Source organism: Pseudomonas syringae pv. tagetis, from assembly GCF_022557255.1.
Lineage (GTDB): Bacteria > Pseudomonadota > Gammaproteobacteria > Pseudomonadales > Pseudomonadaceae > Aquipseudomonas > Aquipseudomonas caricapapayae.
In genome coordinates this window covers 288,358-346,028 of record NZ_CP092923.1, presented here as the reverse complement: position 1 = coordinate 346,028, position 57,671 = coordinate 288,358, and the positions used below count along the sequence as shown (strand labels likewise).

Annotated in this window: 51 protein-coding genes and 2 pseudogenes (2 of these 53 only partly in view); 40 read left to right on the top strand and 13 right to left on the bottom strand. The window is 59.7% G+C overall.

All coding sequences use genetic code 11. The annotated features are described in order from the left end of the window. The 3 genes from phaZ to MME58_RS01570 all read left to right on the top strand — a co-directional run. Positions 1-756, top strand: the 3' portion of a protein-coding gene (phaZ, locus tag MME58_RS01580; protein ID WP_055004897.1) for a poly(3-hydroxyalkanoate) depolymerase. It extends 102 nt beyond the left edge of the window; 756 of the gene's 858 nt are visible here — the last part of the coding sequence; the start codon falls outside the window, past its left edge; the stop codon is at positions 754-756. 144 nt (positions 757-900) lie between these two features. Next, the gene (phaC, locus tag MME58_RS01575; RefSeq protein ID WP_055004898.1) at positions 901-2,586 is read left to right on the top strand and encodes a class II poly(R)-hydroxyalkanoic acid synthase; all 1,686 of its coding nucleotides are present in this window, start codon (positions 901-903) and stop codon (positions 2,584-2,586) included. A gap of 66 nt (positions 2,587-2,652) precedes the next feature. Continuing rightward, positions 2,653-3,267, top strand: coding sequence for a TetR/AcrR family transcriptional regulator (locus MME58_RS01570; protein ID WP_054987970.1), 615 nt, complete (start codon positions 2,653-2,655; stop codon positions 3,265-3,267). Between the two features lie 360 nt (positions 3,268-3,627). Here MME58_RS01570 and MME58_RS01565 read toward each other — a convergent pair whose 3' ends face one another. From MME58_RS01565 to MME58_RS01555, 3 genes are all read right to left on the bottom strand, one after another. Continuing rightward, on the bottom strand, positions 3,628-4,401 hold the full coding sequence (locus MME58_RS01565; protein WP_054988128.1) for a phasin family protein: 774 nt from the start codon (positions 4,399-4,401) through the stop codon (positions 3,628-3,630). Positions 4,402-4,411: 10 nt separating this feature from the next. Next, positions 4,412-4,885, bottom strand: a complete 474-nt coding sequence (locus MME58_RS01560) for a phasin family protein (protein ID WP_054988129.1) — start codon at positions 4,883-4,885, stop codon at positions 4,412-4,414. Between the two features lie 104 nt (positions 4,886-4,989). Then, the gene (locus tag MME58_RS01555; RefSeq protein WP_054988160.1) at positions 4,990-5,268 is read right to left on the bottom strand and encodes a polyhydroxyalkanoic acid system family protein; all 279 of its coding nucleotides are present in this window, start codon (positions 5,266-5,268) and stop codon (positions 4,990-4,992) included. Positions 5,269-5,411: 143 nt separating this feature from the next. Here MME58_RS01555 and ubiE point away from each other — a divergent pair, with 143 nt between their 5' ends. The 13 genes and pseudogenes from ubiE to MME58_RS27650 all read left to right on the top strand — a co-directional run bounded on the left by ubiE (position 5,412) and on the right by MME58_RS27650 (position 15,678). Further along, entirely contained in the window at positions 5,412-6,182 is a 771-nt protein-coding gene (ubiE, locus tag MME58_RS01550) for a bifunctional demethylmenaquinone methyltransferase/2-methoxy-6-polyprenyl-1,4-benzoquinol methylase UbiE (protein WP_002551635.1), read from the top strand. Continuing rightward, the gene (locus tag MME58_RS01545) at positions 6,182-6,805 is read left to right on the top strand and encodes a ubiquinone biosynthesis accessory factor UbiJ (protein WP_054988130.1); all 624 of its coding nucleotides are present in this window, start codon (positions 6,182-6,184) and stop codon (positions 6,803-6,805) included. Before ubiE ends, MME58_RS01545 begins: the two co-directional genes overlap by 1 nt. Then, complete coding sequence (ubiB, locus tag MME58_RS01540; RefSeq protein ID WP_055004899.1) at positions 6,802-8,421, top strand: ubiquinone biosynthesis regulatory protein kinase UbiB; 1,620 nt, start codon at positions 6,802-6,804, stop codon at positions 8,419-8,421. The genes MME58_RS01545 and ubiB overlap by 4 nt, the downstream gene beginning before the upstream one ends. A 67-nt stretch (positions 8,422-8,488) precedes the next feature. Beyond that, complete coding sequence (gene hisI / locus MME58_RS01535; protein ID WP_054988132.1) at positions 8,489-8,881, top strand: phosphoribosyl-AMP cyclohydrolase; 393 nt, start codon at positions 8,489-8,491, stop codon at positions 8,879-8,881. Positions 8,882-8,883: 2 nt separating this feature from the next. Further along, the gene (locus MME58_RS01530; protein WP_054988133.1) at positions 8,884-9,216 is read left to right on the top strand and encodes a phosphoribosyl-ATP diphosphatase; all 333 of its coding nucleotides are present in this window, start codon (positions 8,884-8,886) and stop codon (positions 9,214-9,216) included. Positions 9,217-9,260: 44 nt separating this feature from the next. Next, positions 9,261-9,536 (top strand): twin-arginine translocase TatA/TatE family subunit, encoded by a 276-nt coding sequence (locus tag MME58_RS01525; protein ID WP_055004900.1) that lies wholly within the window; start codon positions 9,261-9,263, stop codon positions 9,534-9,536. A 4-nt stretch (positions 9,537-9,540) separates the two neighbouring features. Further along, on the top strand, positions 9,541-10,023 hold the full coding sequence (gene tatB / locus MME58_RS01520; protein ID WP_055004901.1) for a Sec-independent protein translocase protein TatB: 483 nt from the start codon (positions 9,541-9,543) through the stop codon (positions 10,021-10,023). Beyond that, entirely contained in the window at positions 10,020-10,820 is an 801-nt protein-coding gene (gene tatC / locus MME58_RS01515; RefSeq protein ID WP_005743129.1) for a twin-arginine translocase subunit TatC, read from the top strand. The genes tatB and tatC overlap by 4 nt, the downstream gene beginning before the upstream one ends. Continuing rightward, positions 10,817-11,524: a 16S rRNA (uracil(1498)-N(3))-methyltransferase gene (locus MME58_RS01510; RefSeq protein ID WP_054988135.1), complete on the top strand. Its 708-nt coding sequence runs from the start codon at positions 10,817-10,819 to the stop codon at positions 11,522-11,524. The genes tatC and MME58_RS01510 overlap by 4 nt, the downstream gene beginning before the upstream one ends. Positions 11,525-11,614: 90 nt before the next feature. Next, positions 11,615-12,676 (top strand): annotated as a pseudogene (locus tag MME58_RS27995) (methyl-accepting chemotaxis protein); the annotation flags it as partial. Continuing rightward, the gene (locus MME58_RS27990; RefSeq protein ID WP_445940057.1) at positions 12,668-13,531 is read left to right on the top strand and encodes a methyl-accepting chemotaxis protein; all 864 of its coding nucleotides are present in this window, start codon (positions 12,668-12,670) and stop codon (positions 13,529-13,531) included. The pseudogene MME58_RS27995 and the gene MME58_RS27990, both read left to right, overlap by 9 nt. A gap of 203 nt (positions 13,532-13,734) precedes the next feature. Next, positions 13,735-14,820: pseudogene (locus MME58_RS27655) on the top strand (methyl-accepting chemotaxis protein); the annotation flags it as partial. Then, positions 14,803-15,678: a methyl-accepting chemotaxis protein gene (locus tag MME58_RS27650; protein WP_407075165.1), complete on the top strand. Its 876-nt coding sequence runs from the start codon at positions 14,803-14,805 to the stop codon at positions 15,676-15,678. The pseudogene MME58_RS27655 and the gene MME58_RS27650, both read left to right, overlap by 18 nt. A 258-nt stretch (positions 15,679-15,936) precedes the next feature. On the opposite strand, the gene mdoH is transcribed toward MME58_RS27650, so the two are convergent. The 4 genes from mdoH to pip all read right to left on the bottom strand — a co-directional run bounded on the left by mdoH (position 15,937) and on the right by pip (position 22,152). After that, positions 15,937-18,519 (bottom strand): glucans biosynthesis glucosyltransferase MdoH, encoded by a 2,583-nt coding sequence (gene mdoH, locus MME58_RS01495; protein WP_054988138.1) that lies wholly within the window; start codon positions 18,517-18,519, stop codon positions 15,937-15,939. Next, complete coding sequence (locus tag MME58_RS01490) at positions 18,512-20,440, bottom strand: glucan biosynthesis protein G (RefSeq protein ID WP_054988161.1); 1,929 nt, start codon at positions 20,438-20,440, stop codon at positions 18,512-18,514. The genes mdoH and MME58_RS01490 overlap by 8 nt, the downstream gene beginning before the upstream one ends. Before the next feature lie 263 nt (positions 20,441-20,703). Next, complete coding sequence (gene dtd, locus MME58_RS01485) at positions 20,704-21,141, bottom strand: D-aminoacyl-tRNA deacylase (RefSeq protein ID WP_054988139.1); 438 nt, start codon at positions 21,139-21,141, stop codon at positions 20,704-20,706. Between the two features lie 39 nt (positions 21,142-21,180). Next, complete coding sequence (gene pip / locus MME58_RS01480; RefSeq protein WP_054988140.1) at positions 21,181-22,152, bottom strand: prolyl aminopeptidase; 972 nt, start codon at positions 22,150-22,152, stop codon at positions 21,181-21,183. Positions 22,153-22,432: 280 nt separating this feature from the next. Here pip and MME58_RS01475 point away from each other — a divergent pair, with 280 nt between their 5' ends. From MME58_RS01475 to MME58_RS01450, 6 genes are all read left to right on the top strand, one after another. Next, complete coding sequence (locus MME58_RS01475; RefSeq protein ID WP_054988141.1) at positions 22,433-24,883, top strand: glycogen/starch/alpha-glucan phosphorylase; 2,451 nt, start codon at positions 22,433-22,435, stop codon at positions 24,881-24,883. 211 nt (positions 24,884-25,094) lie between these two features. After that, positions 25,095-27,896, top strand: a complete 2,802-nt coding sequence (locus MME58_RS01470; RefSeq protein WP_055004904.1) for a DUF2339 domain-containing protein — start codon at positions 25,095-25,097, stop codon at positions 27,894-27,896. Positions 27,897-27,922: 26 nt separating this feature from the next. Then, a complete protein-coding gene (locus tag MME58_RS01465; protein WP_054988143.1) occupies positions 27,923-29,272 on the top strand; it encodes a DUF3999 domain-containing protein in 1,350 nt (449 codons plus the stop codon). A 134-nt stretch (positions 29,273-29,406) separates the two neighbouring features. After that, positions 29,407-30,417: a class 1 fructose-bisphosphatase gene (locus MME58_RS01460; protein ID WP_054988144.1), complete on the top strand. Its 1,011-nt coding sequence runs from the start codon at positions 29,407-29,409 to the stop codon at positions 30,415-30,417. A gap of 248 nt (positions 30,418-30,665) precedes the next feature. After that, entirely contained in the window at positions 30,666-30,920 is a 255-nt protein-coding gene (gene bamE / locus MME58_RS01455; RefSeq protein WP_054988145.1) for an outer membrane protein assembly factor BamE domain-containing protein, read from the top strand. A gap of 3 nt (positions 30,921-30,923) precedes the next feature. Beyond that, positions 30,924-31,502, top strand: coding sequence for a lipocalin family protein (locus MME58_RS01450; protein ID WP_054988146.1), 579 nt, complete (start codon positions 30,924-30,926; stop codon positions 31,500-31,502). Positions 31,503-31,803: 301 nt separating this feature from the next. On the opposite strand, the gene MME58_RS01445 is transcribed toward MME58_RS01450, so the two are convergent. Next, positions 31,804-33,168 (bottom strand): formimidoylglutamate deiminase, encoded by a 1,365-nt coding sequence (locus tag MME58_RS01445; RefSeq protein WP_054988147.1) that lies wholly within the window; start codon positions 33,166-33,168, stop codon positions 31,804-31,806. 201 nt (positions 33,169-33,369) lie between these two features. On the opposite strand from MME58_RS01445, the gene hutC reads away from it, so the two are divergent. The 6 genes from hutC (at position 33,370) to MME58_RS01415 (ending at position 37,913) form a co-directional block, all read left to right on the top strand. Next, a complete protein-coding gene (gene hutC, locus MME58_RS01440; RefSeq protein WP_162491436.1) occupies positions 33,370-34,080 on the top strand; it encodes a histidine utilization repressor in 711 nt (236 codons plus the stop codon). Beyond that, positions 34,077-34,673 (top strand): HutD/Ves family protein, encoded by a 597-nt coding sequence (locus tag MME58_RS01435; protein ID WP_054988148.1) that lies wholly within the window; start codon positions 34,077-34,079, stop codon positions 34,671-34,673. Before hutC ends, MME58_RS01435 begins: the two co-directional genes overlap by 4 nt. A 50-nt stretch (positions 34,674-34,723) precedes the next feature. Next, entirely contained in the window at positions 34,724-35,899 is a 1,176-nt protein-coding gene (gene nhaA, locus MME58_RS01430) for a Na+/H+ antiporter NhaA (RefSeq protein WP_054988149.1), read from the top strand. A 105-nt stretch (positions 35,900-36,004) separates the two neighbouring features. Further along, positions 36,005-36,538, top strand: coding sequence for a DUF3455 domain-containing protein (locus tag MME58_RS01425; protein WP_055004905.1), 534 nt, complete (start codon positions 36,005-36,007; stop codon positions 36,536-36,538). Positions 36,539-36,642: 104 nt separating this feature from the next. Then, on the top strand, positions 36,643-37,209 hold the full coding sequence (locus MME58_RS01420) for a sigma-70 family RNA polymerase sigma factor (RefSeq protein ID WP_054988151.1): 567 nt from the start codon (positions 36,643-36,645) through the stop codon (positions 37,207-37,209). Then, positions 37,206-37,913, top strand: a complete 708-nt coding sequence (locus tag MME58_RS01415) for an anti-sigma factor (RefSeq protein WP_055004906.1) — start codon at positions 37,206-37,208, stop codon at positions 37,911-37,913. The genes MME58_RS01420 and MME58_RS01415 overlap by 4 nt, the downstream gene beginning before the upstream one ends. A gap of 12 nt (positions 37,914-37,925) precedes the next feature. On the opposite strand, the gene epsC is transcribed toward MME58_RS01415, so the two are convergent. Beyond that, a complete protein-coding gene (gene epsC, locus MME58_RS01410; RefSeq protein ID WP_054988153.1) occupies positions 37,926-38,879 on the bottom strand; it encodes a serine O-acetyltransferase EpsC in 954 nt (317 codons plus the stop codon). A gap of 196 nt (positions 38,880-39,075) precedes the next feature. On the opposite strand from epsC, the gene MME58_RS01405 reads away from it, so the two are divergent. The 12 genes from MME58_RS01405 to MME58_RS01350 all read left to right on the top strand — a co-directional run bounded on the left by MME58_RS01405 (position 39,076) and on the right by MME58_RS01350 (position 51,572). Beyond that, positions 39,076-40,074, top strand: coding sequence for a D-cysteine desulfhydrase (locus MME58_RS01405; RefSeq protein ID WP_054988154.1), 999 nt, complete (start codon positions 39,076-39,078; stop codon positions 40,072-40,074). Between the two features lie 220 nt (positions 40,075-40,294). Further along, positions 40,295-41,101: a cystine ABC transporter substrate-binding protein gene (tcyJ, locus tag MME58_RS01400; protein WP_054988155.1), complete on the top strand. Its 807-nt coding sequence runs from the start codon at positions 40,295-40,297 to the stop codon at positions 41,099-41,101. Further along, positions 41,098-41,766, top strand: coding sequence for a cystine ABC transporter permease (gene tcyL, locus MME58_RS01395; RefSeq protein WP_082427053.1), 669 nt, complete (start codon positions 41,098-41,100; stop codon positions 41,764-41,766). The genes tcyJ and tcyL overlap by 4 nt, the downstream gene beginning before the upstream one ends. 3 nt (positions 41,767-41,769) lie before the next feature. Further along, entirely contained in the window at positions 41,770-42,513 is a 744-nt protein-coding gene (gene tcyN, locus MME58_RS01390; RefSeq protein WP_054988156.1) for an L-cystine ABC transporter ATP-binding protein TcyN, read from the top strand. Between the two features lie 574 nt (positions 42,514-43,087). Further along, positions 43,088-43,807, top strand: coding sequence for a hypothetical protein (locus tag MME58_RS01385; RefSeq protein WP_054988157.1), 720 nt, complete (start codon positions 43,088-43,090; stop codon positions 43,805-43,807). A gap of 544 nt (positions 43,808-44,351) precedes the next feature. After that, positions 44,352-45,524 carry an SfnB family sulfur acquisition oxidoreductase gene (locus MME58_RS01380; RefSeq protein ID WP_241409131.1) on the top strand — a complete coding sequence of 391 codons (1,173 nt, stop codon included), beginning with the start codon at positions 44,352-44,354 and terminating at the stop codon, positions 45,522-45,524. A gap of 25 nt (positions 45,525-45,549) precedes the next feature. After that, the gene (locus MME58_RS01375; protein WP_055005565.1) at positions 45,550-46,755 is read left to right on the top strand and encodes an SfnB family sulfur acquisition oxidoreductase; all 1,206 of its coding nucleotides are present in this window, start codon (positions 45,550-45,552) and stop codon (positions 46,753-46,755) included. Beyond that, positions 46,755-48,113: an LLM class flavin-dependent oxidoreductase gene (locus MME58_RS01370; RefSeq protein ID WP_055005566.1), complete on the top strand. Its 1,359-nt coding sequence runs from the start codon at positions 46,755-46,757 to the stop codon at positions 48,111-48,113. Before MME58_RS01375 ends, MME58_RS01370 begins: the two co-directional genes overlap by 1 nt. Positions 48,114-48,342: 229 nt before the next feature. Continuing rightward, a complete protein-coding gene (locus MME58_RS01365) occupies positions 48,343-49,131 on the top strand; it encodes a MetQ/NlpA family ABC transporter substrate-binding protein (protein ID WP_055005567.1) in 789 nt (262 codons plus the stop codon). After that, positions 49,128-50,258 (top strand): methionine ABC transporter ATP-binding protein, encoded by a 1,131-nt coding sequence (locus MME58_RS01360; protein WP_055005568.1) that lies wholly within the window; start codon positions 49,128-49,130, stop codon positions 50,256-50,258. Before MME58_RS01365 ends, MME58_RS01360 begins: the two co-directional genes overlap by 4 nt. Further along, positions 50,248-50,892 (top strand): methionine ABC transporter permease, encoded by a 645-nt coding sequence (locus MME58_RS01355; RefSeq protein ID WP_055005569.1) that lies wholly within the window; start codon positions 50,248-50,250, stop codon positions 50,890-50,892. The genes MME58_RS01360 and MME58_RS01355 overlap by 11 nt, the downstream gene beginning before the upstream one ends. A 56-nt stretch (positions 50,893-50,948) precedes the next feature. Continuing rightward, complete coding sequence (locus tag MME58_RS01350; RefSeq protein ID WP_055005570.1) at positions 50,949-51,572, top strand: class I SAM-dependent methyltransferase; 624 nt, start codon at positions 50,949-50,951, stop codon at positions 51,570-51,572. 275 nt (positions 51,573-51,847) lie between these two features. Here the strand turns inward: MME58_RS01350 and MME58_RS01345 are convergent, their stop codons facing one another. From MME58_RS01345 to MME58_RS01330, 4 genes are all read right to left on the bottom strand, one after another. After that, positions 51,848-54,949 (bottom strand): efflux RND transporter permease subunit, encoded by a 3,102-nt coding sequence (locus MME58_RS01345; protein ID WP_055005571.1) that lies wholly within the window; start codon positions 54,947-54,949, stop codon positions 51,848-51,850. Beyond that, entirely contained in the window at positions 54,946-56,031 is a 1,086-nt protein-coding gene (locus tag MME58_RS01340) for an efflux RND transporter periplasmic adaptor subunit (protein WP_055005572.1), read from the bottom strand. The genes MME58_RS01345 and MME58_RS01340 overlap by 4 nt, the downstream gene beginning before the upstream one ends. After that, positions 56,028-57,146 (bottom strand): efflux RND transporter periplasmic adaptor subunit, encoded by a 1,119-nt coding sequence (locus MME58_RS01335; RefSeq protein ID WP_054985502.1) that lies wholly within the window; start codon positions 57,144-57,146, stop codon positions 56,028-56,030. Before MME58_RS01335 ends, MME58_RS01340 begins: the two co-directional genes overlap by 4 nt. 294 nt (positions 57,147-57,440) lie before the next feature. After that, a protein-coding gene (locus MME58_RS01330; protein ID WP_055005573.1) for a hypothetical protein crosses the window boundary here: on the bottom strand, positions 57,441-57,671 show its 3' portion. Its footprint extends 321 nt past the window's final position; 231 of the gene's 552 nt are visible here — the last part of the coding sequence; its start codon lies beyond the right edge, outside the window — the gene reads right to left on this strand; it ends in the stop codon at positions 57,441-57,443.

Below are 57,671 nucleotides of genomic sequence, written 5' to 3'. Positions count from 1 at the left end.
AATGGCATCGGCGCCAATCTGGAACTGGTGTTTCCGTTTGTCGAAGCGCTGGACCCGGACCTTGAAGTCATCGCCTTCGATGTACCGGGCGTTGGCGGCTCGTCGACACCCAACCGCCCCTACCGTTTTCCGGGGCTGGCCAAACTTGCAGCGCGCATGCTCGATTACCTCAACTACGGGCAGGTCAATGCAATTGGCGTTTCCTGGGGGGGCGCCCTGGCTCAGCAGTTCGCCCACGACTACCCGGAGCGCTGCAAGAAACTGGTGCTGGCGGCTACGTCGGCAGGCATGGCGATGGTGCCGGGCAAGCCTCGGGTACTGTGGTTGATGGCCAGTCCGCGGCGCTATATTCAACCGTCGCACGTGATCCGTATTGCGCCGGAGATCTACGGCGGCGCTTTTCGACGCGACCCCAATCTGGCGGCCAATCATGCTGCCAAGGTGCGTTCGTCCGGCAAACTGGGCTATTACTGGCAATTGTTCGCCGGCATGGGCTGGACCAGCATTCACTGGCTGCACAAGGTTCACCAGCCGACCCTGGTGCTCGCCGGCGACGACGACCCGCTGATCCCGCTGGTGAATATGCGCCTGCTGGCCTGGCGGATACCCAATGCCCAGCTACACATAATCGATGACGGACATTTGTTCCTGATCACCCGTGCCGAAGCCGTTGCGCCGATCATCATGGGTTTTCTGCAGCAGGAACGGCAGCGTGCGGTCATGCATCCGCAGCCCACGCCTCCCAAGGCACGCTGAGAACACCGCAAGCTCCGCGCCCAGGGAATAACTGTTTCACCATTGCGCATCACCAGGAGTATTGACCGCGCAGAGCGACGCAAGCCCATCGCAAAGAAGGCTCGCGTCACCCCATGAGTTGCCCGACGAAGGAGTGTTGCCCTCATGCAAGAAAAACCGGCGAAGGTTGCCACAGCCGCACCTGCAAGCTTTATCAATGCGCAGAGCGCGATTACCGGGCTGCGCGGTCGAGACTTGCTTTCCACCTTGCGCAACGTCGCAGCCCAGGGTCTGCGGCACCCGATTCGCAGCGCTCGCCACGCCCTGACATTGGGCAGTCAGTTGGGGCGAGTGGTGCTGCTGGGCGAAACACTCTACCCGCATAATCCCAAAGACGCCCGCTTCGCGGACCCGACCTGGCGTCTCAATCCGTTTTATCGCCGGGGCCTGCAGGTCTATCTCGGTTGTCAGCATCAAGTCAGGCAGTGGATCGATGATAGCGATCTGTCCACAGAGGACCGGGCACGGGCGCACTTTCTCTTCACGCTGATCAACGATGCGCTGGCACCGTCCAATACCCTGTTCAATCCACAGGCCGTCAAAGAGCTGTTCAACTCGGGCGGCACCAGCCTGATCAAAGGCCTGAGCCACATGGCCGATGACTTGCTGCACAACAACGGGCTGCCCAGCCAGACCACTAAAGACGCGTTCGAAGTAGGCCGTAGCGTGGCGACCACTGCGGGTGCAGTGGTGTTTCGCAATGACATGTTCGAGCTGATCCAGTATCGGCCAATGAGCGAAAAGCAGTTCAGCCGCCCCGTCCTGATCGTGCCGCCGCAGATCAACAAGTTCTACATCTTCGATCTCAGCCCGGCCAACAGCTTTGTTCAATATGCACTCAAGAACGGCCTGCAGACCTTCGTCATCAGTTGGCGCAACCCGGATGTGCGTCACCGGGAGTGGGGGCTGTCCAGTTATGTCGAGGCGACCGAACACGCCATGAATGTCTGCCGGGCGATCACCGCTGCCCGTGAGGTCAATCTGGTGGGCGCTTGCGCGGGGGGGCTGACCATTGCTGCGTTGCTGGGTCACTTGCAGGCCAAGCGCCAGGCCCGCCGCGTGGCCAGTGCAACCTACATGGTCAGCCTGCTGGACAGTCAGATCGAAAGCCCCGCCACGTTGTTTATCGACGAGGAAACGCTTGAAGCGGCAAAGCGGCGCTCCTATCAACGAGGCGTGCTGGAAGGCAGCGAGATGAACCGGGTATTTTCCTGGATGCGCCCCAACGACCTGATCTGGACTTACTGGATCAACAATTATCTGCTGGGCAAATCACCGCCGCCATTCGACATTCTCTACTGGAACAACGACACCACGCGCCTTCCCGCGGCGTTGCATGGCGATCTGCTGGACTTTTTCAAGCACAACCCGCTCAGTCATCCGGGCGGGCTGGAGGTCTGCGGTACACCCATCGACCTGCAGAAAGTCACGGTGGACAGTTTCAGCATCGCCGGGATCAACGATCACATCACACCATGGGACGCGGTCTACCGCTCGACGCTGCTACTGGGCGGTGAGCGCCGCTTCGTTCTGTCCAACAGCGGCCATGTGCAGAGCATTCTCAACCCGCCGGGCAACCCGAAGGCCAATTATGTCGAGAACAGCACACTCAGCAGCGATCCACGCGCCTGGTATTACGACGCGCAGCACCATGAAGGCAGTTGGTGGCCAAACTGGCTGAAGTGGATTCAGGAGCATTCCGGTGCCGAGCACGAAACCAGGATAGAGCTGGGCAACGCCAGCTACCCGCCGATGGAAGCGGCACCCGGGACCTATGTGCATGTGCGCTGAAGCGCTGGATTACGCCCTGCACGATCGGGCAATGCTGCCCCTCTGACTCTTGAACAAGAAGACCGGATGAAAACCCGCGACCGTATCCTTGAATGTGCCTTGACGTTGTTCAATCAACAGGGCGAGCCCAACGTTTCCACACTGGAAATTGCCAATGAAATGGGGATCAGCCCTGGCAACCTGTATTACCACTTTCATGGCAAGGAGCCTTTGATTCTGAGTCTTTTCGAGCGGTTTCAAACCGAGCTGGCTCCGTTGCTGGATCCGCCCTCGGATGCCAGGCTTGAGGCCGAGGACTACTGGATGTTTCTGCACCTGATTGTCGAGCGTTTGTCGCACTATCGTTTTCTGTTTCAAGACCTGTCCAACCTCGCCGGAAGGCTGCCAAAACTGGCTCGCGGCATTCGCAATCTGCTCAACTCGATCAAGAAAACCCTTGCCTCGCTGCTGGCCCGCCTGAAATCCAGAGGGCAGTTGGTCAGCGAAACCCAGGCGCTGGGGCAGTTGGTGGAACAGATCACCATGAACCTGCTGTTTTCGCTGGATTACCAACGGATTCTGGGCCGTGAGGGCGATGTGCGGGTGGTGGTCTACCAGATCATGATGCTCGTGACCCCGCACCTGTTGCCCACCTCAAGAGAGGCGGCAGAACAGTTGGCGATGGAGTACCTGGGTGGGTGAACATGGGCGCGATAAGCGTTCTCCCTGACGCATCTCGCGCCGCGCCGCATGCTCAAGAGCGGACGCAGGGCGTCCAGAACGGCACGCCGACGCAGAGCGTCGCACGATAGCGGTGCTGGCACGATAGTTGAAAATTGGTCTAAAACTGCATTAGCAGGCTGAACGCCCGCCCCCTGTGGGAGCGAACTTGTTCGCGAAAGGGCCGGCACATTCCCCGAAGATGCATCGTCTGAACCACCCTCTTCGCGAACAAGTTCGCTCCCACGGCCTTCGGCCAGAAGCTTTGGCATGGCAGGTATTCGGGGTATTAAAAAAGCCCGGCCTGTTTGACAGGCCGGGCTTCGATGTTGCAGCCGGTTATCAGGACTGGCTGGCGGGTGTTTCCGGTGCAGCAGCCGGGGCGGTTGCCGCAGGCGTCGAACTGGTTGCCGGAGTCGCCGATGCAGCAGGCTTGGCGGCGGGTTTGCGGGCAGCCGGTTTTTTCGCCGCAGTCGGCTTGGCAACCGCCTTGGCCTTGCTGGCTGTAGCCGTAGCGGCCTTGCTGGCTGCATCGACCGGTTTGGCCGCAGCTTTCTTGACTGCCGGCTTGGCCGCAGCGGTTTTGGCAGCGGCTTTATCTGCCGTTTTGGCGACGGTTTTGGCCGCGGCCTTGACCAACGGTTTAGCCGCAGTCTTCGGTGCAGGTTTGGCCGCCACCGAACGCGAAGCAACCGGCTTGGCCTTCTCGCCCGTCAACAACTCGATCTGCCGGGTCAACTGGTCGACCTTGCTGTGCAGCGCCTGAACTTCATTGCGGCTCGGCACGCCCAGACGCGAAATAGCACTGTTAAGGCGCTTGTCAAAAGCCCCTTCCAGCTCATTCCATTTGCCAACCGCGAGGTCTTTTACGTCGCCGACCCGCGACTTGGCTGTCTTAGCGGTGTCCTTGACCTCGTCCAGTTGCTTCTGCGCCTCGACCTTGGTCTGCTTCTCGGCTTTCTCGCCATCCTTTACCAGTGTCTCGAACAGCTTGCTGCCGTCGTTGCTGATCTTGGAATAGGCACCCAGACCAGCCAGCCATATCTGGCGAGAGTATTTCTCGACCTCACCAATCCATGAGCTGCCGTCTTTATCGGTTTTTTTCTTGCCAGCCATCCTGCTCTCCTTATTGTCCAGACTCTGAACGTACGAATCGTTTCGACCCGGAGCGTTCGAGCTTTTTGGGCCCGACACGTTCAAGCAATGCCGTCAGCTCGTCGAGCTTGGCAGAGAGCGTGTCAACGTCATGTTTAGACGGGATTGCGATGCGGTTCAAGGCTTTTGCGATACGACGGTCGAAAGCGCCCTCGATTCTGCCGAGTTGCGCACCGACACGACCTTTGGCGTAAGACACTTCGCCCTTGATCGAGTCGATTTCGCTGTTGGCCGCAAGACGCGTTTCATCAACCGTTCTGACGACGTCCTTTTCCGCCTGCTCGCCGGTCTTGATCAGGTCCTTGACGTACTGCGTGCCTTCCTCGTTGACTCTGGAATAGGCGCCCAGACCTGCCAGCCAGATCTTGCGGGCATACAGCCTGACGTCGGAAAGCGTGGAGGACTGCTGGTCTTCGATCTTTTTCTTCGTGTTCACTCTGGCCATGGTGCACCTCATGCTCGAAAGTTGAAGGAACCGCCCCGGAACGGGCATGAGCACAAAGTTACGGAGAAAAATTAGAATGCTCACCCTAGTGTGCGCCGCAGGCTTCAGGCCGCCAGGGCTTTATCCAGTACCCGCTCGACTTCTGCCTTGATCGACCCGCTCATGGTCGACAGAATGAAGTTCAGCTCAATCTCGATGCGGATCAACGCTTCTTCGACTTCGACCTTGCCTTTGGCACCCTTGCCTTCCAGTTTCACGGTATCGCCCGCCCATTCGTGGGCCAGCCCGTATTTGTCGGAAAGCTTCTCGACCAGTTGCTCGGCCTTCTCGCGAGCCTTTTCCCGGCCCAGGGTGTGCGGGCGTTCAACGGTTATCTTGGCCATGCAGGCTTCCTTGATGGTCATGTGAAATGCGGCGCAACTATATACACCCGCCTGCATCCAAGAAAGCGTTGCTGGTGAGCCTTGTCAAGACAAAGCCGGCCCTGGCGATTAGAATGGCCCGCACTCTATTCCGGTGAAGCGATATGAACGATCAGCGCAAAGGCAGCGATGCCGAACCTACGACTCACTTCGGTTACAAAAATGTACCGGAAAGCCAGAAGGCAGAAAAAGTCGCTGAGGTTTTCCATTCGGTTGCGGCCAAATACGACCTGATGAACGACCTGCTGTCCGGTGGCATGCATCGCCTGTGGAAGCGTTTTGCAATCGAGCTTTCAGGTGTCCGTACCGGCAACCGCGTACTGGACATTGCCGGTGGCACGGGCGACCTGACCCGCAAATTCTCGAATCTGGTCGGCCCGACCGGCCAGGTCGTGCTGGCCGACATCAACGCCTCGATGCTCAAGGTCGGTCGGGACCGCCTGCTGGACCTTGGCGTGTCGGGCAATGTCGAGTTCGTCCAGGCCGACGCCGAAAAGCTGCCGTTCCCGGACAACCATTTCGACTGTGTGACCATCGCCTTCGGCCTGCGCAACGTGACGCACAAGGAAGACGCCCTGCGCTCGATGCTGCGCGTGCTCAAGCCCGGTGGACGCCTGCTGGTGCTGGAGTTCTCCAAGCCAACCAACAAGCTCATGTCCAAGGCGTACGACGCCTATTCCTTTGCGTTCATGCCGTTGATGGGCAAGCTGGTCACCAACGACTCGGAGAGTTACCGCTACCTGGCCGAATCGATCCGCATGCACCCCAACCAGGAAACCCTCAAGTCGATGATGGTGGAAGCCGGTTTTGACCGCGTTACCTACCACAACATGACTGCGGGCGTCGTGGCCTTGCACCGCGGTATCAAACCCTGATGTTGCTTCGGGGGCTGCTCGCCAGTATCGAGCACGGCATCAATCGCGTGCTGCGTCTGGACAGCACGGCGCTACCGCGCATGGCACGGCTGTCCGGTCATGTCATCGCTGTGGACTGTCGCGATCCGTCCCTGAAAATCTTCATCCTGCCCAGTGACGAAGGTCTTCTTCTGGCCGCTGACTGGGCTGCCGACGCCGATTGCACGTTGCGCGCACCGGCCTCCAGCCTGCTGCGTCTCGCCCTGAGCAAGGACAAGACCGCCGTGCTGCATGGCCCTGACGTCGAACTCGACGGAGACAGTGGCGTGCTGCTCGAACTGGTCGGCATTCTTCAGGACCTGGAACTGGATTGGGAACACGAACTGTCCAGCTGGATCGGCCCGGTGGCCAGCCAGTTGCTCGGCAGCCGATTGCGCAGCAGCGGGCGCTGGACGCGTGAAAGCCTCAACAGCCTCAGCCAGAACGTTGCCGATTACCTCAGCGAAGAATCCCGCACGCTGGTGGGCAAACACGAAGCCGAAGCACGATTTGCCGAACTCGATCGGATCAAACTCGATCTGGACCGTCTCGAGGCGCGCTTTGCCCGCCTTGCCCACTCCCTCAATACCAGCGATAACGCATGAAGCTGCTTGCCGTCCGCCGTCTGTTTCGCATTCAACGTGTCGTTATCCGCTATCGCCTCGATGACCTGTTGTTCGCCCTGCCCTTGCCGTGGTGGCTGCTCGCGGTGCGTTTCGTGCTGCCCTGGCGCTGGCTGCCACGGCGCAAATCCGAGCTGAGCCGTGGCGTACGCTTTCGTCTGGCATTGCAGGACCTGGGGCCGATTTTCATCAAGTTCGGGCAACTGCTGTCCACCCGCCGCGATCTTCTGCCCGAAGACATCGCCGACGAACTGATGCTGCTGCAGGACCGCGTTCCACCCTTTGATCAGCAATTGGCGATCAAGCTGATCGAAGAGCAGCTTGGCGCGCGCATCTGTGATGTATTCAGCCGTTTTGACGAGACGCCGCTGGCATCGGCTTCGGTTGCCCAGGTGCATGCGGCCTGCCTGAAGACCGGCGAAGAAGTGGTGGTGAAAGTGGTACGCCCCGGCCTCAAGCCGGTCATTGGCCAAGACCTCGCGTGGCTGTTCATTCTCGCCCGCACGGCCGAGCGCGTCTCGGCCGACGCCCGCCTGCTGCACCCGGTGCAGGTGGTGATGGATTACGAGAAAACCATCTATGACGAGCTGGACCTGCTGCGCGAAGCGGCCAACTCCAGCCAGCTGCGGCGTAACTTCGAAGGCTCCGACCTGCTTTATGTACCACAAGTCTACTGGGACTGGTGCCGTCCGAAAGTGCTGGTCATGGAGCGCATCTACGGCCTTCAGGTCACCGACCTGGCCGCACTGGCCGACCAGCGTACCGACATGAAGCTGCTGGCCGAGCGCGGTGTGGAGATCTTTTTTACCCAGATATTTCGTGACAGTTTCTTCCACGCCGACATGCACCCCGGCAATATTTTCGTCAGCACCGTGAATCCGTGGAGCCCGAAATACATTGCCATCGACTGCGGAATCGTCGGCAGCCTGACACCGGAAGATCAGGATTATCTGGCCCGTAACCTGTTTGCCTTCTTCAAGCGTGATTATCGTCGGGTTGCGCAGCTGCACATCGATTCGGGCTGGGTGCCGGCAGAGACCAAGCTCAACGAGTTTGAAGCTGCAATCCGTACGGTCTGCGAACCGATTTTCGAGAAGCCGCTCAAGGATATTTCCTTTGGCCAGGTGTTGATGCGCCTGTTCCAGACTGCACGCCGCTTCAATATGGAAGTCCAGCCGCAACTGGTTCTGCTGCAGAAGACTCTGCTCAATATCGAAGGGCTGGGTCGTCAGTTGTACCCCGATCTGGACCTGTGGAGCACCGCGCAGCCGTATCTGGAGCGCTGGATGCGTGAACGGGTCAGCCCGAAAACCCTGTTGGGCAATCTGCAATCACAGGTCGAGCAACTGCCGCATATCGCCGGCATGACCCGCGATCTGCTGGAGCGCATGTCTCGCCCTCACGCTTCGGATCCGCCACGGCCCTGGCACGAGCGCAAGGACGAGCCGGTCCTGCGGCTTATCGGCGCTGCGTTGCTGGTGGGCGGCGCGATACAGGGCTGGGTGATGAGTGAGGCAGCCACCCAACTGCTGACGCTCACCGCGTGGCCAGCGGCAATCATGCTGATCGCCGGGCTGTATCTGATCGTTCGCCGATAGCCAGCAGCGTATGGCGCTGGCACACTGTTTAATCCGCCGGGCATGAAAGCCGGCTGCCGGAGTAGATATGAAAGACTGGCTGGACGAGATTCATTGGAACAGCGACGGTCTGGTGCCTGCAATCGCTCAGGATTACAAGACCGGCCGGGTATTGATGATGGCCTGGATGAACCGCGAGGCCCTGAGTCTGACGGCGTCCGAGAATCGTGCCATCTATTGGTCGCGTTCGCGTGGCAAACTCTGGCGCAAGGGTGAAGAATCGGGGCATGTGCAAAAGCTGCATGAACTGCGTCTGGACTGCGACGCCGACGTCATTATCCTGATGGTCGAGCAGATCGGTGGTATCGCATGCCATACCGGCCGTGAAAGCTGCTTCTATCGAGTGTATGAAAACTCAGGCTGGAAGACCGTCGACCCGGTTCTGAAAGATCCTGATGCCATTTACCACGCAGGCCACTGAACATGACTGATACGTTGTCCCGTCTGGCCCAAGTGCTGGAATCACGCAAGGACGCCGCTGCCGACAGCTCCTATGTCGCCAGTCTGTATCACAAGGGCCTGAACAAGATTCTGGAAAAACTCGGCGAAGAGTCGATCGAGACCATCATTGCTGCCAAGGACGCGGCGGTCAGCGGTGATTGCAGTGACGTGATCTATGAAACCGCCGACCTATGGTTTCACAGCATGGTGATGCTCGCCGCGCTGGGCCAGCACCCACAAGCCGTGCTCGATGAACTGGACCGCCGATTCGGCTTGTCCGGCCACGCGGAAAAAGCCGCTCGCACAGCAGAGTAACGCTCTCCCCTTTCAAGCTTGAAATCTTTTACGAGGACTGTTTCATGGGTATTTTTGACTGGAAACACTGGATCGTCATCCTGATCGTCGTGGTACTGGTTTTCGGGACCAAGAAACTCAAGGGCCTGGGCAGCGATGTGGGTGAGTCGATCAAGGGCTTTCGCAAGGCCATGAATGATGACGACAAGCCAGCCGAACAGCCTGCACCTCAACCCCAGCAGGCACAGCCGACGCCTCAGGGCTCGCCGCTGAATCAGCCGCACACCATCGACGCGCAGGCACACAAAGTCGACGAGCCGATCCGCAAAGACCAGGTTTAAGCCCATGTTCGGTATCAGCTTCTCTGAACTGCTGCTCGTCGGCCTGGTTGCCTTGCTGGTACTGGGTCCCGAGCGCCTGCCGGGTGCTGCACGCACCGCAGGCTTATGGATCGGCCGGTTGAAGCGCAGCTTCAATGCGATCAAACAGGAAGTTGAACGTGAAATCGGGGCTGACGAAATTCGTCGGCAGTTGCACAACGAGCACATTATTTCGCTGGAAGACGAAGCGCGCAAAATGTTCGCTCAGAATCAGCACCCCGAGACCACGTACGAGCCGGTAAACCCGCCGCCGGCAGCGACCCCTGCCGAAGCGCCGACCGCCAGCGCCGCACACAACGAGGGCACGCCCCACGAGCTCGGCCCTGCGCAACCTGCGGCACCGAAAACCGCACTGTCGCTGGAGAAAACCGCGAAGCCAGACGACGCTGGCACACCGGCCCCGGCACCTTCCGCCCACGATTCGTCATTGCCACCGCGAGCCCCATGAGCGCTGATATCCCGGAAAACGATCAGCAAATGCCGCTGATCTCGCACCTCACCGAGCTGCGTACACGCCTGTTGCGCTGTGTAGCGGCAGTGTTCCTGATTTTTGCCGGTCTGTTCTACTTCACGCAGAAGATCTACACACTGGTCTCGGCACCGTTGCGTGTCTACCTGCCTGAAGGCGCGACGATGATTGCCACCGATGTGGCCTCGCCCTTCATCACGCCATTCAAGCTGACCATGATGGTCGCGCTGTTCCTGTCCATGCCGGTCATCCTGCACCAGATATGGGGCTTTATCGCGCCGGGCCTGTACAAGCATGAGAAGCGCGTTGCGGTGCCGTTGCTGGTGTCGAGCATCATCCTGTTCTACGCAGGCATGGCTTTCGCCTACTTTCTGGTCTTTCCGCTGATTTTCCACTTTTTCGCCAGCGTGACCCCGGAAGGCGTTTCGATGATGACGGACATCGCCAGCTATCTGGACTTCGTGATGACGCTGTTCTTCGCCTTTGGCGTGGCCTTCGAAATCCCGGTGGCCGTGGTGTTGCTGGTCTGGATCGGTATCGTCGACGTCAAATACCTGAAGAAGATCCGCCCGTACGTGATCATCGGCTGCTTCGTGGTCGGCATGATCCTGACTCCGCCGGACATCTTCTCGCAGACACTGCTGGCGGTACCGATGTGGCTACTGTTCGAGCTGGGCGTATTGTGCAGTTCGATGATCAAGAAGCGTGGCGAGCATCCGGACGATCAGGCCGAGGACGCTGACAAGCAGGATCAGCCGCCCGCGACTACACCGTGAACCTGCTGCTGCTTGAGGAAGCCGATTTCATTGCGGCTGACCGTGTGATCCTGCGTGATCGCCGCTTGAAGCACATGCAGGAGGTGCACCGCGCAGAGGTCGGCGACAGTCTGCGCGTGGGTCGCATCAATGGCTTGCTGGGCAGTGCCGAACTGCTGCGCCTTGAACCTCATGAAGCAGAGCTGCGCGTTGCTCTGGATACCGCGCCGCCGGCAAAACTGCCTCTGACCCTGTTGCTGGCGCTGCCACGCCCCAAGATGTTACGACGGGTGTTCCAGACCATCGCGACCATGGGCGTGCCGAAAGTCATCTTGCTGAACAGCTACAGGGTCGAAAAAAGCTTCTGGCAAACACCGTTTCTGGAGCCCGAAGCAATCCGCGAGCAGTTGATTCTGGGTCTGGAGCAGGCGCGCGACTCTGTGCTGCCTGAAATCGTGATCGAGAAACGCTTCAAGCCTTTCGTTGAAGACCGTTTGCCGCAACTGGCGACCGATACTCTGGGCCTGGTCGGCCATCCCGGCGACTTCCCCTCCTGTCCACGCGCCATCTCGCAACCCGTCACCCTGGCTATCGGCCCCGAAGGTGGCTGGATCCCTTACGAAATCGATCTGTTGCGTCAGTCAGGTTTGCAGCCGGTGCAACTGGGCGAGCGCATACTGCGCGTCGAAACTGCAGTAACAGCCCTTCTTGCTCGCCTGTTCTAGCCTCCTTAGTGCCAACTAAGCCGCTTCAGTTAGATGACACGCGGCCGATGTAAGTACATTCGTAAGAGAACAGACATCTAAGGAGCGGTCATGTCTAGTGGGTTATCTCAACGTCTCGCTAACGCGAGCGTAAGCTTGAAACTGGCCATCGGCTTTGGGCTGGTCCTGCTGATGACACTGATGATCTCGGCCACCGGCTGGTTCAGCAATCAGTCACTGATCAGCCGCGGGGACCGTGTCACAGCGATTGCAGAGGTGAACGAGCTGACCCTTCAGTTACGCATCAACCGGATGCGCTATGAATCGTTATATAACGCAGAGACGGCAGCGGAAGTAAGAAGTACGCTCGATCAGCTCGACGCTGCACTTCAAACCGCCCGAAACCTGCTGCGGACCCCAGAGAATATTCAGTTGCTGGACGGCCAGATCCAGTCAACCCGCGAGTATCGCCAGTCGTTTGAAGAGATGACCAAGGCTATCGACACTCGCGAGGCAAGCCGCAGCCAGATGGGCGATAACGCCGACAAGGCGGTGGCTGAGGCCGACAAGATCGAAGCCGAGCTGCTCAAGGCCGATAATATCCTTGCCTTCAACGGCATCGTCGGGGTCAGCAAGCTGATTCAACAGGCGCGCTTTCAGGTCCGCGGTTACACCTACAGCGGCCGTCCCGACTTTGAAAAGAATGCCAATCAGGCGATTGACGATGCTATTACCGGGATAAACACCCTGGCGGGCGATATTTCTTCCGACTACATGCCATCTCTGCAACAGGCCATTGCCGGCCTCAAGGGCTATCGCGCCGCTGTAGGCCAATACCGTGATGCGCAGGCCGCCAGCAGGGTAGCACTGGAAAAGATGACCACGCTCGGTGTCAGCATGCTGGCCACCAGTAATGATCTGATCGCCAGACAGAACAAGAGCCGCGACGCAGACAGCGAAAAGTCGGTCACGATGATCGCAGCAGCTACCGCGCTGGCATTGGTGCTGAGCATCCTGGCCGCATGGGTCATCACCCGCCAGATCACCACACCGCTGCGGGAGACCCTTGAAGTCGTGGAGCGGGTTGCCTCTGGCGACCTCAGTCGTAACCTCAAGGTTGATCGCAAGGATGAGCTGGGCAAGCTGCAAAGCACGATCCAGCGCATGACTGTCAGCTTGCGCGAGTTGGTGGGCGGGATTCGCGACGGTGTGACCCAGATCGCCAGTGCAGCGGAAGAGCTGTCGGCCGTGACCGAACAGACCAGTGCCGGGGTCAACAGCCAGAAGGTCGAGACCGATCAGGTGGCCACGGCCATGCATGAGATGACCGCGACCGTGCAGGAAGTCGCACGCAACGCCGAGGAGGCCTCTGAAGCCGCAGTGGCCGCTGACCAGCAAGCTCGTGACGGTGAGCGAGTGGTCAACGAAGCCATCGCGCAGATCGAACGCCTGGCGTCTGCGGTGGGCAATTCCAGCGAAGCGATGGGTGCTCTGAAACAGGAAAGTGACAAGATCGGCAGTGTGCTGGACGTCATCAAGTCGGTCGCGGAACAGACCAATCTGCTGGCCCTGAACGCCGCCATCGAGGCCGCCCGCGCCGGGGAAGCGGGTCGTGGCTTTGCCGTGGTCGCCGATGAAGTACGCAGTCTGGCGCAGCGCACACAAAAGTCCACCGAGGAGATCGAAGCGCTGATCGCCCGCCTGCAAAGCGGCACACAGCAGGCCGCAACGGTCATGGACAGCAGTCGCGAACTGAGCACCAGTAGCGTGGAGCTGACGCGCCGTGCCGGCGGCTCGCTGGAGAACATCACCAAAACCGTCTCGGCAATCCAGGCGATGAACCAGCAGATCGCAGCGGCGGCCGAAGAGCAGAGTGCCACGGCTGAAGAGATCAACCGCAGCATCATCAACGTGCGCGACGTGTCCGAACAGACGTCTGCCGCCAGTGAGGAAACCGCGGCCTCCAGTGTCGAGCTCGCAAGACTGGGCAACCATCTCCAGTTGCTGGTGAGTCGCTTCACTGTCTGACCACAGAGGCTCCCGCCCGTGCCAGCACTGAGCACGGGCGTCCTTCACCCGGTAAAACGTGACACCTGTCACCCCCTCTTCGCACTCGGAAATCTCCTACGACCTTCTCAGGTCACACACTGAATCACCCTGCCGATGCGCTCACAACGCACGTCCCGACTCGCTCGTAACGTGCTTTTGTTCGCTCATTGCAGGAGATTCCAATGTTCCGACTGATCAATCACGCGCTCGGCAACATGAACGTCAGATTCAAACTGTCCCTGGGTTTCGGCCTGGTGCTGTTACTGACCCTGATTATCACACTCACCGGCTGGCATGGTCTTTACACCATGATCGACCGCTCCGAGTCACTTTCGGACATCGCTCAGCTCAACAGCCTGACCAAAGACCTGCGCGCCGAACGAATCACCGACCGCGTAGAAAAGACACCGGAAAGCACGGCACTGGTGACAGACAAGCTCAATGAAATGAAAGCCCAGCTCACGTCGCTGCACCGACAGAGCGTAGAGGCAGAAACCATTGTGCTGCTCAACGGACAGTTCGAGACGTTGAGCAGGATGGAGAAAACCTTCACGGAAATCCGGACCAACCGACAGATCCGCAACCAGATTCGCGCGCGCCTGGAACAAGCGTCAGAACAGGCGCTCGAGGCGATCGCGCAGGTTGAAACAGAGGTCCTCAAGAGCGTAAGTCAGGAACAGGACAGCAGTGAGCAACTGGAGGAATTCACCAATATTTCCCAGCTCAGGCAGCAGGTCCAGATCGCTCGTTATCAGGTACAGGCGTATACCTTCACCACTCAGGAAGCAGATGAAACTGCAGCCATCACGGCCATTGACGAAGCGCTCAAGGAAATCGGGCAGATCGCCCAGGACGAGGGCAACGAAAGCCTTCAAGGCCTGGTACCTGCAACCGCAGCACTGCAAGGCTATCGGGAACGGCTGAACGAGTTCAAACAGATTCAGGCCAAAGCCGAGGCGGACCAGGAAATCATGGAAGGTCTCGGTGGGACGCTACTGGACTCCGTCGCCGCGCTGAACCGCCTGCAAAACGCCCAGCGCGACAGTGAAGCTGCCAACTCCAGCGCTACGCTGAGCAGCGTCGCGGGCCTGGCACTGCTGATCGGATTGCTCGCCGCCTGGGTCATGACCCGACAGATCACTGTGCCATTGCAGCAGACACTGACTGCAGCGGCACGCATCGCGCAGGGCGATCTCAGCCAGAACATGTCGGTAACGCGTCGTGATGAAATGGGTCAGTTGCAGAGCAGCATGCAGACCATGACCATCAGCCTGCGTGAACTGATCGGCGGCATCAGCGCCGGTGTATCGCAGATCGCCAGCGCGGCCGAGCAGCTCTCGGCGGTCACCGAACAGAGCTGCGCCGGGGTCAACACCCAGAAGGACGAGACCGATCAGGTGGCCACGGCCATGAATGAAATGGCAGCGACCGTTCAAGAGGTCGCGCGCAATGCGCAAGAGGCGTCTCAGGCAGCCGCCCAGGCGGATCAACAGGCCCGCAGCGGCGACGAAGTGGTCGGTCAGGCAATCAGTCAGATCGAACAATTGGCGCGCGAAGTGGTGAACTCCACCCAATCGATGAATGAGCTCAAGCTGGAAAGCAACAAGATCGTCGGCGTTCTCGACGTGATCAAGTCCGTTTCCCAGCAAACCAACCTACTGGCCCTGAATGCGGCCATCGAGGCCGCTCGCGCAGGCGAGGCCGGACGAGGTTTCGCGGTGGTTGCCGATGAAGTGCGTGGCCTGGCGCAACGCACACAAAAGTCTACAGAAGAGATAGAAGAGTTGATCGCTGCACTGCAAAACGGTACCCAGCAGGTCGCAACCACGCTGGATAACAGCCGCACCCTGACCGACAACACCGTTGAACTGAGCCGCCGTGCGGGCAGCGCGCTGGAGCAGATCACCCGCACAGTGGCGACCATCCAGCACATGAACGAGCAGATCGCTACCGCCAGCGAAGAACAGAGCGTGGTCGCGGAACAGATCAACCGTAACGTCATCAGCGTCCGCGATATTTCCGAACAGACCGCCGCAGCCAGCGAGCAAACCGCAGCCTCCAGCGTCGAACTCGCCAGACTGGGAACGCACTTGCAGACACTGGTCGGGAAATTCAGGGTGGGTTGATAGATCTGCGACGCAAGGATTCCGACGCTGGGGCACTTGGCGTTATACACCAGCCTGCTTTTGATTCTGCCCAACGGGCGTAGGAGCGGACCTGTCCGCGAAGGGGTCGCCAAGCCTTCCGAACATGGATCGCCTGAACAACCTTCTTCGCGAACAAGTTCGCTCCTACCCCTCGCTTGCGTGGCTCTTTGCCACAAAGCCCAATAAAAAAGCCCCTGACGCGGTAAGCGTCAGGGGCTTTTTCGTAGCCGGGCGATCTTAGACCGGGACCGGCTCCGAGGAGTTGCCAACAGGCTGCAAAGGCAGCAGCGGCGCATGTGGATCAGCGTCGATGGAAGCCCTCCAGGCGGCGAGCCATTCTTCGTGACCTTCACTCCAGACGCGCTCATGCAGACGGCCAAGGGCAACCGGGTCGCTCAGCAGCATCAGGCGCTCCTGATTACCGAGTTTTGCCGGCCCCACCTTTAACGCCTGATCGACACGTTCCATACGCACCACTTCGATCGGCTTCGCCTGACGGTGGCGCGAGGTTGCCAGCGCGCAGGCCAGAGCATTCTGCCGAGGATCGACCACTGCACGTATGAAGCCTTGCTTCAGGGCGTGCCAGCGATTCTCATGGGTGTACTGATCGGTAGAGACCAGCTCTTGCGGCGGCTCGAACTCTTCAGGGATCAGGAAGAATTTCTCGTCACGCGCTTTGAGGCCCAGATTGGTACGGCTGGAAATCACCGAGACCGGAATCGACAGCATCAACGAGACCACGATGGGTGCGAGCCACCACAGGAAGCTCGGGTTCAACCAGAACACCAGCAAGGCCCAGCATGCGCCCAGCAATGTCTGCGGACCATGACGCTTCACCGCTTCGATCCATGGCGTGGAATCGTCATCGCGTTGCGGCGAGTTCCAGGTCGCAGCCCAGCCCAGAAAAGCGGCCAGTACGAAGCGTGTGTGGAACAGCATGCGTACCGGTGCCAGCAGCACCGAGAAGAGCATTTCCAGCAGCATCGAAACAGTGACCTTGAATTTGCCACCGAAGCCTTTCGCGCCTTTGGCCCAGATCAGAATGACGCTGAGCAGTTTAGGCAGGAACAGCAGGACAATGGTGGTGGAGAACAACGCAACGGCCTTTTCCGGGTGCCATTGTGGCCACAACGGATACAACTGACGCGGCTCAAGGAAGTAGGTCGGCTCCATCAGCGTGTTCACCGCCAGCAAGGCCGTGGACAGCACGAGGAAGAAGAACCACAACGGTGCCGACAGATAGGACATTACGCCCGTCAGGAACACCGCACGGTGAACCGGGTGCATGCCCTTGACCAGAAACAGCCTGAAGTTCATCAGGTTGCCGTGGCACCAGCGACGGTCACGCTTGAGTTCGTCCAGCAGGTTGGGCGGCAGCTCTTCATAACTGCCCGGCAGGTCATAGGCAATCCATACACCCCAGCCGGCACGGCGCATCAGCGCAGCTTCGACGAAGTCGTGAGACAGGATTGCACCGGCGAAGGCACCTTTACCGGGCAGCGGCGCCAGGGCGCAATGCTCGATGAACGGCTTCATGCGGATGATCGCGTTGTGGCCCCAGTAGTGGGATTCACCCAACTGCCAGAAGTGCAGGCCAGCCGTGAACAGCGGGCCGTAAACGCGAGTGGCGAACTGCTGCATGCGTGCATACAGCGTGTCCATACCCGACGCACGCGGGGCGGTCTGGATGATACCGGCATCAGGAGTCGCTTCCATCAGACGCACCAGACTGGTCAGGCACTCACCGCTCATGACGCTGTCGGCATCCAGCACGACCATGTAACGGTATTCACCGCCCCAACGACGGCAGAAGTCGTCCAGATTGCCGCTCTTGCGCTTTACGCGACGGCGACGACGGCGATAGAAGATCTTGCCGAAACCTTTGGTCTCGCGACACACATCCAGCCAGGCCTGTTGCTCGGCCACGGCAATGTCAGTCTCATTGGTGTCGCTGAGGACGAAGAAATCGAAGCGGTCCAGATCACCTGTAGCGGCTACCGACTCGAACGTTGCACGCAGACCGGCGAAAACCCGTGGCACGTCTTCATTGCAGATCGGCATGACCAACGCGGTGCGCGCGCCGGCTTCGATAGGCTCGTTACCTGCGCTGGCACCTGAGATGCGGTATTTGTCACGACCGGTGAGCAGTTCAAGAAAGCCCATCAGAGCGGTCCAGAAACCCGCCGATACCCAGCAGAACAGAATCCCGAACAGCAACAGAATGCTTGTCTGCAAGGCATAAGGCATGACCTGCAAAGCGGTCTGCACGAAGGTCTGACGGGTGATTTCGTCGAGCGAAACCAGCGACCAGCCCTGATACGGCAGGATGCCCTTCATGTACCAGCCAGCCACAATCGTCTGGCCCAGCATCAGGATCAGCAGAATGTAACGACGGATCGACCCCACGGTGCGCCAGCGTGCCTTCGGCAGATCACGCGGCAGATCGTCGTGATCCGGTTTGGGCGGATTGGTCTTGCCGGTCAGCCGACGCCAGCCACGGACCAGAATGTTGGTGCGCCAGGGCTCTGGCACGACCTTCGTTCGGCGAATGGGCGGTGTAGCCTTCAGGCACAGCCGACCGCTGGCATCGACGCCGAGCATCTCGGCGTCCTCCAGCTGGTCTGCGGTCGTCAGCGTAAGACGGCGACCCACCGAAGCCTGAGCGGCCTCGGCAGGATCATTGACCGGCTGCGCAGAGAGACGCTCATGCAACTCGGCGAAGGTCTTGCAGCCGGCAAGTTCTGCCCGCTGCTCGTCGCTCATCGGCAAATGCGCCAGGTACTCGTTCAGAGACACTGGCACCGGTAGAGAATTACTCATCGCTTGGCAACTGATAGCTCCAGGTCTCGGTCATGACTTGCAACGTCTTGGCCGGTTCCGGATGGGTGGGTGCTGCCTCGGTTTCAGGCTGCTGAATCTCTTTACCGTCCTTGTCCTTGGCTGCGTCAGCCTTGGCGACGTCGGCTTTGGCTGCATCGGCTTTGGCTGCATCGGCTTTGGCAACTTCGCCTTTACCTTTCGCAGCGTCGGCCTTGCCTGCTTCAGGCTTGGCGGCTTCTGGCTTCGTTGCGTCGGCCTTGGCGATTTCTACCTGGTCGTTGGCAGACTCCTTGGCAACTGCCGGCTTGGCAGCTTCCTTGGCGGCGGCCTTCTTCTCGTCTGCTTTATCTGCAACGAGCAGCGCAGGCTCCTTGCCCGGTTCGGCAGGGATTTCACGCAGCAGGTAGGCGCGCATCTCGGTTGGCTTGCCGGCGTCCTTGACCTTCACACGCAGGGTCAGGCGGTAGCCTTTGGTGACCGGGTTGTAACGCAGGTTGTTTTCCACCAGCTCGACGTTGTCGTCAGTGGTTACCTGGCTACGAATAGTCTTGTCTTCCGGCAGTGCGGCCAGTACCGGGCCCACGAAGTCGACCAGGAAGGCAAGGCTGCCGTCCGGTTGACGGATCAGGTTGGACTGACGCACGTCACCGATGGAACGTTGAGTCTGCTTGACCCAGCCCAGATCCGGCGAGTGAATCGAGTTTTCCTGCATGGTCCAGTGCAGACGGTAATCGAATGCCATTTCCTTGCCCGGCTCTGCCAGAGTCTCGGGTTTCCAGAAGGCTACGATGTTGTCGTTGGTCTCGTCGGCAGTCGGAATTTCGACCAGTTCGACAGTACCCTTGCCCCAATCGCCCTTCGGCTCGATCCAGGCGCTTGGGCGCTTGTCATAGCGGTCATCGAGGTCTTCGTACTGACTGAAATCGCGACCACGCTGCAACAGACCGAATCCACGCGGGTTCTCGACCGAGAAGCTGCTGATGGACAGGTGTTTAGGGTTGTTCAGCGGACGCCACAGCCACTCGCCGTTGGCTGCCTGAATCGACAGACCGCTCGAATCGTGCAGCTCGCGACGGTAGTTGGGCACACGCGAAGGCTGGTTTGCGCCGAACAGGAACATGCTGGTCAGAGGAGCAACGCCCAGCTTGTTGACCTTGTCACGCAGGAACATGCGCGATTTCACGTCAACCAGGGTGTTGGTGCCGGGACGCAGGGTCAACTGATAGGCACCGGTGGCACGCGGCGAATCGAGCAGCGCGAAGATCACCAGATGGTTGTCATCCGGGCCGGGTTTTTCGATCCAGAATTCCTTGAAGCGCGGAAACTCTTCACCGGATGGCGATGCAGTGTCGATCGCCATGCCTCGTGCGGACAAGCCATAGACCTGGCCCTTGCCGATCACGCGGAAATAGCTCGCGCCCAGCATGGTCATGATTTCGTCCTGCTTGTCATCCTTGTTGATCGGATACAGGACACGGAAACCGGCATAACCCAGTTTCTCGGTGGATTTGGGGTCGATCTTCAGATCGCCGAAGTCAAAACGATTCGGGTCGTACTTGATTTCGTCGACGCTGGTCGCGGTCACTTCGTTGATCTTGACCGGCGTGTCGAAGTGCATGCCCTGATGGTAGAACGACACCTTGAACGGCGTCTTCTCGCCCGCCCATTCGGCCTTGTCATCACGGAAGCGGATCTTCTGATAATCGGCAAACTTCATTTCGCGCAGCTCGTTCGGCAGATTGCTCTTAGGAGCCTCGAACTTCTGCCCGGCCATTTCCTTGGCCTTTGCCGCTACATCATCAAGATTGAACGCCCACAGCTGACCTGCGCTGAACAGGCATACAAGGGCCGAGCTTGCCAGAAGTGCACTACGCAACCGCTTGACAGGTGTCTTTGGAGCATCACAGGGACTAACAATCACGAGCAACCCTCGCCGAAAAACAGATGAAAAAACCAACGGCCAGCTATCAATGCCGGGTTGGCGAGCATTGTTCCGACTCCGAATGGGCTTAATGATTCCCCAATCCGGTGTCAGAACCGCTTTTGTCATACCAAATGGACCAACAGTGTCGATCCCCGTAACGCGCGATTATCCAGCAGCGCGCGCTACAGCGCATCAGGTATGACAGAAATTTATTTCCCACACGACCGGTAAACTCAGGGGAGAAACGATGGAATCGTAGCCTATGTATCGAACAAAAATGTCACAGGGCCATCATTTATTAGATGCACCTGCATGTCCGCACCAAATTGGCCCGCGGCCACGGCGGTATGCGCGATTCTGGCCTGGCTCAATAGATAGTCGAACAGCTCGGCTCCCAGTGCCGGGGCGGCGGCTTTCGAGAAGCCCGCACGCAGCCCGCTTTTGGTATCCGCCGCCAGTGTGAACTGGGAAACCAGCAACAACCCGCCACCCACATCCCGTAAAGACAGATTCATCTTGCCCTCGGCATCGCTGAACACTCGATAGTTGAGCAGCTTGTGCAGCAACTTATCGGCACTGGCGCGGGTGTCTTGAGGCTCTATGCCCACCAGCACCAATATGCCCTGATCAATAGATCCAACGACCTCGGTGCCCACTTCGACGCGTGCGTTTTGCACGCGCTGCAACAAACCTTTCATAGATGCCTTTCCAGACTCGGAACGATTACCAGGTCACTGTCATGCTTCTTCAGGCGGCAGATCGAGCAGGTTGCGTGCAACTTGCGCGGCGGCACGCACCAGCGCGTCGGCGATACCGGATTCGGAAGCCGAATGCCCAGCCTCGCGAATCACCTGCAGTTCGCTGCCGGGCCAGTTCTGATGCAGCTCCCAGGCATTGTCCAGCGGACAGATGACGTCGTAACGACCATGGACGATTATCGCCGGCAGATGCGCAATTTTCGGCATGTCGCGGATCAACTGGTTTTCTTCGAGGAAGGCCTTGTTCATGAAGTAGTGGCATTCAATGCGCGCAATGGAAAGCGCACGGTGCGGATCGGCAAAGCGGTCGACCACCTGTGGATTGGGGCGCAAGGTTGCGCAACGCCCTTCCCAGGTCGACCAGGCTTTGGCGGCGTGCATCTGGGCGATCTGGTCCGGCCCCGTGAGCCGCTTGTAGAAGGCAGCCAGCAGGTTGTCGCGCTCATCCAGCGGGATCGGTGCAACATAATCCTGCCAATAGTCAGGGAACAGACGGCTGGCACCTGCCTGATAGAACCAGTCGATTTCCTGCTGACGAGCCAGAAATATGCCCCGCAGGATCAACGCGTGCACACGATCGGGATGGGTCTGGGCATAAGCCAGCGCCAGCGTCGAACCCCACGAGCCACCGAACAGGACCCATTTGTCGATCCCGAGGTGCTCGCGAATCAGCTCCAGGTCTTCTACCAGCTTCCAGGTGGTGTTTTTCTCGAGGCTGGCGTGCGGTGTGGAGCGACCGCAGCCACGCTGATCGAACGTTACGATGCGATACAGGTTGGGGTCGAAGTAGCAGCGGCTATGCGCATCGCATCCGGAGCCGGGGCCACCGTGAATGAACACCACTGGCAAGCCTTCTGGCGAACCACTTTCATCGACGTAAAGCACATGCGGTTGTTCCACGGCCAGATCGTGCCGGGCGTAGGGTTTGATCTGCGGGTACAAAGTCTGCATAAGTGCTCCATAAGTCCAGTTCAGAGGCTTCTATTGTTCTGCCGTGGGGCATCATAAACCCGAAACGAAGAATCAGCATGCTGCACGTCATTGATCGGGATGGAACGATCAATGCAAGCGTTTTGCCAATTTGAACAGTCCGCGAACCAGAGCCGTCGCGCTGGGTCGAAGCGAGAGCTGTGCCTGCAATTATTTCTGCTATTTTCAGGAAATAACTGACGACACGCCTACAGTCTAAGAATCCCGTTTTCCATTCGTCAGACTACTTGAGGTTGTACCGATGTCTCAGGAACCACTTGTTCGTGACGCTGATGTGGCTGCTTTTCGCGCCGCTGTGCTCGCCAAACTCACCTATTCGGTGGGCAAGGACCCCGACCATGCGTTTGAGCATGACTGGTTTGAAGCTGTTGCCCTTGCTGCCCGTGACCACATGGTCGAACACTGGATGGACCACACGCGGCAGATTTACCGCAAGGTCCAGAAGCGCGTGTACTACCTGTCTCTGGAATTTCTCATCGGCCGGCTGCTCTACGACAGCCTGAGCAACCTGGGCCTGCTGGAAGTCGCACGCGAAGCATTGACCGAGTTGGGCGTGGACATCGAGCGTATCCGCTTGCTTGAACCCGATGCCGCACTGGGCAACGGCGGCCTGGGACGTCTGGCGGCCTGCTTCATGGAGAGCATGTCGACGCTTGGCATTGCCGGCCATGGTTACGGCATCCGTTACGAGCATGGGCTGTTTCGTCAGGGCATCGTCGATGGCTGGCAGCAGGAGCAGACTGAAAACTGGCTGGACTTCGGCAACCCGTGGGAATTCGAGCGCCCTGAAGTGGTGTACTCCATCGGCTTCAGCGGCAGCGTTGACACGGTCGTGACCGAAGCGGGCGATTCCCGTCAGGTATGGCGTCCGGGCGAAACCGTTCGCGCCATTGCCTATGACACCCCGGTGGTCGGCTGGCGCGGCAAGAGCGTCAACACCCTGCGCTTGTGGCGTGCCCGTGCGGTAGAAGACCTGCATCTGGAGCGTTTCAACGCGGGCGACCACTTCGGAGCCGTTGCCGAGGTGGTGCGCGCAGAAAGTATTTCCCGCGTGCTCTACCCGAACGATGCAACCGAAGCAGGTCAGGAACTGCGCCTGCGTCAGGAATACTTTTTCGTTTCCGCGTCGCTGCAGGACTTGCTGCGCCGCCACCTGAACCAGCACGCCACGCTGACCGATCTGCCGGAACATGCGGCGATCCAGATGAACGACACGCACCCCTCGATCGCGGTGGCCGAGCTGATGCGTCAGTTGATCGACAACCACAATATCCCGTGGGATACGGCCTGGAAAATCACGGTCGGCACCCTCGGCTATACCAACCACACATTATTGCCGGAAGCGCTGGAAACCTGGTCAGTCGGCCTGATGGAACGGATGCTGCCGCGCCACATGCAGATCATTTACCTGATCAACGCACAACACATCGACACACTGCGCGACAAGGGTGTTCACGATGTCGACGTGCTGCGCGCGGTATCGCTGATCGAAGAAGACAACGGTCGTCGGGTGCGCATGGGCAACCTGGCCTTCCTTGGCTCGCACAGCGTCAACGGCGTTTCTGCGCTGCACACCCAACTGATGCGCAAGACCGTCTTCGCCGAACTGCACAAGATCTATCCAGACCGGATCAACAACAAAACCAATGGCATCACCTTCCGCCGCTGGCTGTTCCAGGCCAACCCGAAGCTGACCGAAATGCTGGTCGAAGCGCTGGGCGAGGACGTTCTGGACAACGCCGAAACCCGCCTCAAAGAGCTTGAGCCATTTGCCGAGAAGTCGTCGTTCCGCAAGCGGATGGCTGATCAACGTTTGCACAGCAAGCGTGCGCTGGCGGCGATCATTCACGAACGCCTGGGCATTGCCGTTAATCCTGCAGCTATGTTCGACGTTCAGGTCAAGCGCATCCACGAATACAAACGCCAGTTGCTGAACCTCTTCCATACTGTTGCGCTTTATCAGGCCATTCGCGCCGAGCCAGGCACCGACTGGGTCCCGAGGGTGAAGATCTTTGCCGGCAAGGCTGCGGCCAGCTATCACTCGGCCAAGCTGATTATCAAGTTGACCAATGACATCGCCCGGACCGTGAACAACGATCCGACGGTGCGCGGCCTGCTGAAAGTGGTGTTCATGCCCAACTACAACGTCAGTCTGGCGGAGAGCATCATCCCCGCAGCCGACCTGTCCGAGCAGATTTCCACGGCTGGTCTGGAGGCATCAGGCACCAGCAACATGAAGTTCGGCCTCAATGGCGCGCTGACCATCGGCACGCTGGACGGTGCCAACGTGGAAATGAGCGAGCAGGTCGGGCTGGAGCACATGTTCATCTTCGGCATGTCCTCGCAACAGGTCGAAGCCCGCAAGCGCGCAGGCGAGTTCGATGCGCATGGCGACGTTGCGGCGTCTGGACGGCTGAACGATGTGCTGCAGGCGATTCGTGGTGGCGTGTTCTCGCCGGATGATCCAAACCGGTACGTGGGGCTGATCGATCAACTGCTGGCGTATGACCGCTTCCTGGTCTGCGCCGACTTCGACTCGTACTGGGCAGCCCAGGGCAAAGTCGAAGAGCGCTGGCACGATTCCAAGGAATGGTGGCGCTCGGCAGTCCTCAACACTGCCCGCATGGGCTGGTTCTCCTCGGACCGGACCATTCGCGAGTACGCCGGCGATATCTGGAAGGCGCTAGACTGACGTCAGAGCGTTACCACGCTTCGGCGTGGTAACGCAGTTCTGTGACGCGGAGCGTCACCCAAGGCATTCCCACGCTGGAGCGTGAGGAACGATAGGCATCCAGTGACCCCCATGACTATCTTCAGCACGCCTGAGTCTCGTGAGCCATGAGGCGCCCGCCCCTATATACTGCGCCTGATAAACCTTCACACACCGAAAAGGACGTCGTCGCGTGCTTTGGATTTGTCTGGTGGGCGGTGCAGCGCTGGGCTACTCGCTGAGTTATGACGAGTGGACAGGCGCGCTGATTGGCGCAGTCATGGGCTGGGCGGTCTGGGCCGGTATTCACATGCGCCTGCTTGGCAGGCAATCCGCTGATCAACGACAGCAACTGCTCGCAACCCGCCAGTCCCTCGATGCCCTTCAACAGCGCCTGAGCGCGCTCGAACGCCAGTCCACCCCCGGCGTACCGCCTGCACAGGACCCAGCACCACTTCCAGCGGATGCCATCATCATAGAAGCGCCCACGGACGGCCCCGAGCTGATCTGGGACCTGCCCGACGAAGAGCCTCAGACAGCAGCGCATGTCGAGTCCGCCCCGGAGAGCCGCTACCCGCCGAAAACGGCACGCCCCCCTCTGCTGGACAGCGCCGTTACCCATGCAAAAAACTGGCTGCTGGGTGGCAATACGGTACTGCGAGTGGGCGTAGTGGTGCTGTTTCTGGGTCTGGCCTTTCTGTTGCGCTATGCCACCGAAGGCATGATCGTGCCGATTGAGGCGCGTTATGCCGGAGTCGCCGCCAGTGCGCTGGCACTGCTCGCCCTGGGATGGCGGCTGCGGTTGCGCAATGCCCCTTACGCGCTAGTGTTGCAAGGCGCAGGTGTCGGCGTGTTGTACCTTACCGTCTTTGCCGCGATGAAATTGCACGCGCTCCTCGATCCGGCACTGGGCTTTGCGCTGTTGGTAGCGATCACCAGCTTTTCCGCCATTCTGGCGCTGACGCAGTACTCCTTGGCTCTGGCCTGCGCCGGTGCGCTGGGCGGCTTCGCGGCACCACTGCTTGCATCGACCGGACAAGGCAGCCATGTCTCACTGTTCAGCTACTTTGCCCTGCTCAACGCGGGCATCATCGCCATCGCCTGGTTCAAGGCCTGGCGCATTCTCAACCTGATCGGCTTTTTCGGCACGTTCGGTATCGGCTTCGCCTGGGGTATCAAAGCCTACACACCGGCCTTGTTCTGGAGTACCGAGCCCTTTCTGGCTCTGTTCTTCGTGATGTACCTAGCCATCGGCCTGCTGTTTGCACGTCGCAAGCTGCTGGAGCTCGATACTCCACCGCCTGATGGCAATCGCGATACGCTGCTACGCTGGTCGGCCCGCCAAGGCGATTACGTGGACGGCACGCTGTTATTAGGCACCCCCATTGCAGGTTATGGCCTGCAATACGCGCTCGTCGAACACCTGGAGCTGGGGGCAGCGCTCAGCGCGCTCGCGCTGGGCCTGATCTACATGTCCCTGGCACGCTGGCTGGCAAAGCGCGCATCCGACAGAACCTTGCTGCTCATGGAGACCTGCCTGGCGCTGGGTGTAGCATTCGCCACCCTGGCGATTCCGCTGGGCCTTGGCTCGCAATGGACGACCTGCGCCTGGGCCGTGGAAGGCGCAGCAGTTCTTTGTCTGGGCTTGCGTCAACAGCGCAGACTGGCACAGGCTTTCGGTCTGCTGCTGCAAGTGTGCGCCAGCGCGATGCTGATCAGTGACTCCGGCAGCTCCAGCTCGGCTGACAATTACTGGACACCGATGATTCTGGCCGTCGCGGCACTGTTCAGCGCCTGGAGTATGTTTCGCTTCAACACTTTGGCTGTCATCGATCAGAAAATCGCCAGAACGGTGCTGACGGTATGGGGCGCGATCTGGTGGACGGTTTCACTGATCAGCGTCGTACAACTTTACGTCGCCCTCGATGTGCAGACCTCTCTGTTGTTGATAGCAGCATCGCTCAGCGCGGCACTCTGGGCACTGCTGGCATTGCGTTTGCGCTGGCCAGATCTCGCCGCACTGTGCAGCACGCTCACGCCAGTCAGCGCCGTTTTGTTGCTGGGCTCGCTGAGCGAGCTTTATCACCCTGCCGATCACTGGGGCTGGCTGGCTTGGCCGGTTGTATTCGCCGTCCATCTGCTGACCTTGCGCTATCTGGCAGACCGGCTGCCCATTGTCGCGCAACGTGTCGCTCACGCCACAGGCTGCCTGTTGCTGATCGCCGTGCTGGCTCTGGAACTGCGTTTCGGCCTGCTGCAATTGTCCGAGTCCTACAACGCCTGGCGCTGGCTGGGCTGGGCGATTCTACCCAGCCTGTTCCTGCTGGCGATGAGCTCAGGACGTCAATGGCCTTGGCCGGTGAGAGCCTGCCCCGAGGCTTATCATACCGGGGCCGCTGCGCCACTGGCGGCCTTGATGCTGGCGTGGTTCTGGCTGGCGAATACGTTCAGCGACGGTGCGGCAGATCCGTTGCCTTACCTCCCGCTGATCAACCCGCTGGAAATCGGCCTGTTGCTGGCTCTGGCCGGGGTATGCCTGTGGATGCGCAATGACCTCAAGCGCACCCGCAACGAACCCTTGCTGGTTGCAGGCGCCTCACTGTTCGCACTCGTCACGGCCATGGTCATGCGCGCGGCCCATCATTGGGCCGATGTGCCCTGGAGCACCGACGCGCTGCTTGAATCGATGCGTGTTCAGGCCGGGTTGTCGATCGTCTGGACGCTGATGGCGCTGGCCCTGATGATCGGCGGTCACGTGCGCGCCAATCGCGAGCTCTGGCTAGGCGGCGCGGCACTGATCGGGGTGGTGGTGGTCAAGCTGTTCTTCGTTGAGCTGAGCAATCGCGGTGGCATGGAGCGCATCGTCTCGTTCATCGGTGTTGGTATTCTGTTACTGGTGGTGGGATATTTCGCACCATTACCGCCAAAACACGCTGCCAGAGCGGTCGATGAAGAACCCGACCCAGGCCAGACTGCGGCACCGGATACGCTATGAGGAAAACGTTCTTGAGTCATCCTGCCATGAAGATCGCCGTGCTTGGCCTGGCCTTGTGCACGGCGATAACCGCCGTCGCACAGGACAAACCGGCGGACTTTGCCAGCCAGACCCCGTTGAGCCTCAGCGGTGACGGGCCGTGGTATCGCATCGAGTTGCCGCTTGCCGTCCAGTTGAATGCCCGTCAGACCGATCTGGGTGATGTCCGCGTATTCAACGCCGAGGGTCAGCCGCAAGCCTATTCGATTACCCCGCGACAACCCGCGCGCGAGCAGGAGCCTGCGCCGATCCCGGTCAAATGGTTCGCCCTGTACAGCACGCAGGAAGCAGGCGATAGCGCGCCCGTCATCCGTATCGAGCGTTCGAGCAACGGCAGCGTGATCGAAGTCCAGCCGCAAAGCGACATCGAAGCCGGCGAAGAGGTGCTGCGCGGCTGGCTGCTGGATACCAGCGCAATCAAGGCACCGCTGGAGCAACTGGTCATCGACTGGAGCACCGAGCGTGAAGGTTTTCAGAACTTCAGCATCGAAGCCAGTGATGACCTGCAGCACTGGCGCAACTGGGGCGAGGGGCAAGTCGCACGATTGTCGTTTGCCGACGAGGTGGTCGAGCAGCGTGAAGTCGGCCTGCCCGGCCAGAGTGCCCGCTACCTGCGCCTGTTATGGCGCGCCCCGCACAGCGCGCCGCTGCTGATCTCCGCCCACCTGTTCAGCGCCAGCACGGACAGTCCGACCCCGGCGCTGACCTGGTCACCGCCGGTGAAGGGCAGTGTCGAAAGCCCCAACGAATATGTCTGGCAACTGCCGACCGGCTTGCCGGTAGCGCGCGTCAAGGTCGACATCACCCAGCCCAACAGCCTGGCACCCGCCACGCTTTACGGTCGACTCGATGCCAAACAGCCTTGGCAGCCGATCAGCAGCGGCCTGCTGTACAGGTTGTCGCAGAACAACAGCGACGTCTTGCAGGACCAACTGCAATTGTCCGGACGCATCGTTCAGCAGCTCAAGCTGGTGGTGGATGATCGCGGCGGCGGGCTGGGCAGCGAAGCGCCGCAGTTGAGCGTGGCCGTGCCTGCTACGGAAGTGGTGTTTCTGGCGCGTGGTGAGGGCCCGTTCACGCTGGCGATCGGCAACCCAGGCGTCAAGGCTGCCAACCTGTCGCTGGCCACGCTGATTCCTGACCTGAGTGCGGAAAAGCTCGCGACTCTCGGCACAGCGAGCCCAGCCACCGCCACCGTGGCCAACATGGCTGCGGTGCCGATTGCCGTGCCACAACCTACAGACTTTAAACGCCTGGGCCTTTGGGCCGTGCTGCTGCTTGGCGTGGTGTTTCTCGGCTGGATGGCGTTCAGCACGCTGCGCGCTGCAAAACGGTAAAACGGGCGGCCTGCCATGTGCGGTTCGCCCGACATCTGAACTGAAACAGTCTTAAGCCAGTCTGATAGCAGTATTACGTCGCCACTCGCGTTAAACTGCGCGGGTTTTCATACCCCCTATTTTCGGAGCTATCCATGTCCCGCGTTACACTAAGTCGTTACTTGATTGAGCAGACTCGCAGCAACAACACTCCTGCCGATCTGCGCTTCCTGATCGAAGTTGTGGCGCGCGCATGCAAGGAAATCAGCCACGCCGTTTCCAAGGGCGCGCTAGGCGGCGTACTGGGCAGCATGGGCACCGAAAACGTGCAGGGCGAAGTGCAGAAAAAACTCGATGTGATCTCCAACGAGATTCTGCTCGAAGCCAACGAATGGGGCGGTCACTTGGCCGGCATGGCGTCCGAAGAAATGGACAACGCCTACCAGATCCCGGGCAAATACCCGAAAGGCGCGTACCTGCTGGTTTTCGACCCGCTGGACGGCTCGTCGAACATCGATATCAACGCCCCGGTCGGCACTATCTTCTCGGTACTGCGTTGCCCGAACGAATACCTCAGCCAGAACGAAGCACTGAACGAAAAGGCCTTCCTGCAGCCAGGCACCGAGCAGGTAGCCGCCGGTTATGCCATCTACGGTCCGCAAACCATGCTGGTGCTGACCTTGGGCGACGGTGTGAAAGGCTTCACACTGGACCGTGAAATGGGCAGTTTCGTGCTCACTCACGAAGACATCAAAATTCCGGAGTCCACTCAGGAATTCGCGATCAATATGTCCAACCAGCGTCACTGGGAAGCCCCGGTACAGCGCTATGTAAACGAGCTGCTGGCCGGTGAAGACGGCCCGCTGAAAAAGAACTACAACATGCGCTGGGTCGCTGCGATGGTAGCCGACGTGCACCGCATCCTGACCCGTGGCGGTCTTTTCATGTACCCGCGTGACAGCCGCGAGCCTTCCAAGCCGGGCAAACTGCGCCTGATGTACGAAGCCAACCCGATGTCTTTCCTGGTCGAACAGGCTGGCGGCGCGTCCACCGACGGTCATCAGCGCATTCTCGACATTCAGCCTGAAGGTCTGCACCAGCGCGTAGCGGTGTACCTGGGCTCGAAAGAAGAAGTCGAGCGCGCTACCGCGTATCACAAAGAGTAAGACGGTTTTCTGATACGCCCTGTTGATTCAGCCTGGCTGAATCAACAGGGGCCAGCAAATGCTCAGGCCAACGAGCATTCGATGATCCCCTCCGCACAGACCTGCGAGCCAACCATCTGATCTACGGCACAAATCCTTGCGCCGTCCGGGAACCAGATTCCCTTTTTCTCTTCTAAGCTTGCGGTACTGCGCCAGACAGCATCAGTCTGCACTGCGACGCGACCCCCTTCCGTTCAGGAGCAACATCCATGTCCTTGCGCACTGTCGCGTTACTCTCGTTCTGCGTGTTTCTGGCTGCCTGCAGCAAGATCACCCAGGAAAACTACTCCAAACTCTCCGCTGGCATGCCCAAGGCTCAAGTCGAGTCCTTGCTGGGCAGCCCGACGGAATGTTCCGGCGCACTGGGCATGTCCAGCTGCACCTGGGGCGATCAGAACACCTTTATCAGCGTGCAGTACGCGGCAGACAAGGTTGTGTTGTTTTCGGGTCAGGGTCTGAAATAAAACATGATCAAGGTACTGGTACGTTTTGGAATTTTTGTCATGGCCAGCTTTCTGGCCATCGGTTTTGCCCACTCGGCTGACAACCTCGAGCCAAGAACTGTCGACAGCGTCGACCTCAAGCAGTACCAAGGCACCTGGTACGAAATCGCCCGCCTGCCGATGTTCTTCCAGCGCAAGTGCGCCCAGTCCGAGGCGCTGTACACGCTAAAGGATGATGGCAACGTCGCTGTGACCAACCGCTGCCGCACTATTGAAGGCAAGTGGGAAGAAGCAACAGGCACTGCCTCGCCGCAAGTGCCGGGCAAGACCGACAAGCTGTGGGTGGTGTTCGATAACTGGTTCTCACGTCTGCTGCCCGGCGTAGCCAAGGGTGACTACTGGATTCTGGACGTCAGCGAAGGCTACCGGACCGCCGTGGTCGGCAATCCGGACCGCAAATACCTGTGGCTGCTGTCGCGCACGCCGACGGTGTCTGCATCGGTCAGGGAAAACATGCTGAGCAAGGCTCGTCAGCAAGGCTATGATACTTCCCGCCTGATCTGGCGCGAGGATGATTCGAAGATCGGCAAGGGCGAGAAGTAAACCAGGCTTACGTATTGGATCTTGCGTCCAAACTCTGGCTCAGCGTCATACACACACTCTGAAGCCCACGAAAAACGGGACTTTTTGTGGGAGCGGACCGGGCGACGCTTCGCTTGTCCGCGAAGGGTTGCGAAGCAACCCTAAAACGAGCCACCTAGGCTGTGTCTGATCTACCAGGGCGGCCGCTTTTACTGTCGGTTCCCTACAGATCGCGGACAAGCGAAGCGTCGCCCGGTCCGCGCCTACCTGCACCCGCTCCAGGTCGGCATGCTGTTTTGAACGCTCTGTGCCCTCTGTTGCATCAACCCAGCAATTCCCTCAGCACCTGTGCAAACGCTCGGCTGCTTTGCTCTTCTGCGGCATGTCGGCCTTCGCGTATGACCCAGCGTCCATTCACCGCCACGTCGCGAATCTGTCGGTCGCTGCCGGCGAACAGCCAGCGGTTGAGGATGGCGTCGCCCGAGGCTGTCGCTATGTAGGGGTCGTTGCCATCCAGTACCAGCCAGTCGGCGCGTTGCCCCACTTGCAGCGTGCCGGTCTGCTGCCCCAGCGCCTGCGCGCCACCCACGAGCGCGGCGTCGTACAGCGTGCGGCCAACCATAGGCTGATCGATGCGATACAGCCGGTTGCGGCGCTGATCACGCAAACGCTGACCATATTCCAGCCAGCGCAGCTCTTCGACCACGCTGAGCGAGACGTGGCTGTCCGAACCAATCCCCCAGCGACCGCCCTGCGCAATGTAGTCCACTGCCGGAAAGATGCCGTCGCCAAGGTTCGCCTCAGTGGTCAGGCATAATCCCGCCACCGCGCCGCTTTGCGCCATCAGCGCCACTTCGTCCGCCTCTGCATGAGTCGCATGGACCAGACACCAGCGGTTATCCACAGGGGCGTTTTCATATAGCCATTGCAGCGGTCGCCGACCGCTCCAGCTCAGGCAGTCATCAACCTCCTTCTGCTGTTCTGCGATATGAATATGCACGGGACATTGCCGGTCGCTGGCCGAAAGCACCTCACTGATCTGCTGCGGCGTGACCGCACGCAACGAGTGGAAACACAGACCGAGTTGCTGGGCGGGCTGTGCTGCCAGAACCGGACGCAGTCGGGCGTGTAAATCCAGATAGCTGTCAGAGCTGTGGATAAACCGGCGCTGCCCTTCATTGGGTGCCTGCCCGCCAAATCCCGAGTGGCTGTACAGCACCGGCAGCAGCGTCAGGCCGATGCCGACCGAACTCGCAGCCTGGCTGATCTGCAGTGCAAGCTCGGCAGGGTCAGCGTAGGGCTTGCCGGTGATGTCCTGATGCACGTAATGAAATTCGGCAACCGAGGTATAGCCGCCCTTGAGCATCTCGATATACAACTGGCGAGCGATGACACCCAACTGCTGCGGGCTGATGCGCCCGACCAGGCGATACATGAGGTCGCGCCAGGTCCAGAAACTGTCGTCAGGATTGCCCGCCACTTCCGCCAGCCCGGCCATCGCCCGCTGAAACGCGTGGGAATGCAGATTCGGCATGCCAGGCAACAAAGGCCCGCTGACTTTTTCAGCGCCCTGCTGATCCGCATTGGCCTCGACGCGCGTCAAAGTACCTGCCTGGCTGACCTCCAGACGCACGTTGCTGGCCCAGCCGTCGGAGAGTAACGCGCGCTCGGCAAAGAAGGCTGACATTGACTTCATACCTCATCACTGTAATTTGTATATACATATACAGACGTTTAGGCGACCGGTAAACCGTCTGCACGCTTGCCGAGCAGCAGGTTAATGGTTAGCGTGTTCGCTTTGCAGCGTCTGAACGATCGCAAAAACCTCATCCCGAACAAGGACTCACACGTGTCGACTCCGCCCGCCACTTCTTCCCTGGCAGCCCAGATGGGCGAAAGTCCCGCACCCTTGTACGCCCGCGTCAAACACATGATCGCCCTGCAGATCCAGAACGGCACCTGGCCACCACATCATCGCGTGCCGTCGGAAAGCGAACTGGTGACGCAACTGGGCTTCAGTCGCATGACGATCAACCGGGCGCTGCGTGAACTGACTGCCGAGGGGCTGCTGGTGCGCATGCAGGGCGTCGGCACCTTTGTTGCCGAACCCAAGAGCCAGTCGGCGCTGTTCGAGGTCCATAACATTGCTGACGAGATTGCCGCCCGCGGTCATCGCCATACCTGCAAGGTCATGGTCCTCACGGAAGAGGCTGCGGGCTCCGAACGTGCGCTGGCGCTGGACATGCGCGAAGGTCAGCGGGTCTTCCATTCGTTGATCGTGCATTACGAGAACGACATTCCGGTGCAGATCGAAGACCGCTTCGTCAACGCCCAGGTCGCTCCGGATTACCTCCGGCAAGACTTCACCCTGCAGACGCCTTATGCCTACCTGTCGCAGGTTGCGCCGCTCACCGAAGGCGAGCACGTGGTCGAGGCGATCCTGGCCGAGATCGATGAATGCAAGCTGTTGCAGATCGATGCCGGAGAGCCCTGCCTGCTGATCCGTCGCCGTACCTGGTCCGGCCGCCAGCCCGTCACCGCTGCGCGCCTGATCCACCCCGGCTCCCGCCATCGCCTGGAAGGACGCTTTACCAAATGAGCCAGACCCATATCCTGCGTGCCGTCGACTACCCGCGCATGCCGTGGAAAAACGGCGGCGGCAGCACTGAAGAAATCGCTCGCGATGCTGGCCAGGACCTGGACGGTTTCGGCTGGCGCCTGTCGATTGCCGACATCGAAGCCTCGGGAGGCTTCTCGTTGTTTGCCGGTTATCAACGCATCATTACCGTCTTGCAAGGCGCGGGCATGACGCTGGACGTAGAAGGTGTCGGCAGTCGCCCGTTGCTGCCATCGGACCCGTTTGCATTCAGCGGTGACAGCACTGTCAGTTGCGCGCTGCTGGACGGGCCGATTCGTGACTTCAATCTGATCTATGCTCCACACCGTTACACGGCACGCCTGCACTGGATAGACGTACGTCATCCACAGCGGCTGTTCAGTTCAGCTGGCACGTTCGTGCTGTTCAGCATGGCCGAGCAGGTAGCGATCAGCGTAGACGGCCAGCCGTGGGAAATCCTTGGCAAACATGACTGCGCTCGGGTAGATAACACCGGCGGTTTGCTGGAGGTTGAATTGCAATCACCTCGTGCCAGTCGTTGCTGCCTGATCGAGCTTACTGCTACGGGCCTGTGACGCACCTCTGACGCTTTCAAACAAAAACAGCTTTTTGCTCAAGGATGACCATGACTCAGTTTTCCAACCGGGAAACGCCCAGAGGCGTTGCCATCCTCACCCGCTTCCTTGCCTCTGAATCGGCGGGCGGCATCGTGCTGATGGCAGCTGCACTGGCGGCGTTGATCGTTGCCAACTCGCCCCTTTCAGCCGGTTACTTTTCGGTCCTGCACAGCGTCTGGCTGGGTCTTTCGGTCGAGCTGTGGATCAACGACGGGCTGATGGCGATCTTCTTCCTGATGGTCGGGCTGGAGATAAAACGCGAAGTTCTGGCCGGCGGACTCGCGACCTGGGAACAGCGCGCCCTGCCCGGTTTTGCAGCCGCGGGCGGCATGTTGATACCCGCACTGATCTACATCGCAATCAATTGGAGCAACCCGCAGACCCTGAGCGGCTGGGCAATTCCGGCGGCCACTGACATCGCCTTCGCCCTCGGGGTACTTTCGCTGCTGGGCGATCGGGTACCGACCTCGCTGAAGGTCTTTCTGGCCGCGCTGGCAATCCTCGACGATCTGGGTGCTGTGACCATCATCGCCTTCTTCTACAGCTCCGGCCTGAACCTGCCGATGCTGGGCGCAGCGTTCCTCACGCTGGCGGTGTTGATCATAATGAACCGATTGAACGTGCGCCGCCTGCCGCCTTATCTGCTGCTCGGCGCGCTGCTGTGGTACTTCGTCCTGCAATCGGGCGTGCACGCCACGCTGGCCGGTGTCGCGCTGGCATTGTGTATCCCGATGGGCAAACCCGAGGAAGAAGCCCGTTCGCCACTGCTGTTGCTCGAAGAAAAGATGCATTACTGGGTAGCCTTCGCGGTGGTACCGATCTTCGGCTTCGCCAACGCAGGTGTATCGCTTTCCGGCATCACCCTGGCAAACCTGATTGATCCGGTGCCGCTGGGTGTCGCATTGGGGCTGTTCGTGGGCAAGCAGATCGGCGTGTTTCTCGCCGCAGTGCTGGCTATCCGTGCCGGTCTGGCCGTATTGCCGGAGGGCAGCAACCGGGTGCAACTGTACGGCGTCGCGATACTGTGTGGCATCGGCTTCACCATGAGCCTGTTCATCGGCAACCTGGCGTTTCCTGGTTCGCAGCACCTGATCGACGAGGTGAAAGTCGGCGTGCTGATCGGCTCGGGCCTTGCGGCAATCGTCGGTGTTTTGCTGCTGCGCAGCCGTTTCAGCCGGCACTGAAAAAATATTTTCGAATCACTGCATCCAGACGGACTTCTCGCGGGTAGTACATTCAGCAGCCACTTCGAGTTGCTGAGCGCGGTTAAACCCTCTGGAGATTTCTGCATGAACGCAAAACGCTTGCTCTGCCTTGCTGGCAGCACCCTGGCTTTCACCTGCCTGTCATCCATTGCCACGGCTCAGACTGACCTGCCCGAAAGCGTCCGGGTACCGGCCGGCAACAAAATCAGTTTGCAGACCACCGGGGTTGGCGAGATCACCTACGAGTGCCGCGCCAAGGCCAATATGCCCAATGAGCTGGAATGGGCGTTCGTCGGTCCCAAGGCTGTACTCAATGACAAAAGCGGCAAACAGGTTGGCACCTACTATGGTCCACCGGCTACCTGGGAAGCCAAAGACGGCTCCAAACTGACCGGCACTCAGGTTGCCGTGGCGCCGTCGAGTGCTGGCAACCTGCCGTACCAACTGGTCAAAGCCAACCCGGCTGAAGGCAAGGGCGCAATGACGGGCGTCACTTACATCCAGCGCGTGGCTTTGAAAGGCGGCGTAGCCCCGGCCAAAGCGTGCGGGGAAAGCAACAAGGGCGCGAAGGAAGTGGTCAAGTACCAAGCGGATTACCTGTTCTGGACAGCAAGCTGATCACCGTCATTAACCGGGTGACCGCGCAATCAGTGAGCTATGCTGCTGCGCGGGAGCCTCGTGATGTCAACGAGGCAGCAGTCTTCCTTTGATGGCGGATCATCTTGTCCTCGCACGAATCCCTTTTTGATTACGAAGCTACGTTGCAGGCCTGCGCTCGCGGTGAGACGCAGGCCTTGCAGCGCCTTTATCAACAGGAAAGCGCCCGGCTGCTTGGCGTCGCGCAGCGGTTGGTGCGTGACCGGGCGCTGGCTGAAGACATCGTGCATGACGCGTTCCTGAAAATCTGGACCCATGCCGCCAGCTTCGATGCCTCGCGTGGTTCGGCACGCGGCTGGGTGTTCAGCGTGACCCGTCACCTGGCGCTCAATACGTTGCGTAACAAGGCTCGCGAAGTGCGCACCGAGGATGACGGCAGCGAAGATCATCATGAACAGGCGACCCTGGAAGGCTGGCAGGAAATCGGCGACGCCTTCGATTGGCGAGTCAATCCAGGGCGTATCACCGCATGCCTGGGGCAACTTGAGCCGGTGCGCCGCAACTGTGTTTTTCACGCTTACGTAGACGGTTATTCGCATCAGGAAATCGCGCAGAAAGTCGGCGCGCCATTGGGTACGGTCAAAGCCTGGATCAAGCGCAGCCTGACGGCTTTGCGGGAGTGCATGGGATGACCCGACCTTCAAATGACAATCTTCATGAGCTGGCAGGCGAGTATGTGCTCGGCACCCTGTCGGCGCAGGACAGGCTCGACGTACAGCGCCGCCTGCCCCGCGAACCTGACTTGCAGGCAGCCATCGACGCCTGGGAGCAACGCCTGCTGCCCCTGACCGAACTGGCCGAACCGGTCACGCCCTCACCCGGCCTGTGGGACCGCATCGAACGCAGCCTGCCGGAGCGGGCCGCGCCCGCCAAGGCAGCGAAAACACAGCGGCTGCGCTGGTGGGACAATCTGTCGATATGGCGAGGGCTGGCGGGAGCCGGGCTGGCTGCATCGTTGGTCTTGGGCATGGCATTGCTGAACCGCGCCCCGGCGCAGCCATCCTATCTTGTGGTCCTCGTCGGGCCACAGGACAAGGCGCCCGGGTGGGTCGTGCAAGCCAGCAATTCGCAAGAAATCCAGCTTATTCCGCTAGGCGTGTTCGAGGTTCCGGCCGACAAGGCGCTGGAATTCTGGACCAAGGGTGACGACTGGCAAGGTCCGGTTTCGCTGGGGCTGGTCAAGCCGGGGCAAAGCCTGCATGTTCCGCTCGATAAACTGCCGCCGCTACAGCCCAACCAGTTGTTCGAACTGACGCTGGAGAAATCCACCGGTTCGCCAATCGGCAAACCCACCGGGCCGATTCAGTTCATCGGCCGGGCGGTGAAAGTGATTTGAGACGAAAGCCGCCTACGTGCGGCTGCAATCGTCCTGTTGCAGCAGATTGGCCTGGGTCAGGTTACAGCCCGCTGGTACGCTGCGGGTCAACCAGACATTGCCGCCAATGGTCGAACCCTTGCCGATAGTGATGCGGCCCAGAATGGTCGCACCCGCGTAGATCACCACGTCGTCCTCGACGACAGGATGCCGCGCGTGGCCTTTCTGCAACTGGCCGTCCTCATCTGCCGGGAAGCGTTTGGCCCCCAGGGTCACGGCCTGATAGATCCGCACCCGCTCACCGATAATCGCGGTTTCGCCGATTACCACGCCAGTGCCGTGATCGATAAAGAAGCTCGGACCGATCTGCGCCCCCGGATGAATGTCGATGCCGGTCGCAGAATGAGCGATTTCCGAGCTGATGCGAGCCAGTAACGGCAACCCGGCGCGATACAGATGGTGAGCCAGACGGTGATGAATCACCGCCAGAATGCCGGGGTAGCACAGCAGCACCTCATCAACGCTGCGTGCTGCCGGGTCACCGTGATAGGCGGCCAGGACGTCAGTGTCCAGCAACAGACGAATGCCTGGCAGCGCCGTGGCAAAATCCTGAATCAGCGCAAGCGCGCGCGCGTCGATGCCCTTGAGGTCTTCGCCCTGCTGATGGGCCACGTAGCGCAGTTCCAGCCGGGCCTGGGCCAGCAACGCGTTGAGCGCGACATCCAGGGTGTGGCCGACATAAAAATCTTCGCTTTCTTCGCGAAGGTCCACCGGACCAAGCCGCATCGGGAACAGCGCACCGCTCAGGGCTTCGAGAATATCACCCATCGCTGCACGTGAAGGCAGCTCACGTCCACCGTGCTCACCGCTCACTCGCCGGTTGCGCGCCCGCCAGTCTTCACGCGCACCGCGCAACTGGCTGACGATCCGCTGCAACTGCCAGTGGCTGGAGCGGCCGTCGGCGGATGCTTCTGGAATATCGCTCACGCTTGACTCTCCTTGATGTGAAGGTGGCGACCGACAGTGCTGGTCGCTGCTATGGCCACTCTACGGCAAACATTCAGACGAAAAAAACAACAATTTCTGTGGGAATACACTAAGCGGGCCGTGAGCACAGATAAGTTGCCGTGCGGGAAACGTCTGCCTATAGTCCGGTGACTCTTTACACGGCTTATCGACCACCATGATCAAAAATCAGCTTGCCCGCTTCAATCGCCTGGAATTGATCAGCGCGCCGACGGCTCTGGAAAAGCTTGAGCGCCTGTCGGTCTGGGCAGATCGCGATATCTACATCAAGCGGGATGACACCACGACACTGGCACTGGGCGGCAACAAGGTCCGCAAGCTTGAATACCTGGCCGCGGACGCGCTGGCGCAGGGTGCCGACACTCTGATCACCGCCGGTGCCATCCAGTCCAACCATGTGCGCCAGACTGCAGCGCTGGCTGCGCGTCTGGGCCTTGGCTGTGTGGCGCTGCTGGAAAACCCCACCGGTACTGAAGACCCCAGTTACCTGAAAAACGGCAATCGCCTGCTGCTGGAACTGTTCGATGCCAAGGTCGAGCTGGTGGAAAACCTCGACAACGCCGATGAACAACTGCAGGCGCTGGCTGCGCGCCTGCGCTCCAGCGGCAAGAAGCCTTATCTGGTGCCTATTGGTGGCTCAAGCCCGATCGGTGCGCTGGGTTACGTTCGCGCCGGGCTGGAACTGGCCGGACAGATCAAACAGACCGGCATCGATTTCGCGGCAGTGGTGCTGGCCTCGGGCAGCGCAGGCACCCACAGTGGCCTGGCATTGGCGCTGGCTCACGAGTTGCCGCAATTGCCGGTGATCGGCGTGACCGTGTCGCGCAGCGAAGAGGCGCAGTTGCCCAAAGTACAGGGGCTTGCCGAGCGTACGGCGGAGCTGCTCGATATGGCGCTGCCCGAACACTTCAAAATCGAATTGTGGGACGAGTATTTCGCCCCCAGGTATGGCGAACCGAACGCCGGTACGTTGTCTGCCATCAAGCTGGTAGCCAGCCACGAAGGACTGTTGCTCGATCCGGTCTACACCGGCAAGGCCATGTCCGGTCTGCTGGATGGCATTGGCCGTCAACGCTTCAACGACGGCCCGCTGATCTTTCTGCACACGGGCGGCGCGCCAGCGCTGTTTGCCTATCCGGATGCGTTTGACCAGTGATTTTTCAGCCAACGCGGTTTTTATGCCTTTTATGAGCATAAATAACTTTTTTTGTTATTTTTCCTCATAAGCAGATGGCTATATAGTCGCGCCCGGCAGACCACGACACTTAACCTTACACCTGACGTAACTGCCTGAAAAAAAGCTGAATAATCAGCACAAAGTTGCTTGAGTCGGGTCAGAAAATGGCCAGACACTTCCATACCAACAAGGGGCTCGCATGAACATTTCCGCTATTCGTCGCACGTTTCTTTTCTCGGCACTAGGCTTGATGCTCGGTGCCGGTATCGCCGGGCAAGCCATGGCTGGCGAGCAACTGCAGAAAATCAAGGATAGCGGCACTCTGAATGTGGGCCTTGAAGGCACCTACCCGCCATTCAGCTTTGTCGATGAAAACGGCAAGCTGACGGGCTTCGAAGTCGAGTTTTCCGAAGCGCTGGCCAAGGAACTGGGTGTAAAGGCCAAAATCCAGCCATCGAAATGGGATGGCATTCTGGCCGCTCTGGACTCCAGGCGTCTGGACGTGGTGATCAATCAGGTGACCATCTCCGACGAGCGCAAGAAGAAGTACGACTTCTCCGAACCCTACACCGTGTCCGGCATCCAGGCGCTGGTTCTGAAGAAGAACGCCGACGCGATCAAGGAGCCTAAAGACCTGACCGGCAAGAAAGTTGGCGTGGGTCTGGGTACCAACTATGAACAATGGCTGAAAGCTAACGTTCCGGGCGCAATCGTCAAAACCTATGACGATGACCCGAGCAAGATTCAGGACCTGAGCGTAGGTCGTATCGACGCGATCCTCGTCGACCGTCTGGCCGCCCTGGAAATGGCCGCCAAGACTCAAAACACCAAGAAAGAACTTGCGCCCGCCGGTGACGCATTCTCCCGCCAGGAATCGGGCATTGCCCTGCGCAAAGGCGAGCCTGAACTGCTGGCGGCCATCGACAAGGCCATCGACAAGCTGCGTGCCGACGGTACGCTGAAGAAATTGTCGGAAAAGTACTTCAACGCTGACGTCACCCAATGATTGAAGAGAGCCTTCAGCTCGCGCTGGACTCCGCGCCCTTCCTTCTCAAGGGTGCGTATTACACGGTCTTCCTCAGCCTGGGCGGGATGTTTTTCGGATTGTTGCTAGGCTTCGGCCTGGCACTGATGCGCCTGTCGCGCTTCAAGCCGGTGAACTGGATAGCACGCATCTATGTGTCGTTCTTTCGCGGTACACCGTTGCTGGTCCAGCTGTTCGTGATTTATTACGGCCTGCCGGAGCTGGGCATCCAGCTCGAACCGCTGAGCGCGGCACTGATCGGTTTTTCGCTGAACATGGCCGCCTATGCCTGTGAAATTCTGCGCGCAGCCATCGGTTCCGTGGAGCGCGGGCAGTGGGAAGCTGCCGCAAGCATCGGCATGACGCGCTGGCAGACGATGCGTCGCGCAATCCTCCCGCAGGCAGCACGTACGGCCTTGCCGCCGCTGGGCAACAGCTTTATCTCGCTGGTCAAGGACACCGCGCTGGCAGCCACCATCCAAGTGCCGGAGCTGTTTCGCCAGGCGCAGTTGATCACCGCGCGTACATTCGAAATTTTCACCATGTACCTGGCCGCCGCACTGATCTACTGGATCCTTGCCACGGCGCTCTCGCACTTGCAAAACAAGCTGGAAGCCAGGGTCAACCGGCATGATCTGGAGACCTGACCGATGATAGTCGTTGAAAAACTCACCAAGGAATTCAAGGGCAATCAGGTGCTCAAGGGCATTGATCTGCGTATCGAAGCCGGGGAAGTCGTCGCCATCATCGGGCCCAGCGGTTCGGGCAAGACCACTCTGCTGCGCTGCCTGAATCTGCTCGAAACGCCTGACAGCGGCCGGATCAAGGTGGGCGACATCGAGATCGATGGCACCCGCTCCATGAACCAGCAGCAAGGATTGATCCGCCAGTTGCGCCAACAGGTAGGGTTCGTGTTTCAGAACTTCAATCTGTTCCCGCATCGTACCGCACTGGAAAATGTCATTGAAGGTCCGGTGGTGGTCAAGAAGGTGGCACGGGAAGCCGCCGAGGCACTGGGCAGGAAGCTGCTCGCCAAGGTAGGCCTGACCGGCAAGGAAGATGCTTATCCGCGTCGCCTCTCCGGCGGGCAGCAACAGCGCGTGGCGATTGCACGGGCACTGGCGATGGAACCTCAAGTCATTCTGTTCGACGAGCCGACCTCGGCACTGGACCCCGAGCTGGTTGGTGAGGTGCTGACAACGATCCGTGCCTTGGCCGAAGAGAACCGCACGATGGTAATCGTTACCCACGAGATGAGCTTCGCACGAGAAGTCGCCAACCGGGTGATCTTCATCGACAAGGGAGTAATCGTCGAGCAAGGTGAAGCCAGGTCGCTGTTTGCCAATCCCCAGGAGGAGCGCACCCGACAGTTTCTCGAGCGCACTCGCGCCTGAACCTGCAGATCGTCCCTTGCAAAGCAGCGTCCATTCAACGGCGCTGCTTTTTTCTTACATTTCAGAAGGCATCAATCGTTCAATATCCTTGCTCGATTCCTGCGTAATTTTCCGAAAAATCATCGAAATAATAAAAACGACCTACGTCAGTTCTGATAGCTGACTCGTAGTCGGCCAGCCTGCGGGAGGCCTTCCTTGCCGAACACGCCCTCCTGAACATCCCTCTGCCCGTTACTGCCTGTTGCTATTGATACTTTGTGGTAGGACGGTTGTTTATCGCGGAGTCAACAGTTCTAAATATACCGTGTAGGAAGTATCTGGTTTTCAAGTAAAACACCGGGAAACGCCACTCGCATATTGACAAGCGTTCGCAAAGCCCATTAGCTCACACACTTAGGCCATTTAGTAAGACAGCAAAGTTTCAAGTGCGCATTTCATACTATTTGTAATGTTTGCCACACCTTGGATATTTAAGGTACTTATCTCGCTGCCTGAATTGCTTCACTTATTACTTAACCATGACAACTTACGACAATTCTTTACTTTAATTACTGATTATCAGGAGTACCCAAACATGCGCAAAATCCTTTGCAAGGCTACCCCCATGGGCTTGCCAGCCCCTTCCATACCGCTGGCCAGCCGACACGGCATCGGTGTGAGAATCGCTTCTCAACTTCTTGTCCATGTGCCCCCCTACGAGGGCATGGACGAGGGTGACCTGATCGAACTGTTCTGGGACGGCTGTTACGTCGCGTCAAAAATCTTGAAGGCATCCGACCTTGGCAAACCCAGCATCCTACGTGTACCGGAAAGCTTTCTACAGAACGGTAAGGCAAGGACTTACTACCGGGTCATGAAGATAGGTGGCGTACCCGTGACCTCGCCTTGCCGCAAGCTGTGGGTCAAGCTCAACGTACCGGGAGGGCGACTGATCGGCGCCAATACGGAAGAAAACCAGGGGCTGGCACCGCTGTATGTCGCACCATCGGTCATACGCCGCGGGCTGTCTCGCCGACATCTGGAAGGCGGCCTGCCGATGACCATCGAGCCGTATCTGAATATGGCTGCTCACGACGAGATCACCGTGCGCTGGGGCGATCTGCGCATGGATCTGCCGCCGCTGGCTGCCGAAGATGTCGGTGAGCCTGTCGATCTGGTCATACCGCCTGCGCTTATAAGAGAAGGCGGTGAAGAGCAGCAACTTGAAGTGACTTACTGCGTGATCGACCGCGTGGGCAACAACTCCCTCTGGGCACCACCCCGGCTAATAAGAGTTCAGCCACTGGGTGATTAAACTGATTGAACACTGCCCATGGAATAACCGGGGACGTGTAAGAAATGTTTGTACGTGGCCAGCACAGGGCTGGCGATAGTCGAAAAACCAGACGTTATCACCCCGCACCAATCATTATTGTTTTGTACCGCTGCCGAGCGTTCAAGAAAGTGCGAAATCGTTCAGACGTCAGCTGTATTCATTTCGCACTTCATTGTGCACATCAGTCTGTCGCCTGATGTGGCGCAGGGTGAGGCACTGAACGGACATTGGCGACAGACAATTACCGTCTATGCTTATTCCAAAAAGCACGTTTTAAAAACTTTTATACACGCTTAGGGTATATGCACCGGACCACCGGACATCGTGATGTTTTCCAGCCGTACTTGATGCGGTCTACTGCTACGAGGTGCCGATGGTCCCTTTCACAATTACCCCTGTGGATAAACCCAGGGCCGTAACGATTGACGGTGAGCGACGCGAGTCTGATCCGGCGACGTTAGCGGTTCAAAGCGTCGAGGTTTCACAAGAACCTGACGTTGCCCCCCGTCTGCTCCCGGCCAAGGTGTTGCAAAACGACGCCGAAGCCATAGCCGCCGCCCACGAACTGGCAGCGTCAGCGCAGATCAATGCCGCCAACCGCGACCGGCAACGCGCGTTGCCGTGGGCTGAAATCGAACAATTCACTCGTAGCGGGCTGGGCAGTATTTCCATACCCCGTGCGTACGGTGGTCCGCAAGTCTCGTTCGCTACGGTGGCCGAGGTGTTCAGGATCATTTCTGCCGCCGATCCCGCCCTGGGGCAAATCCCGCAAAACCAGTTTGGCATTCTGCACCTGCTGCAGGGCAGTGCCACCGAGCAACAGAAAAAGACATTGTTCCAGAGCGTGCTGGACGGTTGGCGTATCGGCAACGCCGGTCCCGAGCGCGGCACCAAAAACACACTGGAACTCAAGGCACGGATCACCACCCATGGCGACCATCTGGCCATCAGCGGGCAGAAGTTCTACTCCACCGGCGCGCTGTTCGCACATTGGGTTGCGGTCAAGGCACTCGATGATCAGGGTCGGCAGATCATGGCCTTTGTCAAACGCGGTACGCCGGGTCTGCGCATTGTCGATGACTGGTCTGGCTTTGGCCAACGCACCACCGCCAGCGGCACCGTGCTGCTCGACAACGTTGCCGTCGACGCCGGGCAGGTGGTCGATAACTGGCGTCTGTCCCTGACGCCCAACATTCAGGGTGCGGTATCGCAGTTGATCCAGGCGGCGATAGACGCGGGCATTGCTCGCGGTGCAATCGATGATGCGATTGCGTTCGTTCGCGACAAATCCCGTCCGTGGATCGATGCCAAGGTCGAGCGTGCCAGCGACGACCTGTATGTGATCGCAGACATCGGCAAGCTGAAACTTGAGCTGCACGCCGCCGAAGCACTACTGCGCAAGGCGGGCCAGGAACTCGACGAGATCAACGCGACGCCCATCGACGAGCACTCGGCAGCACGCGCCTCCATCGCCGTGGCGCGTGCCAAGGTATTGACCACCGAAATCTCGTTGCTGGCCAGCGAAAAGCTGTTCGAACTGGCAGGCAGCCGCGCGACGCTGGCCGAGTTCAATCTCGACCGCCACTGGCGCAACGCGCGGGTTCATACCCTGCACGACCCGGTGCGCTGGAAATACCACGCAGTCGGCATCTGGCATCTGAACGGCACTCTGCCTGCCCGTCATTCCTGGATCTGAACCAGACCACTGGAGAACACCTTTCATGAGTTTCAACCCACAAGCGCGCGACAACGCAGCGCTGATCACCAGTGACGCTCAAGCCCTGCAAACCGCCCGCGAACTGGCCTCGCACTTCAAGACCGACAGCGCGCAACGCGACCGCGAGCGCCGCCTGCCCCATGCCGAACTCGACCTGTTCAGCCAGTCCGGCCTGTGGGGCATCAGTGTCCCTAAGGCCTTCGGCGGCGCGGGTGTCTCAAACGTGACGCTGGCCAGGGTGATCCAGCTGATTTCCGAAGCCGATGGTTCTCTGGGGCAGATCCCGCAGAACCATTTCTATGCCCTTGAAGTGCTGCGCGTGAACGGCAATCCACAACAGCAGGTGCGGCTGTATGCCGAGGCACTGGCTGGCGTGCGGTTCGGCAATGCGCTGGCCGAGCTGGGAACCCGGACCGCACATGACCGCACCACTCGCCTGACCCGCGACGGTGACGGTTATCGCATCAACGGCCGCAAGTTCTACGCCACCGGGGCGCTGTATGCGCAACGTATTCCCACCTCGGTCATCGACGACGAGGGCGTGCAGCAATTGGTTTTCGCCGCGCACGACAGCGAGGGGCTGACCGTCATCGACGACTGGAGCGGTTTCGGGCAACGCACTACGGGCAGCGGCTCGGTAGTGTTCGACAATGTGTACGTCAGCGCGAACGACATCGTGCCGTTTCAAAGCGCTTTCGAGCGCCCCACTACGGTCGGCCCGCTGGCGCAGATTCTCCATGCAGCGATCGATACCGGCATCGCCCGAGCAGCCTTCGAGGACGCCCTGACGTTCGTACAGAAGCGCACCCGACCATGGATCGATTCGGGTATCGAAAAGGCCGTGGATGACCCACTGACGCTGCACAGCTTTGGCAAACTCGGTATTCGCCTGCACGCCGCCGAGGCGCTGCTGGAGCGGGCCGGGGAGTTTCTCGACATTGCTCAGGCAGACAGCAATGCCCGGACCGTGGCCGCTGCCTCGATAGCCGTTGCCGAAGCCCGCGCCATCAGCACGGAGATTTCCCTGGCGGCCGGCAGCACGCTATTCGAGCTGGCCGGCAGCCAATCGACTCTGGCCGAGCACGGCCTGGATCGCCACTGGCGCAATGCCCGCGTTCATACCCTGCACGATCCGGTGCGCTGGAAGTTTCACGCCATCGGCAATTACTACCTAAACGACACCAATCCTCCGTTGCGGGGGACGATCTGATGGCACGCAAGAAGATCCTTCTCAATGCGTTCAACATGAACTGCATTGGCCATATCAATCATGGCCTGTGGACACATCCGCGTGACACCTCCACACACTTCAACAGCCTGGAATACTGGACCGACCTGGCCAGGCTGCTGGAACGCGGATTGTTTGACGGGCTGTTCATTGCCGATATCGTGGGGGTGTACGACGTCTACCAGAACTCGGTCGACGTGACCCTGAAGGAAGCTATCCAGTTACCGGTCAACGACCCGCTGCTGCTGGTCTCGGCCATGGCTGGCGTGACGAAACACCTGGGCTTCGGCCTGACCGCCAACCTGACCTACGACGCGCCCTATCTGTTCGCCAGGCGCATGTCGACGCTGGATCATCTGAGCCGTGGCCGGGTGGGCTGGAACATTGTCACCGGCTACCTCGACAGTGCGGCGCGGGCGATGGGGCTGAGCGAGCAGAACGAGCACGACCGCCGTTACGATCAGGCGGACGAGTACCTGGAGGTGCTGTACAAGCTCTGGGAAGGTAGCTGGGAAGACGACGCAGTCATCAACGACCGCGAGCAGCGTGTCTATGCCCAGCCGGGCAAAGTCCACAAGGTACGGCATAAAGGCGAGTTCTATCAGGTCGAGGGTTATCACCTGTGCGAACCGTCGCCGCAACGCACCCCGGTGCTGTTTCAGGCCGGCAGTTCGGAGCGTGGTCTGCAGTTTGCCGGACAGAACGCGGAATGCGTGTTCATCAGCGGCCAGAACAAAGCTGCAACCCGCGAGCAGGTCGACAAGGTGCGCGCCAGCGCAGTGAAGGCCGGACGCAACGCGAAGGACATCAAGGTGTTCATGGGCCTCAACGTGATCGTTGCCGCCAGCGAGGCGCAGGCTCGCGAGAAGTACGCCGAATACCGCCGTCATGCCAGCGCCGAAGCAGGCGTGGCGCACTTTGCAGCGTCGACCGGGATCGATTTTTCGGAATACGAACTGGACGAGCCCATTCAGTACGTGAAGAGCAACGCCATTCAGTCCGCGACCAAAAACCTGAAGAACAACGACTGGACGCGCCGGAAACTGCTCGATCAGCACGCGTTGGGCGGCCGTTATATCACGCTGGTCGGCTCGCCTGAGCAGGTCGCCGATGAGCTGGAATCGTGGATCGAGGAAACCGGCCTGGACGGCTTTAACCTGACCCGCATCGTCACGCCGGAGAGTTACGAGGACTTCATCAACCTGGTGATCCCGGAGCTGCAACGCCGCGGGTCCTACAAGACCGCTTACGAAGACGGCACCTTGCGCAGAAAGCTGTTTCCAGAGGGTACGGATCGCTTGCCGGAACGGCATGCGGGGGCAACACACCGAAGTATTTGATTACGACATGCGCGCCCACGCTGAAGCGCTCAGCGTTATACACAGATTTTGTGGGAGCGGACTTGTCCGCGAAGACGGTGATTCAGACGATTTACTTTCGGAGAATATACCGGCCCTTTCGCGAACAAGTTCGCTCCCACGGCCTTCGGCCAGAATCAAAAACAGGTCTGTGTATAAGGATGAGCTCAGGGCGTGGGGACGAGACTTAGGGATTTCAAAGGACCGCATCATGAGCAAAACCCTCGCTGCACTGGCCCTCGGCCTGTTGACCCTGACCGCCCACGCCGACGACAAACCGTTGAAAGTCGGCACCACGGCAGCTTTCGCCATACCGCTCGAAGCCGCTGTCGAAGAGGCTGGCAAGCAGGGCCTGAAAGTCGAGCTGGTCGAGTTCACCGACTGGATCGCCCCCAACGTCACCCTCGCTGCGGGCGACATCGACGTGAACTACTTTCAGCACGTCCCGTTTTTGAACAATGCCAATGAAGCCGCGGGTTTCGGGCTGGTGCCCTACGCGCCGGGGATCATCAACAACGTTGGTCTGTACTCGAAAAAGTACAAGAGCTTCGATGCGCTGCCGACTGGCGCAACCGTGGCCATCGCCAACGACCCGATCAACAGTGGACGCGGCCTGCAACTGCTGGCCAAGGCCGGGCTGATCAGCCTCAAGGAGGGCATCGGCTACAAGGCGACCGAAGAAGACATCACCGCCAACCCTAAAAAGCTCAAAATCATCCAGGTCGAGGCCGTGCAGCTGGTGCGTGCCTACGATGATGCCGATCTGGTGCAGGGCTACCCCGCTTACATCCGCCTGGCCAAGACCTTTGCGGCCGATTCGGCCATCCTGTTCGACGGTCTGGACCATCCGGAATACGTCATTCAGTTCGTGATCAGACCGGATCACAAGGATGACCCGCGACTGGCGAAATTCGTCGACATCTACCAGCACTCGCCTGTCGTTCGCGCCTCACTCGACAAGGTCAACGGCAAGCTTTATCAGGCGGGATGGAAAGAATGACCGCAACCGCGCAACGCCAACGGCCACTCGACACGCCGGGCGCAGGGCAACTGGCGCAACAGGCCGAACTGCATCCGGAGCTGAACCGCGCTCATGTGCGCTTCATCAACCTGGGCAAGACCTATGACGGCCAGCAAGGTCCGGTCGAGGCGCTGGGCAATATCGACCTGGCTGTCCAGCGCGGCGAGATCTTCGGCATCATCGGGCGCAGCGGTGCCGGCAAATCATCGCTGATCCGCACCATCAACCGCCTGGAACAGCCCAGCAGCGGCCGGGTGCTGATCGATCAGGTAGACATCGGTGAGTTCGACGAAGACAAGCTGGTGGAGCTGCGCCGACGCATCGGTATGATCTTTCAGCACTTCAACCTGATGTCGGCCAAGACCGTGTGGCAGAACGTCGAGCTGCCGCTCAAGGTGGCTGGTATACCCAGGGAGCAGCGTCAGCGCAAGGTCGCGCAGTTGCTGGACCTGGTGGGTTTGCAGGACAAGCACAACGTATACCCCGCGCAACTGTCCGGCGGGCAGAAACAGCGTGTCGGCATCGCTCGCGCACTGGTGCACGACCCGGCGATCCTGCTGTGCGACGAGGCCACTTCGGCGCTGGACCCGGAAACCACTCAGTCGATCCTCGGCCTTCTGCGCGAGATCAATCAGCGCCTGGGCCTGACCATTGTGCTGATCACCCATGAAATGGCGGTAATCCGTGATATCTGCCACCGCGTGGTGGTGCTGGAACAAGGCCGGATAGTCGAGCAAGGGCCGGTCTGGCAAGTGTTTGGCGACCCGCAGCATGAGGTCAGCAAAACCTTGCTGGCACCGCTGCAAACCGGGTTGCCCAAGGAATGGGCAGAGCGTCTGAACGATCAACCGCAACGGCCAGACGCGGCCCTGTTGCTGGATGTGCATTTTACCGGTGTGAGTGACCAGGGACCGGACCTGGCAGCGCTGTTTACGGCGCTGGGCGGCAAAGTGCAATTGCTGCAAGGCGGGGTCGAGCGGATTCAGGACCGGGCTGTCGGCCATCTGGTCCTGTCGATCACCGGATCACCCTATGCATGCGCCGAGTTGCTGGCACGTGCCCGTCAATTGGCACCCCGCGCGGAGGTACTGGGTTATGTGGGTTGATCGTTTGCTGCAAGGCACCCTAGACACCTTTCTGATGGTCGGCGTGTCGTCGTTGATCGCGTTGCTGCTGGGCATCCCGCTGGCGGTGATTCTGGTCACCAGTTCCAAAGGCGGCATCTACGAAGCACCGGGGATCAACCGGGTGCTGGGTGCCTTCGTGAACCTGTTTCGCTCGATTCCCTTTCTGATCCTGATGGTTGCGCTGATCCCCTTCACACGGATGATCGTCGGCACTACATACGGGGTGTGGGCAGCCGTTGTGCCCCTGACCATCGCGGCCACGCCGTTCTTTGCACGAATCGCCGAAGTCAGCCTGCGTGAGGTCGATCATGGTCTGGTCGAGGCGGCGCAAGCGATGGGCTGTCGCCGCTGGCATATCATCTGGCATGTGCTGCTGCCGGAAGCGCGTCCGGGCATCGTCGGCGGCTTCACCATCACGCTGGTGACGATGATCAACTCGTCGGCCATGGCCGGTGCCATCGGCGCAGGCGGGCTGGGCGATATCGCCTATCGCTATGGCTATCAGCGCTTCGACACGCAGGTGATGCTCACTGTGATTGTCTTGCTGGTGGCCATAGTGGCGCTGGTACAGCTGGGCGGCGACCGATTGGCACGCAGCTTCGACAGGCGCTGAGCAGCGACAGCGCAGCGGGGGTATATTGGCGGTCTTCCTTTGCCGGACCGCCCTTTATGACGCTCGACCCTCAGACCCTTGCGCAGATTACCTCGACCACCGTCAGTCATTACAACCGTGTGGCCGACGACTTCCGCGAAGGCACCCGCGATCACGATGTAAGCCAGAATATCGATGCATTGCTGCGCCACATCGAAGGCCCGGGACCGTGGCAGATTCTCGACTTCGGCTGTGGGCCGGGGCGAGATCTGAAAACGTTCACGGCAATGGGACATGTCGCAGTCGGGCTCGACGGCTCCGAACGTTTCGCCGAAATGGCCCGCACCGAGACCGGTTGCGAAGTGTTGCAGCAGAACTTCCTTGAACTTGACCTGCCGCAAGGCCGTTTCGATGGCATCTTCGCCAATGCGGTGCTGTTCCACGTCCCCAGGCAGGAACTGCCACGTGTACTGCGTCAGCTGCATGCCACGCTCAAACCGGGCGGCGTACTGTTCAGTTCCAACCCGCGTGGTGAGAATCAGGAAGGCTGGAACGGCGAACGTTATGGCGCATATCACGACCTCGAAACATGGCGCGAACTGCTGACCGAAGCAGGGTTTACCGAACTGGAGCACTACTACCGTCCCGCCGGGCTGCCGAGGGATCAGCAGCCTTGGCTGGCGAGTGTCTGGCGGCGGTAGACTGCCTTTCGTGCTCCGTGTCATACACAAGTCTGTTTTTGACTCTGGCCGAAGGCCGTGGGAGCGGACCGGGCGACGCTTCGCTTGTTCGCGAAAGGGTTGGTATAGCCGCCGAAAATGCAGCGCCTAAAACATCGTCTTCGCGAATAATGCGGATCGCCGCCCCGGTCGCTCCCACGCCCTGCGGGCAGAAGCCTGAAAGCCCCATCTTGCGGGCGTTTCAGAGCTTGCATATAACGCTGAGCGTTGGAGAGTGCGTCTCGCTCCAACGCACATCAATGCGCTGGCTGCGCGTGTTCACCCTCGTCCTTGTCCGCCGCTTCCTGACGCTGTTCGTCGGTGGGTTCCTTGATGCGATACCAGGCCACATACAACGCGGGCAGGAACAGCAACGTCAGCAGGGTGGCGATGATGATGCCGCCGATCATGGCGTAGGCCATCGGCCCCCAGAACACTTCCCGAGCGATAGGGATCATGCCCAGACTGGCCGCTGCCGCCGTCAACAGAATCGGCCGGCGGCGATGCTCGGTGGCTTCGACCACCGCGTCCCAGGGCAGGTAGCCACTGCGCTCGTAGGCGTCGATCTGGGTCACCAGAATGACCGAGTTGCGGATGATGATACCAATCAGCGCCAGCACCCCGAGAATAGCCACGAAACCCAGTGGCGTGCCGGTCGGGATAAGCGCCAGCACCACACCGATCAGGCCCAGTGGCGCGACACTGGCCACCAGAAACATCTTCTGCACGCTGTGCAGCTGGATCATCAGGAACGTTGCCATGAGGAACAGCATCAGCGGCGCAACGCTGGCAATCGGCCCTTGCGCCTTGCTGCTTTCCTCGACCGTGCCGCCGGTCGCAACCTTGTAGCCAACCGGCAGGCCAGCGGCAAACTTGTCGATTTCCGGTTGCAACTGTTTGACCAGATCGGTCGGCTGAATCGCGTCTCGCACCGCACCTTTCACGGTAATGGTCGGCTGGCGATCGCGACGCCAGACCAGCGGCTGCTCCAGCTCATAACCGACGGTGGCAAAGGCCAGCAACGGAATGGACGTACCGCTCGGCGTCACGATTTGCAGGTTCTGCAGGGTTTCCGGTGTACCGCGCTCGGCATCTTCGGCACGTCCGATTACGTTGATCAGATAGATATCGTCACGCACCTGGGTCACGGTAGAACCGCTGACCACGCTGTTCATCAGCTTGGCAACGTCTTCGGACGACAGACCCAACTGCCGCGCCTTGTCCTGATTGATGTCAATGCGCAGCACCTTGCCTGGCTCGTTCCAGTCGTAGATCACCTCGCCCACATGCGTGTTCTGATCGAGCAGCGTTGCCAGCTCAATGGCGTGCTGACGCACCTTGTCGATGTTCTCGCCGCTGACGCGATACTGCAACGGACGACCCACCGGAGGGCCCATCTCCAGCGCCTGCACATACGACCCGATGCCGACGAAGTCATCACGCAGGCGTTTTTGCAGGCGGGCAGTCAACGCGCCACGCTCTTCCAGGCCTTTGCTGACAATCACCAACTGGGCGTAGAACGGATTTTCCAGCTGCTGATCGAGAGGCAGGTAGAAACGCAACGCGCCCTTGCCGATATAGGTGCTCCAGCGCTCGATGTCCGGATCGTCCTTGAGGCTCGCTTCAAAACGATCCACCACCTTGCGCGTCTCGTTGATCGAGGCGTTCTGCGGCAGGTTCAGATCGACCAGAATTTCCGGGCGGTCCGACGACGGGAAGAACTGGTTCTGCACGAACTGCATGGAGAACAGCGACGCAGCGAACAACCCTATCGTGATGCCAATCGCCAGCCAGCGATGACGCATGGCCCAGAGCATGCTGCCGTTGAATGCCCGGCCTATGCGGCCGGGCTCTTCGGATTTCGGCTTGATGTTGGCGCTCAGAATATGCACGCCGATCACCGGTGCAAACAGCACGGCAACCAGCCACGAGACCAGCATCGCCACAGCAATCACGGCAAACAGCGTGAATGTGTATTCCCCCGCCGAGCTGTTGTTCAGGCCGATCGGCACAAAGCCGGCCACAGTCACCAGCGTACCGGTGAGCATCGGGAACGCTGTCGAGGTGTAGGCGTAAGTCGCGGCCTGCTCCTTGGATTCCCCCATTTCCAACCGTGTGACCATCATTTCCACGGTAATCATGGCGTCATCCACCAGCAGGCCGAGGGCAATGATCAGCGCGCCAAGGGAGATCCGTTGCATGGTGATGCCGCTGTATTCCATGAACACGAACACCATCGCCAGCACCAGCGGAATCGAACACGCGACCACCAGTCCTGCGCGAAACCCGAGGCTGACGAAGCTGACCAACAGCACGATGATTACCGCCTCGAACAACGCGCTGGTGAAGCCGCCCACAGCCTTGTTCACCACCTCGGCCTGATCCGACACCTTGTGCACGCCAATGCCGACTGGCAGCTCCGCCGTTGTGGCGTCCATACGCTCATGCAGCGCCTTGCCGAACGACTGGATGTTGCCGCCCTTCTGCATTGCGATGGCCAGACCGATCGCCGGTTTGCCATCGAAGCGGAACAGCGGTTTGGGCGGATCGGTGTAGCCACGGGTTATGTCAGCAATGTCGCTCAGACGGTAAAAACGGTCATTGATGCGCAGATTGACTGCAGCCAGATCCTTTTCGGACGCGAACTGGCCGGAGGTACGCACCGAGATACGCTCCGGCCCGGCTTCGATCACCCCGGCAGGCGTCACCGCGTTCTGTGATTGCAGGCTTTGCACCACCTGGCTCTGGTCGATGCCCAATGCAGCGAGTTTGCGGGTCGAGAAGTTCAGGTACAGCACTTCATCCTGCTGACCGATCATCTCGACCTTGCCCAGACCGGGCACTTCGCGGATGTCGGCGCGAACCTTCTCGACGTAGTCACGCAACTGACGCATCGAGAAACCGTCTGCGGTAAACGCATAGATCGAGCCGTACACATCGCCGAACTCGTCGTTGAACGACGGGCCTTGCAGCCCCTGCGGGAACTGGCCACGAATGTCATCGACCTTCTTGCGCACCTGATACCAGATCTCCGGTATCGCCTTGGCGCTGGTGGTGTCACGCAGGTACACGAAGACCGTGGACTCGCCCGGTCGGGTGTAGCTCTTCACGTAATCCAGCGAGTCCAGTTCTTCGAGCTTCTTCTCGATGCGGTCAGTGACCTGCTTCAGCGTCTCGTCCACGGTCGCGCCGGGCCAGCGAGTCTGGATAATCATGGTCTTGATGGTGAAGGACGGGTCTTCCTCGCGCCCCAGCTTCATGTAGGAAAACACGCCCATCAACAGCGCGACGAACATCAGGTACCAGACGAACGACTGATGCTTGATGGCCCACTCGGATAAATTGAAATTCCCTTTCATCGCGGGCTTTCCTCATCGACTTTGACTTTCTGACCCGGCTTGAGGCTGTTGACGCCCGCGCTTACCACTTTTTCACCCGGTTTGACGCCATCGGTCAGCACGAAGGAGTCGCTGTCACGGCTGGCAATATTGACGGCTCTGGGGTTGACCGTCTGACTCTGCGGATCGACGATCCAGATCTGGCGTTTGCCATCGACTTCCTGCAGGGCATTGATCGGCAGACGCATGCGCGGCGTGATGGTCGAGCTGAGCGTCACACTGATGGCCGTGCCCAGTCGGAACGCTGCGGGGGTTTCTGCCAGCGACAGACGCGCACGGCGAGTACGCGTGGTGCGGTCGGCCTGGGGTTCGATTTCACGGATGATCGCCGTGGTGTTGACTTCCGGGTGCAGCTGACTGGCGACGGTGAATACCACGTCGGACGGCAATTGGTCGGCCAGGGTATCGGGCAGGTCGATCACCGCTTCCTTGATGTCCGGCCGCGCCAGGGTCACGACTTCCTGCCCGGCAGTCACAACTTGCCCGGCTTCGACTTTCCATTCGGTGACCACGGCATCGTGATCACTGCGCAGCTCGCTGTAGCTCAACTGATCGCGCGCCTGTTGCGCGGCCGCCCTGGCCTGCTCCAGTGACGAATTGGCGGTCTTCAGGTCGGTCAGCGCGATGTCCAGTTGCGCCTGGGCACCGACGCCGCGGTCGAACAGCTCCTGCTGACGACGGGCATTGGCCTGGGCGTTGATCCACTGCGCCTGTACATTGGCCAGATCGCCCTGGCGGGCACGCACGGTGTTCTGCTGGTCGGTCGGATCAAGGGTCGCAAGCAAATCGCCTTTTTTTACTTCACTGCCGACGTCGACGTTGCGCCGGGCAATACGACCCGCCACACGAAAGCCCAGCACACTTTGATAGCGCGCCTGGATATTGCCTGCGAAGCGTCCGAAGTCCTGAACGGATTCAGGTCGGACGTCAATGAAGACGACCGGTCGTACCGGCTCTGGAGGGGTTTCGTCCTTGCCACAGCCACTCAACAGAAAGCCGCTCGACAGCAGGCAGCCCAGCAACAGGAATGACAGGCGATTCATGGCTGCACCTGCGCATTCTGTTGTCCGGGTTGCTCGGCAATCTCGACCTGCATGTCCGGGTGTAGCAATTGTCCACCTGCCACCACGACTTTCTCTCCACTTTTTAGCCCGGCGCCGATGATGACTTTAGAGGTCAGGTAACGGGTGACGGTAACTTTGCGCAAGTTGACCTTGCCCTGCTCGTCGACCACCCACACGGCGGGCTTGCCCAACTGCTCGCCAAGGTCCTTGGTCAGTGCCGCCCAAGGCAGTTCGACGCTGGCATTGGCCGGAGCGCTCAGCGCTACGCTGACCACCGAGCCGAGGTCCATGCCATCGGGCAACGGGTCGAGCGCGATCTTGACCTGCAAGGTGCCGGTTTGCGCCGACACCGCCGGGGTCACTTCACGCACCTTGCCGCTGACTTTGATAGCCGGATTGTCGAGGAGCGTGACCTGCACGGGCTGATTGGTCGGCGGCTGAACGAACAGCGATTCGTACACATTGAACACGGCATCCCGATCACCGTCGCGCGCCAGATCGAAAATCGGCACCGTGGCCTGCACCACTTGCCCGACTTCGGCCTGACGCGCCGTGATCACACCCGGCGCATCAGCGGCCAGTGCGGTATAACCCAGCTGCTCACGCGCATTGGCCAACTGCGCCTGTGCCGCCTTCAACGAGCTTTCACTGCCGTGCAAGGCGGCCTGGGCAGAGTCATATTCGCTGCGGCTGGTGTAGCCTTTGGGCAGCAGTTTCTGCTGGCGGACAAACGCTGCGCGGGCCTGACTCACGCGGGCCTGCTCGGCGGCCACGGAGGCGGCGGCCGAATCGACATTGATCTGCAGGTCCTTGGGGTCGAGCCGGGCCAGAATCTGCCGTGCAGTGACCCGGTCACCCACATCGACATTACGCTGAATGATCTTGCCGTTGACCCGGAATGAAAGACGGGTCTGCACCCGCGCCTGAACATCACCGGTCAGGGCGACGCTGGCAGCAAAGTCAGCGCTTTTCACCGTTTGCACATAGACTCGCGGCAACTCCGGGGCAGCCGGTTTTTCCTCGCCACAGCCCGCCAGCGCCGCCAGGGCAACGGCGAGACCGAGTGTAATCAGTCCAGAAGGAAGAACGGGCATGCAGACTCCTTGTGCGGCTGCCGGGTGCGGGCGCGATAGGGCGAGAGAATAACGTGAGCATGCGACTTTGTGCGAGGGGGAGGGTTCATTGGGTGAAGAGCTTTTGCACTGCAATCGCTCGAAGTGGGCCAGACCTGCCGTGCTTTTTGACCAAAAAAGCAGGAATGAGTGGTCTGACGAGAGGACTACCATCCGGTAGTACCTCAGAGACGCCGACTGAAAAGCGCAAGGGGCGCTGGTGCACATGGGTAACTGCACGCCGTGCCCCTTGCCTCCACAATTATTTATTCAGCACTATTCTTTGTAGACTTGCACACAGGATAATTTCCCATCAATACCGTTGTCGTAATTCCCCTCAAAATAGACCAACCCGTCCGTTACTTCACCCAACGGAAGATCGGGTGCCAGAGAGTTAGGCCAGAAGTTCTCTATAAACTTGGTCAATCTGTATTTATAAAAATCGTCATCAAAACGATTACCGTCATCGCATTTATCGTCATAAAAACCGATGACGGTGGGCCTGCC

Excerpts from the sequence above, each read along its gene's own strand:
- MME58_RS01465 (WP_054988143.1), top strand. The coding sequence starts at position 27,923 with ATGAAGATCGCCGTGCTTGGCCTGGCCTTGTGCACGGCGATAACCGCC.
- nhaA (WP_054988149.1), top strand. The coding sequence starts at position 34,724 with ATGACTCAGTTTTCCAACCGGGAAACGCCCAGAGGCGTTGCCATCCTC.
- MME58_RS01445 (WP_054988147.1), bottom strand. The coding sequence starts at position 33,168 with ATGTCAGCCTTCTTTGCCGAGCGCGCGTTACTCTCCGACGGCTGGGCC.
- MME58_RS01370 (WP_055005566.1), top strand. The coding sequence starts at position 46,755 with ATGGCACGCAAGAAGATCCTTCTCAATGCGTTCAACATGAACTGCATT.
- MME58_RS01555 (WP_054988160.1), bottom strand. The coding sequence starts at position 5,268 with ATGGCCAAGATAACCGTTGAACGCCCGCACACCCTGGGCCGGGAAAAG.
- MME58_RS01365 (WP_055005567.1), top strand. The coding sequence starts at position 48,343 with ATGAGCAAAACCCTCGCTGCACTGGCCCTCGGCCTGTTGACCCTGACC.
- tatB (WP_055004901.1), top strand. The coding sequence starts at position 9,541 with ATGTTCGGTATCAGCTTCTCTGAACTGCTGCTCGTCGGCCTGGTTGCC.
- tatC (WP_005743129.1), top strand. The coding sequence starts at position 10,020 with ATGAGCGCTGATATCCCGGAAAACGATCAGCAAATGCCGCTGATCTCG.
- MME58_RS01425 (WP_055004905.1), top strand. The coding sequence starts at position 36,005 with ATGAACGCAAAACGCTTGCTCTGCCTTGCTGGCAGCACCCTGGCTTTC.
- phaC (WP_055004898.1), top strand. The coding sequence starts at position 901 with ATGCAAGAAAAACCGGCGAAGGTTGCCACAGCCGCACCTGCAAGCTTT.
- ubiE (WP_002551635.1), top strand. The coding sequence starts at position 5,412 with ATGAACGATCAGCGCAAAGGCAGCGATGCCGAACCTACGACTCACTTC.
- MME58_RS01405 (WP_054988154.1), top strand. The coding sequence starts at position 39,076 with ATGATCAAAAATCAGCTTGCCCGCTTCAATCGCCTGGAATTGATCAGC.
- bamE (WP_054988145.1), top strand. The coding sequence starts at position 30,666 with ATGTCCTTGCGCACTGTCGCGTTACTCTCGTTCTGCGTGTTTCTGGCT.
- MME58_RS27990 (WP_445940057.1), top strand. The coding sequence starts at position 12,668 with ATGACTGTCAGCTTGCGCGAGTTGGTGGGCGGGATTCGCGACGGTGTG.
- MME58_RS01335 (WP_054985502.1), bottom strand. The coding sequence starts at position 57,146 with ATGCCCGTTCTTCCTTCTGGACTGATTACACTCGGTCTCGCCGTTGCC.
- tcyN (WP_054988156.1), top strand. The coding sequence starts at position 41,770 with ATGATAGTCGTTGAAAAACTCACCAAGGAATTCAAGGGCAATCAGGTG.
- mdoH (WP_054988138.1), bottom strand. The coding sequence starts at position 18,519 with ATGAGTAATTCTCTACCGGTGCCAGTGTCTCTGAACGAGTACCTGGCG.
- MME58_RS01350 (WP_055005570.1), top strand. The coding sequence starts at position 50,949 with ATGACGCTCGACCCTCAGACCCTTGCGCAGATTACCTCGACCACCGTC.
- MME58_RS01375 (WP_055005565.1), top strand. The coding sequence starts at position 45,550 with ATGAGTTTCAACCCACAAGCGCGCGACAACGCAGCGCTGATCACCAGT.
- MME58_RS01560 (WP_054988129.1), bottom strand. The coding sequence starts at position 4,885 with ATGGCCAGAGTGAACACGAAGAAAAAGATCGAAGACCAGCAGTCCTCC.
- hisI (WP_054988132.1), top strand. The coding sequence starts at position 8,489 with ATGAAAGACTGGCTGGACGAGATTCATTGGAACAGCGACGGTCTGGTG.
- MME58_RS01340 (WP_055005572.1), bottom strand. The coding sequence starts at position 56,031 with ATGAATCGCCTGTCATTCCTGTTGCTGGGCTGCCTGCTGTCGAGCGGC.
- MME58_RS01570 (WP_054987970.1), top strand. The coding sequence starts at position 2,653 with ATGAAAACCCGCGACCGTATCCTTGAATGTGCCTTGACGTTGTTCAAT.
- MME58_RS01345 (WP_055005571.1), bottom strand. The coding sequence starts at position 54,949 with ATGAAAGGGAATTTCAATTTATCCGAGTGGGCCATCAAGCATCAGTCG.
- MME58_RS01415 (WP_055004906.1), top strand. The coding sequence starts at position 37,206 with ATGACCCGACCTTCAAATGACAATCTTCATGAGCTGGCAGGCGAGTAT.
- pip (WP_054988140.1), bottom strand. The coding sequence starts at position 22,152 with ATGCAGACTTTGTACCCGCAGATCAAACCCTACGCCCGGCACGATCTG.
- MME58_RS01545 (WP_054988130.1), top strand. The coding sequence starts at position 6,182 with ATGTTGCTTCGGGGGCTGCTCGCCAGTATCGAGCACGGCATCAATCGC.
- MME58_RS01530 (WP_054988133.1), top strand. The coding sequence starts at position 8,884 with ATGACTGATACGTTGTCCCGTCTGGCCCAAGTGCTGGAATCACGCAAG.
- MME58_RS01525 (WP_055004900.1), top strand. The coding sequence starts at position 9,261 with ATGGGTATTTTTGACTGGAAACACTGGATCGTCATCCTGATCGTCGTG.
- MME58_RS01435 (WP_054988148.1), top strand. The coding sequence starts at position 34,077 with ATGAGCCAGACCCATATCCTGCGTGCCGTCGACTACCCGCGCATGCCG.
- ubiB (WP_055004899.1), top strand. The coding sequence starts at position 6,802 with ATGAAGCTGCTTGCCGTCCGCCGTCTGTTTCGCATTCAACGTGTCGTT.
- MME58_RS01475 (WP_054988141.1), top strand. The coding sequence starts at position 22,433 with ATGTCTCAGGAACCACTTGTTCGTGACGCTGATGTGGCTGCTTTTCGC.
- MME58_RS01565 (WP_054988128.1), bottom strand. The coding sequence starts at position 4,401 with ATGGCTGGCAAGAAAAAAACCGATAAAGACGGCAGCTCATGGATTGGT.
- MME58_RS01460 (WP_054988144.1), top strand. The coding sequence starts at position 29,407 with ATGTCCCGCGTTACACTAAGTCGTTACTTGATTGAGCAGACTCGCAGC.
- MME58_RS27650 (WP_407075165.1), top strand. The coding sequence starts at position 14,803 with ATGCAGACCATGACCATCAGCCTGCGTGAACTGATCGGCGGCATCAGC.
- tcyL (WP_082427053.1), top strand. The coding sequence starts at position 41,098 with ATGATTGAAGAGAGCCTTCAGCTCGCGCTGGACTCCGCGCCCTTCCTT.
- tcyJ (WP_054988155.1), top strand. The coding sequence starts at position 40,295 with ATGAACATTTCCGCTATTCGTCGCACGTTTCTTTTCTCGGCACTAGGC.
- MME58_RS01360 (WP_055005568.1), top strand. The coding sequence starts at position 49,128 with ATGACCGCAACCGCGCAACGCCAACGGCCACTCGACACGCCGGGCGCA.
- MME58_RS01385 (WP_054988157.1), top strand. The coding sequence starts at position 43,088 with ATGCGCAAAATCCTTTGCAAGGCTACCCCCATGGGCTTGCCAGCCCCT.
- hutC (WP_162491436.1), top strand. The coding sequence starts at position 33,370 with ATGGGCGAAAGTCCCGCACCCTTGTACGCCCGCGTCAAACACATGATC.
- MME58_RS01355 (WP_055005569.1), top strand. The coding sequence starts at position 50,248 with ATGTGGGTTGATCGTTTGCTGCAAGGCACCCTAGACACCTTTCTGATG.
- dtd (WP_054988139.1), bottom strand. The coding sequence starts at position 21,141 with ATGAAAGGTTTGTTGCAGCGCGTGCAAAACGCACGCGTCGAAGTGGGC.
- MME58_RS01450 (WP_054988146.1), top strand. The coding sequence starts at position 30,924 with ATGATCAAGGTACTGGTACGTTTTGGAATTTTTGTCATGGCCAGCTTT.